Origin of the sequence: Meishania litoralis (assembly GCF_042611095.1) — a bacterium.
Classification (GTDB): Bacteria; Bacteroidota; Bacteroidia; order Flavobacteriales; family Flavobacteriaceae; genus Meishania; species Meishania litoralis.
On sequence record NZ_JBHFPV010000001.1, the window covers coordinates 1 to 57671 of the forward strand.

Genomic DNA, 57671 nt, shown 5'->3' on the forward strand with positions numbered 1-57671 from the left:
ACTTGCCAAAAACATGGGGAAAACCCCAGGACGCCCAGGAAAAGACAATCGCCATATCCCCAAAGCGGGTGCAAATATAGGACGGTTTTTTAAATTAAAAAGTTTATTCGAATGTTTTTTAAACTTTTTTTAACCCTCTTTTTTTAACCCTCTTAATACTAGCTATTTAAACAAACACCAAGTAAAAAAGGGTATTAAAAATAATGTTTTTTGTTGGATCGAACAAGTACAAGAAACACATTTGTTTCATAAATATAGCTTGCCCGATTCGCCATGAGAACAATATAGCGAATGATCGCAATAACACCCGGTTTTGGATCATAAGCCATGTTTTCCGCTCAGTTCAGCTAACTTTTCAAAAGCAGGGAGTTGCCAAAAATCATATCCTATATATATTGTAAGCGTCAAACCTACATCTTATCTTTGCCGACCTAATTGCAAGAGCAATGAGCATAATAAAAATCACATTACCCGACGGAAGCGATAAAGAGTTTCCAAAAGGAAGTAACCCGCTGGATGTCGCGAAGAGCATCAGTGAAGGTTTGGCTAGAAACGTGATATCGGCAAAATTCAACGATACCGTAATCGAAACCGTCACGCCCCTTACTGAAAATGGAACACTGGTGCTGTACACATGGAACGATAAGGAAGGTAAAAAAGCTTTTTGGCATTCGACCTCCCATATTGTTGCGCAGGCTATCGAGGAACTGTATCCCGGTGCGAAATTGACCATTGGACCCGCAATAGAAAACGGATTTTATTATGATGTAGATTTTGGCGAGCACACTATTTCCGATAAGGATTTTCCAAAAATCGAGCATCGGGCCATAGAGATTGCCCGGGGAAAGCATGATTTCAAAATGAGGCCTGTCTCGAAAAGTGAGGCACTTTCACTTTACAAAGAGCAAAGTAACGAGTATAAGGTCGAGCTTATCGAAAATTTGGAAGATGGCAGCATTACCTTTTGCGACCATGACACTTTCACCGACCTATGCCGTGGCGGGCATATACCTAATACGGGTATTGTCAAGGCCATTAAAATATTGAGCGTCGCCGGAGCTTATTGGAGGGGTGATGAGAACAAACCTCAATTGACACGGGTATATGGTATATCGTTCCCGAAACAAAAAGAGCTTACCGAATATCTTGAATTACTTGAAGAAGCTAAAAAAAGAGACCATCGAAAGCTTGGCAAAGAGCTGGAACTATTCACTTTTTCGCAAAAAGTCGGCCAGGGGCTCCCATTATGGTTGCCTAAAGGCGCCGCGCTGAGGGAAAGATTGGAGCAATTCTTGAAAAAAGCCCAGAAAAAAGCGGGTTATGAAATGGTGGTTACCCCCCATATCGGTCAAAAAGAACTGTATGTAACTTCAGGGCACTATGAAAAATATGGCGCCGATAGCTTTCAACCCATCCATACACCCAAGGAGGACGAGGAGTTTCTATTGAAACCAATGAACTGTCCGCATCACTGCGAAATTTACAAAACCAGACCTTTCAGCTATCGCGAGCTGCCCAAAAGGTATGCCGAATTCGGTACCGTTTATCGCTATGAGCAAAGTGGCGAACTGCACGGCCTTACCCGAGTTAGAGGCTTTACCCAAGATGATGCCCATATCTTTTGTACACCCGACCAGGTAGACCAAGAGTTTAAAAATGTTATTGACCTGTCCCTGTATGTATTGAAATCACTGGGCTTTGAAAATTTCACGGCACAGGTTTCGGTAAGAGACCCGCATACCCCTGAAAAATATATCGGCTCGGTCGATAATTGGGAGAAAGCGGAAAACGCGATCATCAATGCAGCCAAGGAAAAAGGCTTGGATTTTGTCATCGAAGAAGGAGAAGCGGCTTTTTATGGGCCAAAGTTGGACTTCATGGTCAAGGATGCACTTGGAAGGCCGTGGCAATTGGGCACCATACAAGTGGATTATACATTACCAGAGCGTTTCGACCTTACCTATAAAGGTAGTGACAACGAGTTGCATCGACCCATAATGATCCACCGTGCGCCTTTTGGCAGTATGGAGCGTTTTATAGCCCTATTATTAGAACATACGGGCGGCAACTTCCCATTATGGTTGATCCCTGAACAGGCAATAATATTGCCCGTCAGCGAGAAACATGAAAAATATGCTGAAAAAGTTTTAAAATCACTTGAAAATAACGAAATTCGCGCCCTCATTGATGATAGGAACGAGACTGTCGGAAAAAAAATACGTGAGGCGGAAATGAACAAAATTCCATTTATGCTGATCGTTGGGGAGAATGAAGAGGAGTCAAATACGATATCGGTACGAAAACACGGAGGTGATGATCTTGGCTCAATAATTGTTGAAGGGTTTGTCGACTTGGTGGCTAAGGAAATAAGTAGTACCTTAAAGTCGTTTAAAATTAACGTTTAACTAAAAATTATAAGTCATAGCAATTCGTAAAAGATTTAGGCCCCAACCTAGAAGGGAAAATAAAAACCCTCATAAAATCAATGAAAAAATACTGGCTCCAAAAGTTAGGCTGGTCGGTGATAATGTAGAAATTGGCATATACCCGATCCGTCAAGCACTTGACATAGCGGAGGATTTAGGCACTGATTTGGTAGAGATTTCGCCGAATGCCGATCCACCGGTTTGTAAGATAATGGATTACAAAAAGTTTCTTTACGAGCAAAAGAAGCGCGAAAAGGCCATGAAGGCCAAAGCATCAAAAGTTGTGGTCAAGGAAATTCGGTTCGGACCCAATACCGATGATCACGATTACGAGTTTAAAAAGAAACATGCCGAGAAATTTTTAAAAGATGGTGCCAAATTAAAGGCATATGTCTTTTTTAAGGGAAGGTCGATAGTCTATAAAGATCAAGGTGAGATTTTATTATTGCGTCTGGCATCAGAGTTAGAGGAGTTGGGTAAAGTTGAACAAATGCCGAAATTGGAAGGAAAGCGTATGACCATGTTCATTGCACCCAAAACAAAAAAATAGTAGAACAAACCAATAAAAGAAATTATTCCGCGCCGCCCAAATGGGTGGCGCTCCAAATAAAGAAGCGATTTTTGACCGTATATGATAGAGTCGCAAGGAGAAAGTTAAGTACAGTAGTGAGATAATCAAATAAATTTAGGAAAATGCCTAAGCAAAAAACAAAATCGAGTGCCAAGAAACGTTTCAAGTTGACCGGTACCGGTAAAATCAAAAGAAAGCACGCTTTTAAGAGCCATATTCTTACGAAAAAATCGAAGAAGCGCAAGCTTGCGTTGACACATGATACTTTGGTACACCCATCTGATGTCAACAGTATTAAAGAACAATTACGCCTAAAGTAATCGTTCTTGAGGTAAATTAATAATAACCATGGAGTTGGGCAATTACACAAAGACTTATAAGGAGTTCGAGTAAATTAAAAAGTGGCGATTATCGCCCGCCTACTACAAAAAATTAAAAAGTTATGCCAAGATCAGTAAATGCAGTCGCTTCAAGGGCCCGAAGAAAGAAGGTCATGAAGCAAGCCAAGGGCTACTTCGGAAGACGTAAAAACGTTTGGACGGTAGCAAAAAATGCGGTAGAAAAAGCAATGCTTTATGCTTATCGCGATAGAAGAAACAAAAAAAGAACATTTCGTGCGTTGTGGATAACCCGTATCAACGCAGGTGCCCGTCAACACGGAATGTCGTATTCACAATTTATGGGTAAGGTAAAGGCCAATGGTATTGAATTGAACCGCAAGGTTCTTGCCGATTTGGCCATGAATCACCCAGATGCCTTTAAGGCCATTGTGGAAAAAGTAAAATAGATTTTAAACATATCTCACTTAAAAAAAAGGCCGTTCAAATTGAACGGCCTTTTTTTTAAGTAATGGTCTATGCAGACTTTATCTTAGCAACCGCTGCCTTGAACTCATTCCAATCTATTAGCTCATCGCCCGATTTATCATAGCCCTCTATCAGCTTTGACGAAACCAATCCGCGAATGAATCCGTTTATCTCGGCTTCTTTTAACAATTTGACGATTTCACGCTTTGTCAATTTTCGGTCTCCGTCGGCATCAAAGAATTCAAATGCTTCTTGGGGCGTATCAAAGTGTTTGGTTATCAAAATCTGGATCTTGTTAAGAATTGATTCTTCAGTAGTCATTTTTTCAGGCTTGGTATTTCAAGTTAAAGTTAGGTCATTTGGTCGAATCGTGGTTTCCGAATACCGTGATCACCAAATTTCTACCTGACGCATGATCCCGATGTTCGCATAGATAGATTCCCTGCCATATACCGAGATTCAATCTACCCCTTGTAATCGGTATTTGCACAGAGGCGCCAAACAATGAGGCTTTGATATGCGCTGGCATATCATCGGGGCCTTCATAATTATGGATATAATATGGTGCGTTCTCGGGAACCATAACGTTCATATGGCTTTCAAAATCGGTTCTGACCGTTGGGTCTGCATTTTCATTGACGGTCAAACTGGCCGAAGTATGTGTTATAAAAACGTGCAACATCCCCATATCGATGACCGAAATCTTAGGAATCGTTTCGATTACTTCATCCGTAATCAAATGAAAACCTCTTTTATAGGGCCTTAAGCGAATTTCCTTTTGGTAAAAAACCATAATGCTGATCGTATTGCCCTATAAAACTAAGTCATAATCGTTCAAGAACAAATAACTTTGCGACTTTCAAAATGATTATCAATGGATCTATCTAAAATAAAATTGGTCGTTTCCGATATGGACGGCACCCTTTTAAACTCAAACCACGAGGTAAGTGATCGTTTTTTTAGTTTGTTCGAACAACTGAAAAAAAAGGGGATTCTCTTTGCAGCTGCCAGCGGAAGGCAGTACAATAGTATTGTTGACAAGCTTGCGCCTATTAAGGACGATATCATCGTAATTGCCGAAAATGGCGGATTTGCATCACATCATGGCAAAGAAATCGTATTTAACCCATTGCCCCAAAAAGCAAAAAATGTCATTTTGGACAGCTTAAAGGGAGTTAAAGGGCTACACCCCGTACTATGTGGAAAGAACAATGCATATCTTTCGACATCTTCAACAGAATTTGTCGAAAAACTCAAAGAATATTATACCGAATATACCCTAATGGAAGACCTACAAACTTTCGATGGTCAAGTGCTGAAAATAGCGATCTACCACTTTATAAGTTCTGAAAAATATATATACCCCGTGGTCAAACACTTGGAAGGCGATTTGAAAGTCAAGGTTTCAGGGGCGAATTGGGTTGATGTTTCTAACATCAATGCACACAAAGGCTTTGCCTTGCAAAAAGTTCAAGAAATGTACAACATAACTCCTTCAGAGACCCTGGTTTTCGGTGATTACAACAATGACCTCGAGATGATGGCCTTGGCAGATTATAGTTTCGCAATGGAGAACGCACACCCAAACGTAAAAAAGGCGGCTAAATATAGAACTGTAAGCAATAATGATTTTGGGGTTGAACGTGTTTTGGATATCCTATTGATGTAATGATTAATAGGACGGCGCGTAATCTGTTTTTGGATGTTGGATGTTGGATGTTGGATGTTGGATGTTGGATGTTAAAATAATCATGGCAGAGCGATCAACAAACAAACTTTTAAACCTTTTTGGACTTGGGCCTGAACTTGAATTTCTCAAGTTTTTTGCTTCTTCTTTCTTGCTGCCGGAAACAATACATTGTTCAAGATCAAACGATACCCCGGCGAGGTCGGGTGCAGTTCAAGTTCTGTTTTGGGATCCCCAACCCGATGCTGGTAATCTTCGGGGTCATGGCCGCCATAAAACGTAAAAAAACCTTTTCCTTTGATTCCGTGAATATAACGGGCCTCACCATTGATCTTATTTTCGCCCAATACCATGACGGTGGGTTTGACCTGACTTCGATCAAAAGAAGTGGTCTGGCCCATGAACCCTTTGACCAAAGCCGTATGGTTCTGGCACAACATGGTCGGAACCGGATCCCATTTAGCTGAAAAATCCATCAAGGTAAAATAATCCGTTTCGCGGGGCACACGCCGTTTCTCAGTCATGTCTATCGAAGAAAACTCGTAGCGATTGGGGTTTCTTTCCAAAATAAAATCGGTAAAGGCGAATGTCTTTCCAAAATCCAACTTGTTTTGATAGTTGGCCTCAGAAGGGTCGCCATCGAACATTGGTTCACAAATATCAACCCCATCGGCCGCCAGTGCGATATCAAAACTATCGGTCGCGGAACACATGGCGAACATAAATCCACCGCCGATGACATAATTCCTTATTTTCATGGCAACCGCTTTTTTTTCTTCCGAAACCTTGTCGAAGCCCAATTCGGTTGCCAGAGCCTCGGCCTGTTGTTTTTGTTCGATATACCACGGAAAGGCCCGATAGGTGCCATAAAATTTTCCGTATTGCCCCGTGAAATCCTCATGATGTAAATGCAGCCAATCAAAAAGCACCAATTTATCATTGAGCACCTCTTGGTCATATACCGTTTCATACGGTATTTCGGCATAGGTCAAGACCATGGTAACGGCATCGTCCCACGGTTGGTTGCCCTTTGGGGAGTACACGGCAATCTTGGGGGCCTTTTCAAGAATGACAGCTTCCTGGTTTTGTGAAGGACTGCCAATGTCATCCAAAATACTTTGCGCCTGGCCATCGGATAGAATTTCAAAGGATACGCCGCGAATCTGACACTCCTTACGGATATTTTCCCCGTCAGGGAGTAAAAAAGAGCCGCCGCGATAATTCAACAGCCACTGCACCTTTTGTTGTTTGGTCAATACCCAATACGTGATACCATATGCTTTTAGGTGATTTTTTTGACCTTCCGCATCCATTGGTATTAGCAATGAGGAAGCAAAAATCTGCATCGAAAAAAGAAAAAAGAAAAAGAAAAAGAGTCTACCTCGCATGGATCGATTACTTTACGCGCACTATCCCAAAGGTAAACGAAAAACCACGGGCAATTGTTTTGCAAGACGTTAAAGAATACTAAAAAGGAACATCATTCGCATCATCCGGATCTAAGTCATCATTCATCGAACTGCCAAAAGCCTCATTGGCATCAGGTAAGTTTTCGGTTATAAATGGATTCTCTTGATCGGCATTCATCTTGGACTGAAATTCGAAAGGAGAGTCAAAATCGTCAAGATTATCGAATTTACCAAGGTTGCCCACAAATTTCAGCCGTATGTTGTCCAAGCCCCCATTTCTGTGTTTGGCAACAATAAATTCGGCCTGACCCGTCGTCGGTGTTCGCTCCTCATCATCCCACTCTTCAATTTTATAATATTCAGGACGATAGATAAAAGAGACGATATCGGCATCTTGTTCGATTGCACCCGACTCCCTAAGATCCGAAAGAATAGGCCTTTTGCTTCCACCCCGGGTCTCAACGGCCCTGGATAACTGCGACAGCGCAATGACCGGAACGTTCAACTCTTTGGCCAATGCCTTAAGATTACGTGAAATGGTTGAAATTTCCTGTTCACGATTTCCACCTTTCTGGCTGCCGCCAGCGGTCATTAACTGCAAATAATCGATAACAATCAATTTAATGTCATGTTGAGATGACAAGCGTCTTGCCTTGGCCCGCAAATCAAAAATCGAAAGCGATGGTGTATCGTCAATGAACAACGGAGCCTTTTCCAAGGCCTTGACCTTTACGTTCAATTGCTCCCATTCATGCTTTTCAAGCCTGCCCGTTCTTAATTTCTCGGATGACAGTCCGGTTTCTGACGAAATCAAACGGGTTATCAATTGCACGGAAGACATTTCCAATGAAAAGAAGGCTACCGGAATATCGGCATTTACCGCCATATTTCGGGCCATTGACAAGGTCAAAGCGGTCTTACCCATACCGGGGCGGGCCGCGATGATCACCAAATCACTGGGTTGCCAACCCGAAGTCAGTTTATCTACTTTATCGAATCCTGAAGGAATTCCGCTAAGTCCCTCTTTATTGGCAATTTCCTCGATACGTTTTTTCGCCTGGATCACAAGATTTTGCGCCGTTTCGGCAGAGCGTTTCAGGTTTCCTTGGGTTACATCGTACAATTTGGCCTCGGCGGTATCGAGCAGGTCAAAAACATCGGTAGACTCATCGTAAGCATCTTCAATGATCTCATTCGAAATTTTTATAAGACTGCGCTGAATATATTTCTGTAGAATAATGCGGGCATGGAATTCGATATGTGCCGAAGATGCCACTTTTTGGGTCAATTTTATGAGGTAAAAATCACCGCCCACGGACTCCAAGCGACCTGCCTTCTTCAATTGGGCCGAAACCGTTAATAAATCGATAGGTTGAGATTCTTCAAACAGTACGAAAATGGCCTCATAGATATAACGATGTGCGTCTTTATAGAATACATCAGGATGTAGGATATCTATTACTTCATCGACCCCTTTTTTGTCAATCATCATCGCTCCTAACACAACTTCCTCTAAATCAACGGATTGAGGAGGTATTTTACCACGTTCGAGACTGATGATAGTTGATTTGTCGATTTTACGACCGATAACGGGGTTGGTTTTTTCCATAGCAACGAAAATATACAATTAAGCCAAAGTTGTTGTCAGAAAATCTAGTGTGATGTTCACATGTGGTCAACAAATAAGGTGTTAATAAGTTACGGATTAATGTTGATAACAAAAAAAATCCGAACGTAATCACATTCGGATTTTGACAAACTTCGTTATACCGACTATCAACCGTTAAAAACACCCATCTGGGCATATTTCTCCATACGCTGATCGACCAATTCTTTTGGTGATAACTTTTCCAATTCCTCGAAATTGGCCGCAATTTTATTCTTCACGATTTCAAAAACCTTTGTGCGATTGGCATGTGCCCCGCCAACGGGTTCACGGACAATCTCATCGATCAATTTTAACTTTTTCATGTCAGTGGCCGTAAGCTTCAAAGCCTCGGCGGCCTGCTCTTTATACTCCCAACTTCGCCAAAGTATCGATGAGCAGCTTTCGGGCGAAATAACGGAGTACCAAGTATTCTCCAGCATCAAGACCCTATCTCCTACCCCAATTCCCAAGGCCCCGCCAGAGGCACCTTCGCCTATGATGATAACGATAATGGGAACTTTTAAGCGAGTCATTTCCAAGATATTTCGGGCAATGGCCTCTCCTTGTCCCCTTTCCTCGGCCTCGATACCCGGAAAGGCCCCCGGTGTATCGATCAAAGCAACGACGGGGATATTGAACTTTTCTGCAGATTTCATGAGGCGCAACGCTTTTCGATAACCTTCTGGGTTCGCCATACCGAAATTGCGATACTGCCTTGTCTTTGTGTTATACCCTTTTTGCTGCCCTATGAACATATAGCTTTGATCGCCGATTTTGCCCAAACCTCCTATCATCGCCTTATCGTCCTTGACATTTCTATCGCCATGGAGCTCCAAAAAGGTATCGCCGCAAATAGCCCGTATGTAATCAAGTGTGTAGGGTCTACTCGGGTGTCTTGAAAGTTGCACGCGTTGCCAAGCAGTCAAGTTCTTATATATTTCCTTGCGGGTCTCCGTTAGTTTTTTTTCAATCTGTTTACATGTTTCGGTCACATCGACATCACTTTCTTCGCCTATGACCTGACATTTTTCAAGCTGCTCTTCAAGCTCTTTGATAGGCAGTTCAAAATCCAAATACTCCATTAGGTTATCGGTTTGTCTGTTCGAATTGACAAATATAGAATTTTAATAGCTATGATCAGGGCCGCCATGCTATTTAACTTTTTAGATAAACATTGAGGCGATCGGTTTCGATCTTATCTTTTAGCCTTTTGTAAAAGGTAGATCGCCAAGAGGCCAAACATGATGTTAGGTATCAATACCGCCAATAAAGGTGAGAAGCCCGATTGCTGTGCCAGGGTTCCGAAAACCCGATCAAAAAAAATGTAGACGAACGCGACCAAAATACCAAAGGCCAAATTGACGCCCATACCTCCCCTACGTTTGACCGATGATACGGCAACGGCTATTACCGTCAAGATAAATGCCGTTATTGGTAATGCCCATCTTTTGTATTTTACCAAAATATAGGTGTTGATATTTGATGCGCCCTTTCTTTTTTGGTCTTCAATAAATTGGTTCAACTCAATGAAATTCTTGGTCTCGGCTACATATGAAACCGGGGTGAGGTCGTCGATTCTAAAATTGAAAATGGTGTCTAGCCGCTGTTTGCTTTCTATTATGGACGAATCTCCGACAATCTTACGTTTTTTATAGGTTGTCAATCGATAGATGCTATCCTTCTCGATCCACCTGATATTCGAGGCAGAAATTTTAAAGTCCAAGGTATTGTCATCGTTAAAACGCTCAAAGGTAAAATTGTTACCTATCTGCCGCGCCGGATTAAAACTGCTGACATAGATAAAGTCGTGTTCGTTCAGCTGATTGAAAATATTTTCGGTCTGGCGATTTTCCCTTCCCTTCTTTAAATACTTGTATTTAAACTCATTAAAGCCTTTGCTGGCCGTAGGTACGAGAAACATACTCATCAGCAGCATTACAATCGCTACAATGGTCGCCCCCATCAGGTAGGGCCTTAAAAAACGTATATAGGATACCCCAGAGCTCAAAATTGCGATGATCTCGGTATTGGACGCCAATCGTGAGGTAAAGAAAATTATCGACAGAAAGAGAAATATAGGGAACAGTTCGTTTCCAATATAAATTGTGAAATTGCCAAAGTAGACCAAAATTTCATTCAATGGAGCCTCGTTGTCCTGCATCTTGCCAATCTGTTCGGCAAGATGTGCCAAAATACTGATCGGAATGAACAAAAGGAGCATAACGGCCAAGGTGACCAAGTATCTTTTGAGTATATATTTATCAAGTATGCTCACTTACAATCTTTTGTCCATTTGCTTTACCATGATATTTTTCCACTGGGCAAAATCACCGGCTATAATACGCCTTCGAGCTTCACGCACAAGCCAAATATAAAAACCCAGATTATGAATTGTCGCAATCTGCTTTCCCAAATACTCATTGGCGGCGAACAGATGCCTTAAATATGCCTTTGAATATTCTTTATCCACAAAGGTAATGCCCATTTCATCTATTGCCGAAAAATCATTTTCCCACTTCTTGTTCTTGATATTTATGGTACCATGCGCGGTAAACAACATGCCGTTTCGGGCATTTCTTGTCGGCATTACACAATCGAACATATCGATTCCCAGGGCAATGTTTTCAAGTAGATTTATCGGTGTGCCCACCCCCATTAAATATCTGGGTTTATCCTCGGGCAAGATTTCACAGACAACTTCGGTCATTGCATACATTTCCTCGGCCGGCTCCCCGACAGATAATCCGCCTATGGCATTTCCCTCGGCCCCTACATTTGAAATATATTCGGCCGATTGACGCCTTAGGTCTTTATAGGTAGAACCTTGAACAATAGGAAAGAAAAACTGGTCGTAATCATAGCTCAGAGGGGTTTTCTGCAAATGCAATAGACACCGATCAAGCCACCTGTGGGTCATGTGCATCGAACGTTTTGCATATTGGTAATCACACGGATAAGGCGTGCATTCATCAAAGGCCATGATGATATCGGCCCCGATATCACGCTGGATTTCCATTACATTTTCAGGTGTAAAAAAATGCAATGAGCCATCGATATGCGATTTAAATTTTACGCCTTCTTCCTTGATTTTTCGATTTGCGGAAAGTGAATATACCTGATAGCCCCCACTATCGGTCAAAATATTCCGATCCCATCCCATAAATTTATGAAGGCCGCCAGCGGCTTTTATAATCGGTGTTCTAGGCCTTAAAAAAAGATGGTAGGTATTTCCTAATATGATATCTGGGTCAATTTCTTCCCGAAGCTCTTTTTGGTGTACGCCCTTAACAGAGGCCACAGTGCCCACGGGCATAAAAATCGGGGTCTCGATGACACCATGATCGGTCGTCATTGTACCTGCCCGCGCTTTTGTTTGCGGATCCGTATGAGCTAATTTGAATGCCAAATCTTAAATTCTAACCGCAAAGATAACGATCTGTGGTGCATAAACTCCTTAACAAAAAAATAAAGTTGACCGCCCTCGTAGCACGTTGATAAAATCTAATAACTATGACTTGCTTACCCAAAAGATTGCCCCTACATTTGCGCCGCACAAATTAGCAATAGGCATGCCAAAACTAGAGGATTTACAGCAGATCGTCGTTCAGACCCGAAGGGATATTTTACGAATGGTACATAAGGTGAATTCGGGCCACCCGGGCGGATCGCTCGGCTGTACCGAATTTTTTGTCGCTCTCTACCATGAAATCATGCAACTGAAAGATGGTTTCGATATGGATGGCATCGGCGAAGATCTTTTCTTTTTGTCAAATGGGCACATATCGCCGGTTTTCTATAGTGTGCTTGCTCGTAAAGGTTACTTTCCGGTAGAAGAATTGAATACCTTTAGATTGATTGATTCTCGTTTACAGGGACACCCTACCACACATGAAGGGCTTCCAGGAGTTCGCGTAGCATCTGGGTCTTTAGGGCAAGGAATGTCGGTTGCCATTGGTGCCGCCTTGGCAAAAAAATTGAACGGGGACGATCATTTGATATTCAGCCTTCATGGTGACGGCGAACTGCAGGAAGGTCAAAACTGGGAAGCCATAATGTATGCCTCGGGCAACAAGGTCGACAATCTGATCGCCACGATCGACAGAAACGGACAGCAAATCGACGGGCCGACCGAAAAAGTTTTGCCCTTGGGCAATGTTAAGGAGAAATTCGAGGTATTCGGATGGGATGTTTTGGAAATCGCCAATGGCAACGACCTCAAAGCCGTCATTGCCGGGCTCAAGGAAGCCAAGTCGAGAACCGGAAAGGGAAAACCCGTTTGCATTGTAATGGATACCGTTATGGGCCATGGAGTCGATTTTATGATGCATACCCATGCTTGGCACGGCAAGGCCCCGAACGATGAGCAACTCGAAACCGCATTGGCCCAAAATCCGGAAACATTAGGCGATTACTAAATGTTATTTTCTCCCTTTCGGGAATTACAAAAAGGAAACAGATGACAAAATACGAGGATCAAGGAAAAAAAGATACTAGAAGCGGCTTTGGCGATGCGATGACAGCCTTGGGCAGGACCAACCCAAATGTTGTGGCCCTATGCGCCGATCTGGTAGGTTCTTTAAAGATACAGGATTTCATCGATGAAAATCCTGACCGTTTCTTTCAGGTCGGGATCGCTGAAGCCAATATGATGGGCATTGCCGCCGGCTTGACCATTGGTGGCAAAATACCTTTTACCGGAACCTTCGCAAATTTTTCGACGGGTCGCGTCTATGACCAAATTCGCCAGTCGATCGCCTATTCTGGAAAAAATGTTAAAATATGCGCCTCCCACGCCGGAATTACCCTTGGCGAAGACGGCGCCACGCATCAAATATTGGAAGATATCGGAATGATGAAAATGCTTCCGGGCATGACGGTCATTAATCCTTGTGATTACAATCAGACCAAAGCGGCTACCATGGCCATAGCCGATCATAAAGGGCCTGTCTATCTTCGGTTCGGAAGGCCCAAAGTTGCGAATTTCACCGCTGTGGATCAAAATTTTGAAATCGGTAAGGCATTGATGCTCAATGAGGGTTCTGATGTGACGATCATTGCAACGGGGCACTTGGTCTGGGAGGCATTGATCGCCGCCGAAAATTTAGAAAACCAGGGCATTTCTGCCGAAGTCATCAACATACACACCATAAAACCGCTTGACGAGGCGTCAGTGTTAAAATCAGTTAAAAAAACCGGATGTGTCGTTACTGCCGAAGAACATAATTATCTGGGCGGGTTAGGTGAAAGTATTGCCCGAACCCTTGCCAATCAGCATCCTACACCCCAAGAATTTGTCGCCACCCAAGATACCTTTGGTGAAAGTGGAACGCCGGCACAGCTAATGGAGAAGTACGGCCTGAACAATAAAGCCATCGAAAAGGCCGTTTTCAAAGTAATGAAAAGAAAGTGACAATGGTATCGTTTTTGATATTGTCACTATTAAAAACGAGAACATTATGAAACGAACACTTCTACTGGCGGTATTTGCTATGGTGAGCATGACTGCATTTGCACAAACAGGTTCTGGATTCGGTATCAAAGGCGGTTTAAATTATGGCGCCAACGGAAATTATTTTGAATCGGCAGGAGATGCCGCAAGGAATCCGGACAGAAACATCGGTTATCATTTCGGCGTATTCGGCAAATTGGGCAACCGCCTCTATTTTAGGCCCGAACTGATCTATACGAAAACGAAATCAGATTACGATGGCGAAAAGTTTGACATGAGCAAATTGGACGCTCCAATGTTGCTGGGCGCTAAAATAATCGGCCCTTTGAATTTATTCGCCGGCCCTGCGTTTCAGTATATTTTGCAATCAGAGTTTGATGGTATCAGTATCGATAAAGTTGAAAATGATTTTTCGGTCGGCATGCATATCGGAGCCGGTGTAAACTTTGGCAAATTAGGAATCGACTTGCGATACGAGCGGGGTTTCAGTAACAATGAAGCCGAGTTCATCAATTCGAACATAACTTCATTATCGACTAGCCGTGTCGATACACGGCCCGACCAATTGATCTTAAGCCTTGCCCTAAAACTATAGTTAGCGAAAAACAGTATAAAAAAAGGCCCCGATGACTTTTTTAGATCATCGGGGCCTTTTTTACTTTTCCAAATACCGATATCAACTATCGGAGTCTAAATAATCAGGGGTGCCATCACCATCGCTATCGGGAAAAGTAATTTTTCCATCGGCTTCAATAACTATTTCATCCTTCGTCAGAACGGTATCACCGTCATCATCTGGATCTAAAAAATTAGCAAATCTCTGAGACCTGTTAGTATCTTCAAAGTCTTGATCTGTATTATCGTTATATAGATATCCATCCTTATCTAAATCTTCATCTTTGGAAGGAATGCCATCACCGTCATGATCTGCCGTATTCATCGCAAAAACATCCATTTTAAAAATCAAAGGGCTGTACGCCGGGATTATGGTCTGGGAGTTATTAAAATAACCAAGCCCAGATGGAAAAATGACCAAACCGACACCATAGCCTTCTACATCAAAAGTACCGTCATCATTGATTATGGGTGTTCCGCCGGTAAAAAAGTTCGAAGCGCCCTCGGTAAAGCCCCGTGCCCCTTGCTGAGGTGCCTGTATTCTTGCCAGGTCAAACCAAACGGGTGAAAATAATGCCCCATCGAACACTTGCCCGTTCAATAGGCTACCCTCATATCTAACATAAATTGAATCGGCGACGGTAACCTGTTCTCCTATCCCTTTTCTTGCGCTAAGGTAATAATAGGTATGTTGAACATCTTCTTCGCCATCATTCAAATTGAAATGGCTCGATGACCGAGGCACTGTCTTGGTTTCGACCTGATCGATCAACGGGGTTTTATCTGAATTTTCACCGGCTATCGTATCCAATTTAATTCGGTAGTCAAAATCGGCAGTTGGGTTTTCAAACTCCTCATAATTATAAAAGTGCGTCTGTAAATATGATTTGATCTCAGCATCGTTCTCGACCGCCACTTCAGAGAGCAACCTAGGGGGCACCACCACAATATCGTTATCATCATCATTTTTACAAGACCAAATAAATCCCACCATGAGTATCAGAAGAAATATTCTCGTCATTACCATCTATTTATTTTAAAGGCGGCAAGATACAATTTTCCCCTATTTTTGTAGATGCCGTTAACAAAGATTTCTAATTGTCATGCGCATAGACAAATACCTTTGGAGCACCCGTTACTTTAAAACCAGAAATATGGCAACTATGGCATGCAAGAAAGGTCAAGTCAAGGTCAACGGAAACTTGGTCAAACCATCAAGGGAGGTTTATCAGCAAGATTTGATTATGGTACGCAAGAATCAAATCAGTTATGAGCTAAGGGTATTGGACATACCCAAAAGCAGGGTCGGCGCCAAGTTAGTCGATATTTATCGTAAGGATACCACTCCGGCCAGTGCTTTCGAGCAAATGGAGCTGCTCAAATATTCCAAGGATTATTATCGTAAAAAAGGTACGGGCCGGCCTACTAAAAAAGATCGTCGTGAAATCGATTACTATTTGAACGAGGAGGAATGAATCGTAATCAAAATAGAATTTCGTTTTCTATCTTTGGAATTATTCAGTAAGCTATGCAGAACAAGATATTGACCAACGAACAGGTTCAACATAAAATCAGGCGTATAGCCTATCAAATATACGAGGCCAATGTTGAGGAAAAAGAAATCATCATCGCCGGAATCGTTGGGGGCGGCTTGCTTTTGGCAAAAAAGATCCAAAAGGTTCTTCGGGAAATCACAAATGCAGAGGTATTACTCTGCGAAGTAAGTATGGATAAACGGAACCCGGTAAAAAGTGGGGTTAAAACCTCGATCAATGAAGAGGATTATGAAAACAAATCGATAGTACTGGTCGACGATGTTCTGAATTCTGGCACTACATTGATTTATGGTGTACACCACTTTTTAAAAGTACCTTTGAAACAGTTAAAAACTGCCGTTCTTGTCAATAGAAATCACAAAAAGTATCCTGTGAAGGCCGATTATAAGGGAATCTCGCTGTCCACCTCCCTACAAGAACATGTGCATGTCAGGTTTCATGCCAATAATGATGTGGTCTATCTAGACTAACAGCTTCTTGATTTCATTGGTGATCTTTTCAGAAGTCTTATTGTCACAATATACGTTATGGTGTGCCCTTTCGTAAAAAAGTGTCCTTTCGAACAAATGTTTTCCAATAAAATCAGGTAAATCGGTGTCCGCAATATTTTTAATAAGTGGGCGATGCTCTTTCTCTTTCAAAAGTCTTTCGGTCAATTCTTTTATCGAAACCTTCAGGTAAAAAACATTTGCGGTACCTTCTAAAATGGCGTTCATATTATCACCATAGCAAGGCGTTCCCCCTCCTGTCGAAAGAACAAAATTATCTTTGTCAGAAAGAATCATTTTTAAATATTCGCCTTCTTTTTTCCGAAAGTAAATTTCACCTTTAGAGGCAAAGATTTCTGCAACCGAAAGTCCTTCGCTGTTTTCAATATAATCGTCCAGGTCAATAAAATCAATATCGACATCCGTTGCCAAGGTCTTACCGACCGTGGTCTTACCACTACCCATATAGCCCAACAAAACAATACGCATCGACTTAACTTTTTAGCAAAAATCAGTTAATTACAAGTGAATTCAAAGAAAACCTAAAATTCTCTAGAAATTGACTTGTCAAATAAATTAATGACCTTATATTTGCAGCCGCTAAGGAAGAAACTTCCAAGGCTCTTTTTTGATTAAAAGACCTGGTAGCTCAGTTGGTAGAGCATCTCCCTTTTAAGGAGAGGGTCCTGGGTTCGAGCCCCAGCCAGGTCACTTTTAAGAGTCCACAATTATTCAAAAAGTCTGTAAATCGTTAATTTTGCAGACTTTTTTGTTTTTCCTGATTTCATTTGATATCAAATAATGCCACTTTTCGCGGTGCGCAATTCGGTGCGCACTTTTTTGAATTCGTAAAGTGCGCACCTAGAAGCTGTTATACTGCTGATTATCAAGGTTTTATAAATAAAATTTAACATTTTAAAACTTGGTCGTAATCTAGCAGCTTGCTGAATGCTTTAGTTTCTAAACTTAGATATATTGATTACAATTCTTTAAATATATTTACTCCTATCTCTTTCCCTCTTTCGGAAGACATTTCAAATTTCTCCGTTAAAATGAGCTTGTCGTCCTCGAATGAAATTTCACAAATGGAAGCTCCATGATCCATCATCCCATTAATTCTAACTTGACAATAACAAAAATGCAATCTATTATTTTTTACATTGCCCACTAAATACCCTTTTTTAATATTTCCTCCTGAATATTTTGCGAAAACTAATTCTTGCTCTTGGGAAAAATCAAAAATGGTTTCTGAATTGACAATTCCATTTGAAGCAGTTCTTATTACATTCATTCTAATATCTTGAAACATATATCAGGTTTAATTGCACATAATGACTCTCTTAAGGTAGTTCAAGGATTTTGTTGAAATATAGCAAAATCGTTAAGCAATGTTACAAGTAAGGGACAACCGATTTCCTTTGTAGCATTATTTGCTAAGTAGGCTCCACGGAGGCCATTATTTGTCGATTTGGCGGTATTAAGAACAAAAATATCGGTGCCGAATTGCCGTTTAGTGCCCCTTTATACCATGCTTCCGCTTGAGCGGCTTCGAAGCCAGAAGCTGTATGATGGTCATAGCACCATGATTTGGTTTGTCAGGTAGTTAAGGTACATTTTTTTTGGGCAAGAATGCCAACATGCTGGGACTAAAGTCAGCATAGGGAGATGTACTCCAACGGTCTCGGCTGTAATTGGTACGGAAGTTGGAAATATACATGATACCCTATCAATTATCCTCAATCTTTGAATCCAGTACCATTTGTAATAAGGTGCCTATGTCTTCAAAAGCGACATTGTTTTTTACATAGGTGTCCACCAGGTGTACAAATACCATATTCCTTTCTGGAATAACCTCCATCCACTGTCCTCCCGCTCCCCTCGCCGAATAGGTTCCAGCTGGCATGTTACAATTTGGCAAATAGGGACGGAACATTGCAAGGGACAACGGTCCACAGAGCAGATATATGAAGGGCAAGCGGCAAAGCACGGTGGAGCCCGTTTTCGGCACCCTGACCCAGTTCATGGGCCTAAGGAAGATCAATACCATTGGACTAAAACAGGCTAACAAGGTGATGCACCTCTCCGCTATTGCCTATAACCTGAAGAAGTACCTGAATTTCGAGCAGAAAAGTGCCAAGAGCGCGGGCGACCTAAAGGCCCAAAACTTTATTGAAAACATCCTTGAAAAACTGTTTTCCATTCTTTTTGACCACCTATATTTCACAATACGACAACCGGCATAAAAACTAAAAAGCCCTTAAAAGGGCTTAAAAGGGATCATTTATTGAAGTTCGTAGCGCTTGTGCAACGGTTACCATTGTTATATGCTGACTTTAGTTGTTGACCTTTTCGAATTCCCAAAAGACATTGATAATTTTCCAACTATCTTCTTGTTTTACGAGATGAATATATTCAGTCCATCTAGTTTTTGGGTATCCTGTCTTTAAACTAGCACTAGCCATATTTCCATAGACAGTAATGTTTTCTACTAGATTATTTTGATTTTTGGCTTCAAACTTTGCTTTTACAACCATGAGTTCTTTTAATTTTTCAGGCGGAAAATCTTCGCTTATCGTTACACCATCCTGATTTAGACCTCTTTTTGCCAAACGTGGATGCAAAGACTGGTTCATCTTCTCGAAATTATTTTCAAAGAAGTTCTCAATATAGTTTAAAATAGTTTTTTCAATAACTATATCTTCTGTTACTTCTTTTTGAGCATTGACTGTCAATGAAAAAAGTAAAATAATACTTGTAAAAAATAGTGTTTTCATTTTGATTGTCTTTTTATTCATCTTTTTTTAGTTTGCATATAACGGTCTCGGCTGTAATTGGTACGGAAGTTGGAAATATACAAGATACCCTATCAATTATCCTCAATCTTTGAATCCAGTACCATTTGTAACAAGGTGCCTATGTCCTCAAAAGCGACATTGTTTTTTACATAGGTGTCCACTAGGTGTACAAATACCATTTTTTTTTCAGGAATAACCTCCATCCACTGTCCTCCTGCTCCCCTCGCAGAATAAGTTCCAGCAGGCAGGTTACAGTTTGGCAAATAGGGACGGGCATTTTCATTGGTAGCCACCCACCACATATATCCGTATCCGTCCCCACCGTAAATTTCTGCATCCCTACCATACTTTGTGCTTTCCTCAACCCAACTTGCGGGAATCAACTGATTGCCTTGCCAATTGCCTTTGTCTAGCATCAATTGTCCAAATTTTGACATGTCGGTTGCAGAGATTCTAAACATATAAGCTGGATGTATGGATCTGGTTGGTGTCCAAGAGATACTGTCCGACAATTGGAAATTTGCCCCTATAGGATCCATTATATCGTTCTTCAGAGCCCCATAAAAGTTTTTCTCAGTCTCCTGCTCGAAAATGGTCTTCAACACATTAAAATCCCAGTTATTGTATATCCAGAAAGTGCCAGGAAGATTAGTGTCTTGGTCTGGTTTTAGATCATGCATGAAATCTGACTCCGCCTCTGCAGTATGATATACTCCAGAAACCGACTGTAAACAATGTCCAACCGTGGCTGTCTTCTCTTGATCGGTCAAAGCTGGAATGTCATCAATTCCCAAGTCGGCCATCGTGGCATCTATATCAATAGAACCGTCATTTACATACTTGCCATATAACGCACTCATAAAACTTTTTCTAGTCGAATGGGAAATATATTTGGTGTCCACATCGCCCCATTGATACAGTATCTGCCCATCAACCAACACTACCACCGCAGCAGTTTTGGTATTGCGGTTTGCCCATTCTTCAGCAGCTTTTAGCCTTTCAATGGAATATCCTGAAATTGTTTCGGTTTCTTCATCGGTCTTTGCATCGTTTGAACATGATAAAAAGGTAAAAGCGAGTCCAAATGTCAAAATCCAGATATTTGCTTGGAATACGCCTATTGCGTATGTTCCATTTGGTTTCATATGCTTTGATTTAGATTTGAATATTCTTTCAGGCATCCTAAACGTTCTCCATTATTTTGTTATGATTTCATCATTTATTCCAATTAATGGGTGAAGGGGATGGTCTTCTTTTTTCTTCGTTGCTATATAATCCAATAATGCCTTTCATAAAAGCAGAGGGAAATACACCCTCATGTATTTCTCCATCAAGTACTTCTAAATGAACTTTTAAATCATCAATCCTTTTCATTTTCAGCTTATTGACCAAAAGATATAGATCGGTAACCATTCCAAATCCCTCCTCTTCTGCACCTACGGCAAAGTATACCCTTGTCTTTTTCTTGAATAAATCCTTGCCAAGGGAAGAAACCTGTTTCATAAAATACCTTTCAGGTCTATCATAATTCCAGTCATCCCACCATAACGAGGGGCTTACAATAAGATAGCGATCGAACAGGTCCGATTGGGTAAGCAGCGTATGTGTCGCGGCCAAACCACTTAATGAGTTTCCTATAAGAACCCTATCTGAGTCATTCACATTGAAATGCTCTTCAACAAAAGGAATGATTTCTTCCCTGAGAGCTTTCAAAAAAGCATCTGTGCCTCCCGACCCTACATAGTCCGCAGGATTGGACGCAAGAAAATGAGTACTGTTAGGTGGGGAAAATTTGGTCGGAGTATAATCTCTTGTCCGATTTTCTGCCTTGGCAATACCGTCTGCCTCATCTTGATAACCAATACCAATATAATATGCTGGTGGTATGTAGTTAAAGTACTCATAGTTGGAGCTCATTATAGAGGAAGGAACAAACAAACTAAGAGGGTCAAGAAAATAGAATACAGAAGCTTTTTCACCATTTTCTAGTTTTCTAAGAGGTTCCCTGACATAGATCCGATAATTTATGCCATTTGATGATGTGGGCAGATCATAAACCAAGACTTTATGGGGATATTCAAACGGTTTGGGTTGAATGGCTTGAGATATCGACACAAAGGGCAGTATCAAAAGGAACAGGGTCATTGATAAATTGTTCATATTCATTGGTATTTAATACAATAGAGACTCACAAAAATTTCAAGGGTTACATTTGAGGTTTGTTTTGCATAGTAATTCCTGTTTTCATTTTTCTTTCGGCAAGAATATGTGAACATTGTTTCCAATTAATTCCAATTCTTATAAATAAAACTTGGTTCCAGACTTTTTAAATTCGGTTGGTGTTTTACCGGTTTTGGCTTTGAACAAGGTATTGAATGATGATTTTGAGTTAAAGCCCACTTCGTACATTACTTCTAAAATGGTCTCTTTATCATCTCTAGGTTTTAGTAATCGTTCCTTTGCCATGCCCAATCGATATGAATTTACGAAGTCAATAAAATTCTGATCAAGTTGTTTATTTATGATTTGTGATAACTGTTTTGGCGGAATCCTAAGTTGCTGTGCCAAATCACGAAGGGTCAGTCCTGAGTTTTGAAAGGGCCTTGCCTTTTCCATATAAGATTTTATGATTTCCACTTCTTTTTCATTGTCCTCTCCACTACTTTCATCCGATTCAATGATCATTTCATCTTGCTTCGATATCCCCTGAAAAATAATGGGCTGTTGTATACCACGGAAAAACATGCCATTGATCAAGACCAAAAGGCACAAATTCACAAGGGAAAGGCCCTTGATTATTTCTATGGCACTATAAAAATGCTGGTATATGTCGATCAAGAACGTAAGCGTGAAAACGACAAGAATCCATTGTAACCAGGATAAATTAATTCTTGATACCAGAGATTGGGTTTGTTTTACAATCCGTCTGTATCTTGCAATGGATTTAACAGCTACAACCGTGTAAAAAGCAAGACCTATATACATCAATGACCCAACTTTGCCACAGAGTCCAAACCCCGCCAAGGCAGAAAATAACATTATCCCTCCAGGAACGAGATGAAGAAATGCTTTAGGCCTTAAGATAAAATCCTTGAATATCAAACTTTGGGTATATGCATAAAGTAGAGGACCATAAAAAAAGCCAAAAACACATAGAAATGATTGAAGCCCCTCAAAACCAAACCCCATTCTATGCATCAATAAAACTGTCATTTGAAAGCTTAGTACAAGAAGAAAGCTTGCCAAAAGAATGCTCGAAAGCCTTTTGGATTTATGACTTGAAAACAAAATTATGGAGAACATCAAGCTCTGAAAAGCAATGAACAATAAAGAAAGTTGATCTACATTAAAAACCATAATCATTCAGAATTTAAGTAGTGAAAACATTGATCCAAGTATAATTCATTATTGAGGTATTCAAACTATTAAAATATTATATCACTTTATAAGAATATTTTACTTTCCAACAAACGAACAACAGTTCGATAATAACCTGTTTTATCTTTCGCTATTTCAAGTAACTTGTGGAGTTTATCTGAATTGAAATACTTATTTACGGTAATTACTCCTTCCCTATTATGAATAGCTTTGATATCTTCCAAAGGGTTCTCATTCAAAAGAACCAAATCTGCAATATAGCCTTCCGAAATTTGTCCCAGTCTTTTGTATCCCAATAATGTTGCAGCATTTGTAGTTGCCGTTTCCAATGCTTCATAGCTACTAAATCCATTTTCAACATAAGTCTCTAATTCCTGTAGCAGGGAAAGTCCATTAATGGTATAAATGGGGCCCGTATCGGTACCAGCCACAATAGTCACTTTATTGGCATGTAATCCTTTTAAGATTACCTTGTTTAATTCGTTTTCTTCTATAAATGCATTTTGCAATCCTTTAGAGGCTTGTTTTAACCGTTTCACTCGTTTGTTTACAAACATTTTCTTGATAAGTGGATTGACCAACGGGGCATGCTGTTTAATAAATTCATCTCCTTCCTCAAGTACCTGTACATTATTCTTAATTACAGTCATTGTTGGCACAACAGCAATTTTCCCTCTCAATAATCTATTGTTATATGTGGCCATATTAGAGGAATCAGGTTTGTTTCCAAAAATTACTTCTGAAATTAGTTCAACGTGTTCCACTGAAACCAGTTTTTTTCCAAAAAAAGCATCCACTGCTTCGATATCATCCGGTAAATGGCCTGCTACATCAACATCGATTTTTTCAGCCGTTGAATGTATTTCTTTAAGATGGTCCTTCTTTAATCCGCTATACACTTTGACCAAATCGTACCCTTTTTCTTTGTACGATTTTATTTTGGAGTGAATATCAATATCATCCACATTTATATGAAAAGGGCCTATGTTTTTCCCATAATTGAATGCCGGAGTACTTATTATCATTCTCGGCCCAACTATTGCACCTTTGCTGATTTTTTCCCTCCAACGCAGATGCATGGGAAAACCGGACATTACCCTCACACTGGTTACCCCATAGCTTATGGATTGTGGCAAATCTTTTACATCAAAAAAATGTGTGTGTGCATCAATCAGCCCGGGGATCAAATATTTACCTTCCCCATTTATTTCTATGTCAGCTTCTACTGGTTGTCCATAATCTGGTTCAATAGTTTTTATTACCCCGTTTGAAATGTACACCAACTGTTTTGACCGTAATTGTCCCTCACCGGCTTTCATGGAAATGACATTTACATTTCTCAGAACAAGCGAACCGTATTCATTACCGATATCTGAAGCAATTTTACCATCGTAAAGGGACAGCAAAGCACTTATTAAAATCAGAAAAGGAATTCCCAAAAGCCAGTATCTCTTCTTTATTCTATTAATTCTCAATGTTGTAATTCTAAAATTTCAACAATGATAAAGAATGGCTGTTCCAATTCATAAAAGAATACGTTCGGATAAAATCAAAAAGCGTTCGAATTAACATCTTAGGAATAAAGGGTAAGGCTACATTTTTAGGGAAGGCTACATTGCCAACTGATGAATTGGTCAAAGTTGACAAACCAGATTTCTCCATGGCCGATCTCCCTATGGCCAGTCTAGAAAAAGCAAATGAGAAATATTTTGGAAATCTAGATAAATAGATGGCTTAAATGCAAATTAACAAGAGTAAGTTTTACTCTTGCATATAAAACAAAGGTAATTTTTTAGTATTTTTACCTCTATAAAAAGTTTGAGTGTAAATTCTACCTCTTTATGTCTACTTTCAATAAAGATATACCATATAACGATTACCCTTACCCCCACCAAAGAAAGAGTTAGAGACAACTGCCGTTTTATGAAAAACAATAGCTGCTAGTAAAACATTGTCAAAGTTGAATGGGACAATAATAAACTTACCAAACCCCAAGCTTTTTTTTAGACACCATACACTTAGAAGAAGCAAAAGCTAGTTCGGAAATAGAAAACATTATTACCACAAATGATGACTTATATCAGGCATTTGTGGCTGATAAGAAATTTGACAATGCCGCAGCTAAAGAAGTAATCAGCTATAAAGAAGCCTTATGGCGTGCCCTGGCCCACTTGGAGAAAAAACCGTTTTTGACCACTAATCTCTTTATCGAGATTGTTCATCGAATTAAACAAAATGATTCTGGTATAAGAACAACTCCAGGTACTACTTTATACAATACTAAAGGGCAAGTAATTTATACGCCGCCATCAGGAGAATCCATTATAAGAGATAAGTTATCTAACTTGGAAAAATTCATCAACGAACCAAGTAAGCTAGACCCACTTATAAAAATGGCTTTAATGCATTACCAGTTTGAAGCCATTCATCCTTTTGCAGATGGTACCGGTAGAACTGGTCGTATTTTACTCCTACTTTATCTAAAATTAGAAAAACTCTTAGATGTACCTGCCATTTATCTTAGTGAGTACATTATTAACAATAAAGCTGCATATTATAATAAACTAAGACTTGTAACTGAAAATGAAGATTGGGAAGGCTGGATATTGTACATGTTGGACATGGTAGAAATAAGTGCCCAAAAGGGATTAGAACGTCTTGGTAAGATTACTTCGCTTATGGAGAAAATGTCCAACGATATTAGAACCCAGTTACCAGAAGCGTATTCTCGAGAGTTAATAGAAGTCTTATTTAGATTACCATATACTAAAAGAAAACACTTAATCGATGAAAAATTGGGAACTCCTAAGACCGTTGGTAATTATTTAAGAGATTTGGAACAAGCTGGATTTCTAAAATCTGTTAAGGTTGGAAAAGAAAAATTGTACCTCAATTTTCAATTGATGGAAATATTGGAAAAGTAGGTATGTAAAACATATATTTGCATGATCAATTTTATTTGATAGAAGATACAAAAAAATAAGTTCATATGATATATCGTTTTTGATAGGTGCGCAAATCGGTGCACATATTAAAAATTTAGATTTTAACTTATTGAAAATCAAATGATTGGTGCTTAAGTTCGAGCCCCTGTCAGGTCACATAAGAATATAGTTTGAAAAACCTTGCCAATTGCAAAAATTGGCAAGGTTTTATTTTTTTGGAACATCTACCTTCGATTGATATGACAGGATAAAAACCAACAAATTGCGGATTCAAAAACGACCTTTATTAAATGAACGTCCCAACGAACATTTCAGGGTCTGAAAGCTCAAGGGTATTCAACAAATTCTTAAGGTCGATATTTTCAAAAATGGGCATTTGCCCTGTAATTTATCATGCCTCCAGGACACGTGTTTCGGAGTTCAACTAATCGTCCGGGACAACAAACTTCATACTGATTTTCGATTAGGGCAACAACACTATATTAACCGATGTAGCCACACCCACCCGTAACAATGTTTTTAATTTTCATTTTGTACAAAGTATATTTGTTATACTATATTTATTAGAGATTGGGCAAATATGATCTTTTATCTTTTTTAAGTTTTTTCCCATGTGAACAAGGCCATTAAAACCGATAATACGGCAGCACTGATCCAAAAAATAGTAATGTAACCAAAATCATATATGGTTTCACCGTTCACCACTGTCTTATTGCTTTCTATAAGGAATCCACTTGCAATGTCCTGAAGACCCGCGGCCAGATAGCTCATGATCCCCACTACCCCCAGAGCGGCCCCAGAGGCCTTTTTGGAAGCAATATCCACAGCCATAAGTCCTCCCAAATAACATATCAAAGCACCGATGCCCAAACCGAAAATGACCATGCTTATGGCATCCAACCACCATAGATCCTTTGGTCCGAGCAGGAAGAGACATAGTGCAAAGACGTTCATGAGCCCAAAGATCAAAGCAGGCTTGTTCCTGCGTCCTTTAAAGAACTTATCGGAAACAAACCCTGAAGAGGCCGTACCCAATATGCCGCATATCGCACTGATGGCCACCAACGTATTGGACTGTGTCAAAGTATAGCCTTTCGCCGTCTCAAAATAATAGGGGGCCCAGCTATTTACCGCATATCGGGAGATGTACATGAATCCGCTTGAAAGGGCCAGTGCCCATATATATGGATTTTTGAGAACCTCTCTTTGCTCGCTCCATGTAGAGATGTTTTTAGATTTAAAGTCTTCATTCACGGGGGGGGTAAGCCTTTACTTTCCGGTGTGTCGTGAAAGAACAGGTAGATGATAACCGCACCTAGCATCCCTATTATTGCCGCTGCTTTGAAGCCCCATTCCCATCCAAAATAAGAGGCGACTACCGCTGTCAGTATATAGGTCAAGGCCTCACCGATGTTATGGCTCGTACTCCAAAAGCCATAAAAACTTCCACGCTTTTTATCCTTGTACCAACGAGACAGGGAAACGACGCTTGATGGGGCTCCCATGGACTGTACCCAACCGTTTACGCCCCAACAGATGGCAAAGAACAAAAATGTACCTGTAAAGCCCATAATCAGATTGACCAATGCTGATATTAGAAGGCCAAAAGACATAAATCTTCTGATATTGCTGTAATCGGCGAGGAAACCGTTTGTGAATTTTCCAGCGGCATAGGTGAAAAATAAGGTAGACCCTATGATCCCCAATTCTGATTCAGTAAGGATACCGCCATCCAGAATCGGTTTCTTTACAACGTTTAGGCTCAATCTGCAAACATAGTACAGACCATAGCCCAATGTTGCTGAAAAGAATACCTGCCATTTCAGTTTTTTATACCTACTTTGTTGTTCCTCAAATGTACCCAAGACCGGTTCAGGTAGGGATTTTTTAAATAATCCTTTCATTCTGACTATATAATTGTTGGCGAGAACATCACCATTATAGGATTTCTATTATCTACTTTGGTATGGGCCATATTCCTGTTTGACGTCCATTGAAGATTCATCCAGTACAAACACCTTATAAATATTCCCATTCGGCGCAACGCGTATGACAATATGCCCCTGTAGGCTTTTATAATTTTCCCTGAACCAAGGGCCATAGGTTACTAATGTTTCAGAATGCATGTTCGTTGAGAATATATCACGTTCCCCGGTTGTATTGTTTTGGTAAATCAAACGTTGGTACACCTCCTGCCCGGGATGATCCGAACACCAGCTTTGTTGTACCACTACTTTTGGATCCAATGTTTTAACAAAAAACTCATTGGTGGCATCTCGATTTCCATGATGGTTCAAGGTGGTTACTTCAACTGGTCCAACCACCTTTGCCATTGGTGTCTCAACATCGAACCATTCGGGAAGACCAAAGCCCTGCAGACCCGTGTTATCCCCGCCCGTGAAATAATCAAAATCGCCATATGATATTTTTAGCGCAAGGCTCAAAGGATTTTCGTTATAACTTCCCTTATAAAAATCAGTCATCTCCTCTGCCGTGAAATATTCAAAAGTCTCGTCCTCGGTTCCGGTCCAAATAGTAGCGTTCGATTTCACATTGCGAACCCTGAAAGTCGGATAGCGATTTTGGTCGTTCAGCAAATGTATCTGCTTGTCACTACCAACCATCAATGCCTCGGTTGGGATATCCTCTTTGGCAATAAATGACCGGTAATTTTGAAACAGTTCATCTTCTTTTAAATGGCTGGAAAGATCAAGGGGGAAATTTAGATCAGGAGAATTCCTGTCTATTATTTTCCCATAAGGTATCTCATTACCTAAGTCAATAATACTTCCGTAGTGATCTTCATGAAAATGTGAAATCAAGGCATAGTCAATCGAGTCTTTCCACTCAATGGGCATTACCTTCTCTATATAGCGGGCTATCCACTGTGCCGTCGTTTGAGAATCGTTAGGTATTGGGGTGGTTGCCTTTAAAGGAGCATATTTTTTTTCAAACTTTTCCTTGTCCAGGTTTCCGGCATCAAAAAGCATTGTTGTACCATCTGGGAATACAAAAAAAGTGGCGTCCCCACTTCCTGTATTGATATGGTGGATATCGAGATAGCCTTCTTGCCATGGTGAAATATTGGGTTCTTTTGAAATTGTATACCCAACCGAAAAGATATCTTGGTTGGTTCTTTTTTTGCATCTAGATAAGAGCAAAACAATTATCAATAACCCAATGATTTTTACGTTCGAGTTCATCCTAATTCTCATCGTTTAAGGTTATTCATGCAGGTTTTTAGATCGTAAGTACTCCAATAAAATCTTTGGATGATCAGTCTGGATCATTGCAGGTTTAAGGGAAATCACTTTATCCAGTGATCTGTAATCACCTTTTACGAAATCATCATCCTCGTCCCAGAGCGTATTCATAAAGATCAATTGACCATCTTGGTGTGCCAAGTCCATATTCTCCTTTGTAAAACTATCCTCCGTAAAGTGTTGAAGTGAAGACTTTGTTGTCATTTCATAAAAAGCAAAATCTTTTCTATCCTTTGAAAGTGGTAAAACGGCGAATAAGGAATCAATCGCTATCATTTCCATCACTTTCGCCTTTTGTCCGATAAAGGATATGACCTGATGCTCCATTTTTTATTCACACAGAAGCGCATACAACGCTTTGAAATCCAAATCTTTTATATCTAGATTTGGGATCACTTTACCCTTGGCAGTTTTAAGAGCATCACTTAATTTTGGAATCTTATAAGGTGTAACGGAATCTTCTATTTTCAAAGAAAAATTTTGTAGTTCTTTAAATGTAAAGTCATTTAGTTTTCCTTTGCCTGTTGAAACTCTACCAATAGAATCATCGTGCATCAAGACCAAAACACTGTCCTTAGTGGTTCTTACATCGAGTTCCACTAAATCTATACCCAAGATTATAGCGTTCTTTATAGATTGCAAAGAATTTTCAGGCGCATTTTTATGATAAGAGCGATGAGCGCATACGAGTATATTATTTTTTGATTTATAGTCAATGGTTTGAACGACCTTATTAACCGCTAGCTTAGGAACATTAATATTACTCTTTGGTTGTTCCTTAACAGAATGTTTACACGATAAGAACGATAAGAACAATAATACCGATAATAGAATATATTTCTTCATATTAATTTGATTTAAAAGAAAAGGCCGGCTTGTTAGCAAACCGACCTTTAACTAAACTAACAAAAAACTAACTCAAACAACTCTAATTAATACCCAGGATTTTGAACTAAAGCCGGGTTGGTATCGATCTCGTTCTGTGGAATCGGATAAAGTAATTGATTTGTAGATATACTTAATGTTAATGGAATATTACTAGTTTCTGTAACGTGACTATTTATAACCTCTAGAGCTCTGCCCGTTCTTACCAGATCTGGCCATCTGTGGTTCTCAAATGCCAATTCCCAACGTCTTTCATTCTCTATAGCCAACCTAAATTCAGCTTGATTAGTTACTGTAGCCGAAGTTAAATCTGCCAAACCTGCTCTATTTCTAATTTGGTTTACTAGATCAAAAGCCTGACCATCAGCTACGTAACCTTGTTCATTTAATGCCTCAGCATGCATTAATATTACATCAGCATATCTTAACACAATAACATTAAGGTCACTATCCAGAGGCCCTGCAGTTGGTTCCACAAATTTTTTAGGGTATAATATACCTCCAAAATCACCGATGTTAACATCGCGACGTAAATCGGCTTGATCATATGAATTCCATAGATCTTTGGTTGGTCTATTACTACCGTTGGCACTTCCGTTCACTACAAGGGAACCACCTCCAAATGGTGCAAATTGATTCGCAAAAACACTCCCTTCTCCTAGGCCACTCCCTTCTCCATTAACAACAAAAGAACTTCCTTGACCAGAAGAGTATTGAACTTCAAAAATAGATTCTGCATTATTTTCGTTTCCAGACCCAAATAAATCGGCATAGTTTGGCAGCAAACTATATCCTGATACGTTACTTAAGGCAGAAATAGCTTCAGGATAATTGCCTAATGTCAATTGAACCTTTCCTAGTAAAGCATTTGCGGCTCCTTTTGTAGCCTTTCCGACAACTGATTGGTTAGTGGGCAGGGCATTTGCAGCAGCTTCCAAATCAATGATTATTTGGTTGTAAATGGTCGCAACTGGATCTCTACCATTGCCAAAAGCCTCAAAAGGATCGGTTGTTTGTGTAATTACCAATGGCACCTCTCCAAAAATTCTAACCAAATTAAAATAAGTTAATGCTCTAAGAAATTGTGCTTCTCCTTTTCTAATAGCTTTAGTAGAGGCATCCATATTTATTTTGTCTATATTATTCAATATGGCATTGCAACGTTGAATGCCATCATAGCTATCAATCCATGTACTGCTCAATAAGGCATTGGAAGGCTGTACGGCAAAAATGTCCATATCTGTAATAGCCCCTCCTCTTTGTCCCAATGAGGACGACTCTTCAGAGTTATCCGAACGTACTTCAAATAAATAAAAGATACTCTCTCCAAATTGTCCTTGTTTCTGTAGGGCATCATAAGCGCCGTTCACAGCAGTCTCTATATCATCACTATTAGCAAAGTAACCAGCGGCACTTGGTGTCGAAATAGGAGCCAAATCCAATTCATTACTGCATGAAATGAATAAAAAAGCAACTATTACTATAATTAATATGTTTTTCATAATTCTTTTTTTTAATGATTAAAATGTCAGATTAAGTCCTATTGTAAAAGACTTTGCGGTAGGATAACCACCCCAATCTAGTCCAGGAGTTAAAGGATTTGCATTGCCTCCAACATTTGAGTTTACTTCAGGATTACTTCCAGTATAATTAGTAAATGTGAAAGGGTTTATTGATGAAAAAAATATTCTTGCTTTGTCAATACCAATCTTTTCTGAAACTTTAGAGTCTAGGGTATAACCTAAAGCAATATTCCTGAATCTTAAGAAACTTCCATCTTGTAGTATTTTGCTAGATCTATCATAAAATGCACCATTGTTGCCCGCTCTAGCCCATCCTGTACCTGGATTTGATGGCGATTGCCAACGGCCTTCAACACGCTCGGCCAAAGCATTACCAAACCCACCTTCTAATGTCGCAAAGAAATAGTTAAAGTTTACAATGTCATGTCCAACGGTGCCCTGAAGTAAAGCAGTCAGATCCCATCCTTTATATTTAAAGGTTGTTGAAAAGCCATAGGTAAAATCGGGGTTGGGGTCACCTATAACTTTACGATCATCATCATTGATTTGCCCATCTCCATTAACATCTTCAATTTGATAATCTCCCGGTGCGGTTCCACGCCCAGAAGTGACATGTGCCGACGCATCGATCTCTTCTTGGGTATTATATACACCAATAATATTCCATCCATAAAACTCGGCTAACGGCCTGCCAACTTCAGTTTTATGATGTTTAGAAATAATCTGTGTTTGGTCTGTGCCTAAAGACAGTACTTTGTTCTTATTGGTAGATATATTAAATGTAGAAGACCATTCTACACCTCCTAATTTGATATTGTTAGCTGAAATGGCGAATTCAAACCCTTTATTTTCAACTTCTCCCAAGTTTTGTAGCGAGGATGTAAAACCTGATTGCGAAGGCACGGGTACATTCAACAATAATCCATCTGTTGTCGACTTATAATAATCAGCAATAATGGAAACTTTATTATTAAATAACCCAAAATCTATACCTAAATCTATTTGCTTGGTTTCTTCCCAAGATAAGTTGGCATTTGGTGATGTTATTGCCGAAAGACCTCCAAGATTTTCATAATTGGCAGCTCCTAATAAGGCGGTGCCTCCGTAGTTTGGTATTAAATTATTTCCTGTTATTCCCCAACTTGCTCTTAGCTTTAAATCACTTATTGTCTCATTACCTTGTAAAAAGTCTTCTTCACTCATTCTCCATCCTAGTGAAATAGATGGAAAATTACCCCATTTGGAGTTGTCTCCAAATCTTGAAGACCCATCTCGCCTAAAGGAAGCACTTAATAAATATTTTCCTTTATAATCGTAATTTAATCTACTGATATATGAAATTAACGACCACTCTTCTTCAAGTGTATCTCCTCCAGTGATTGTATTTGAACCATTGAATGTTGAAAAATCATTAGCACTGGCATTGGTGCTTGTTAAAAAACTTGAAAACAGCCTTTCTTTTTGAAAAGAGTATCCAGCCAGAACATCTACATTATGGTCATTACCTAATGTTTTCTTAAAGTTAAATGTGTTCTCAGTGATGTAATTGAAAATATCGCCTTCATCCAATCTTCCTACAGCTGCGACAGAGGCTCTGTTTCTACGAGTACCTATACTTGAGGGTCTGAATATGCTAAATTCACTATCAGAATAATTTAGTCCGAAATAGGTTTTGAAATTTAGATTATCAGTTAATGTAAAATCTAGATATGTGCTTCCGATAACATTAAACCGTCTCTGAATGCGTTCAGTAAGAATGGCCATCGCAACAGTGTTTTCAAATCTAGCGCCATTATTCTGTAATCCTGTAGGTGATTGCCCGAATATGATTTGTTCGCTTATGGCAAAGGATCCATCTGGGTTATAAGGTGCGAAATTGGGATATGCGAATTGCGTGATAATTACAATGCCATCATCTCCATGGTGGTTTTCCGATACTTTATTACTTGTAGAATAGCTTGGCGCTACATTTACACCCAATTTAATGTTTTTCAGAAAGGCGTTTTCAGGGTTTTTGAAGATATTGGATTCTAAATTCGTTCTAAAACTATATCTCTTAAAATCTGTACTTATAATGATTCCGTCTTGATCGAAATACTCTCCAGATACTGAAAACTTTGTATCTTCATTACCGCCTCTAGCAGAAAATTGATAACTTCGAATAGGTGCTGTTCTATATATTTCGTCTTGCCAATCGGTATCGATAAGTCCTGGAGTACCAGCTAAATAGGGTTGGTAAAGGTCTGGAACATAGTCTGGAGCAAATACGCCTTGACTTCTAAAGTTTTCTGTTTGAAATTCGGCCCATTGATAGGCGTTTGCCAAATCATAAGTTTCAGCCACTTGCTGAAATCCAACATAAGAATTAAAACTAAACTGGGTTTTCCCTTGTTTTCCTTGTTTGGTAGACACTAAAATAACCCCATTAGAACCTCTGGATCCATAAATGGCTGCCGATGCCGCATCTTTCAATACTTGAACAGATTCGATGTCATTTGGATTGATATCGCTTAAATTAACGCTTTCTGTAGGAAACCCATCTATAACCAATAATGGTGAGGTTCCTGCGGTGATTGTGCCTACACCTCTTACCTTAATATCTGAGGAAACTCCAGGGCTTCCCGTTCCCGCTGAAACCTGAACCCCAGTTACTTGTCCCGCTAGGGCCTGGTCAAAACTGGTTACTGGAAGGTCTGCCATTTGGTCTGATTTTACAGATGCAATGGCTCCTGTAACTTTTTTTCTAGATTGGGCCCCATAACCAACAACGACCACTTCATCTAATTTAGCAGTATCTTCCTGTAAGATGGCTGAAATATTGGTTTGCCCATTTATCGGTATCTCTTGGGTTAAAAAGCCTAAATAAGAAATAATTAATGAGGCGTTCTCGTCTGTAACAGTCAAAGAGAAATTGCCATCAAAATCCGTCGTTGTCCCGTTCGCGGTACCTTTTTCAATAATACTAGCTCCAGGCAACGGTTGGCCGTTTTCATCTTTGACCTGTCCCTGTATAGATTGCTGAGTGCGTTTCTTAACTTTCTCTTCGGGCCATACATTTTTTATAAGTGATATTTGTCGGTCATCAATATGATAGGTTGTATTTGTTCCCATAAATACCCTATCCAAAATAGAATTTACTTTCTCCCTTCTCGCTTTAACGGATACAATTCTTTTTAAATCAACATCTTCAAGAAGGTATAGGAACCTGAATTCGGTTCTATTCTCAATTTCATCAATAAGCTGTTCAACGGTAATATTGTTCAAGTTAAGAGTGACCTTAGTTTGTTGAGAATAACTCTCACTGGCATGCAATGCAAAAAGACTTGTCAACAATAAAAGGACGCTAAGTTTCATCTTTAAATCAAATTTGAACAACGAAGTTTGACCCTTCTTTCGTTTCAGAAGATTTTTCATAATTTTATAGTGTATTAATGTGGTTAAACTTTGATATAATCACTTTATCTAAATCGGGAAATGTTAGCGCATTTTCCGATTTTTCTTTTGAGATATAGTGAACAATAGACCTTTCTATTTAATAAATAGTTTTATGAATTAGTTGTTTATTTCATTGGCGCTTTGGTTTAGTTTGTTTATTTAAGTATGACTTTATTGTCTTCAATGGTGTAGTTAATTCCGTAGGTACTCTTAAAATAATTCAACACCACCTCTATTGGCTCATCCCCAAAATTGGCATTGAATTTTTTTTGGGAATATTTCAAATTTTGATTTATTATGGTAACATTATAATGTCTTTCCAATTTCTTTAATATATTCTCTAAACTCACTCCCCTGAAGATAAGTTCTCCCTTCATCCATGAGGTATATACATCTGTAATTACAGGTTTTGTGGAAATATTTCTTTGCTGTCTGTCAAAACTTCCCTTAAAACCAGGTTCAAGAATTACACCTTCACTTTTCTTATCTAATTGCAGACCTACCGAACCTTCGACCAAAACAACTTCAGTAGTTACATCTTCAGGATAGTTGGAAACATTGAATCGTGTACCCAGTACTTGAATCTCCAGGTTATCTGAAGTGCTGACCGTGAAAGGACGTTTTGAATCTTTGGCCACATGTAAAAAAGCTTCTCCAACCAAGAAAACTTCTCTTTTACCTTCTTTTAAAAAACTGACAGGATATTTTAAAGACGTTCCTGCATTAAGATGAACAATAGACCCATCAGATAATTCCAGTTCAAATCTCTTCCCAAATGGAACGGTCAATTGATTATAAACCAGTTCTTCGGACTCGACAGGAGCTTTGGTGTAAGTTATTCGGTTACCTTTTTGCTTCCCTATTACCTTACCTTGAGTATTTATTATATCCGCCGTCCCTCCTTCTGATATTACTTCAAGATTACCATTTTCAAGCTCCAGGGTAATTACGTCTTCACTGGGAAAAGCAATATTTTCAGTTTTGTCCGAATAAAATCCTTGTTGAAAAAAATATGCGCTACCAAAGAGTATAGCTACGACAGCCGCATATCTTAAATATCTGGTAATCCTTAGGGTAATCAGTGAACGTTTATCTTTCTTTATTTTTTCCAATAAAGAATTCTTGGTTCTTTCCGTATTGAATTCGCCCATTATATCTTCGATTGCGTAATTGATTTTTATATACTCATTAAATAATTGCTTGTCTTCGGATTTCGCAAACCATGAATTCAGTTCATCCCACTCATTTTTTGAAATGGAATTATTTAGGTACTTAATAATGAGTTTTTCTATGTTAGTCATCTTGATAAAACTAAGCCACTATACCCATTACAAAGCCATCTAACAATACCACCAAGTTTTAAATGTTTTTTTTTGTTTTGTCAAAACTATTTTCACATTTCATTCAAATCCCTACATTTGAAAGATTGATAATGAATAAATGATTTAGTAGATGTTTGCGTGCTTACCTTTTATAATGAGTTAGTTAACCGACGAAATTAGATGTTATTATCCATTTCTAATATGAAAGAAAACTTTAATAATAACAATGATTTAATTCGCTATTTAAAAAAAGGCAATACCAATGCCTATGCGTATTTGGTAGATACTTATAACCATAAGCTTTGCTTGTACGCCAACAGTTTGATGAACGATACTCCAGCTTCTGAAGACATTGTTCAAAATGTCTTCATAAAGGTTTGGGAAAAACGTGATAATTTAAAAACCGATTTTTCCGTTAAAAGCTATCTGTACAAATCAGTTTACAATGCTTGTATAAATGAATACAAGAGGAATCAATCAGTCACTGGACTAGAAAAAAAATATATTGAAGAATTAGGGCGTATCGTTGAGGATAAAGATGAAGATGCTTTGGAAAAATTGATTGGTTTGGTCAAGGAGGCTATTCATGAATTGCCTCCAAAATGTAAAGAGGTTTTTCTTCTAAGCAAAAAAGAGGGGTTGACCAATATTGAAATCTCGGAGTATTTGAATATTTCCAAAAATACTATCGAACGGCATATCAACATCGCTTTTTCGAAAATTCGTGAAAATGTTGGAAAAAAGACCGACATGATTCTTTTTCTATTGTTCGGATTTCGAGAAAACCTTAGGGACAAATGATTTTCCTATATTCATATTTGATTTCTTGAAAATTGATTCCGCTTTCCTATATATGGAAAACGCATCTGTTTGTATACTCGACAGAGCCGTTTGTGGTTCCACGGGTGTCCTTGATACCTGAGCATCCAGAAAATTTTCTGAATCCGGATGTGGGATGCTCTTGAGCCAGCCGATCCAAAGCTTCTATAATCTTGCCGTCGTTCTTGCCCTTAGGCCTGTAATAGTACACCGAACTGCTAAGGCAAAGCAGAAAACAGGCCGCTCTAAGGCTCATACCGTGCTCCCTTGCCAAATAATCGGCCGAGGAGCGTTTATCGGCCGGCCCCTAGAGCTTTTTTTTATCAGGTCCTTAAGCGCATTGTTTTGGTGGGCAAGCTCGGTGTACATCTGCTTGTAACGGCTCAGCTCGCCTTCCATCTCTTTTAGCTTTTTGAGCTGAGAGGCGTCCATGCCCCCGTATTTGCCCTTCCAGTTATAGAAGGTGGCCGCACTGATGCCGTGTTCCTTGCAGAGTTCCTTTATTCGGAATGCCCGCTTCGTACTGTTTGAATATCTTGACTTGGGTCTCTGTAAATCGACTTCTTATCATGTCTTTGAATTTACAATTAACATTCTATTTTTGAAGTTAGCTGTTTTTAGGGACACTTATGTCTACTACAATTCTAACAGAATAAGGCACCTCTTTTTTTATAACATTCTGTTTCCTATTTATGGTAAAAATAGATTTTCATTTTTTTTTAATAAACCTATTTCCTATATTCGGTAACGTTAACGAAATTATTGTGTACGTTAACGATGTTAACTGTGGACACTTTGAAGAAAATATTTTCTAATTAGGCGACCCTAAAAGAAACAGTTGTAAAGTTCAATCAAAATGTATTTATAATCAAAATCTTGTTTAATCTATGAAACATACAAAAAACCGTTAATAACGTAACCTCGCTGACTTACTTTCAATAATCTAACTAAACAACAATATGACATGAAAAAATCATTTTTTAAAAGAAAACCGCCTAGAGCAAAGATTTTTTTTGCGCTCTTCTTATGCTGTGCAGCAGGGCTTCAGACAATTCACGGTAATACTTCTTTGTCTTTCGAATACCCCAGTGCTGATCTTGAAGAAATGCAATCTACGGTTACCGGTGTCGTAACCGATGAGAACGGGACTCCCCTACCTGGGGCCAGTGTTTTGGTAAAAGGCACCACAACTGGTACCACTACCGATTTTGATGGCAATTACACCATCAATGTTGATTCCAACGGCACCTTAGTTGTCAGTTATATCGGATATAGCAGCCAAGAAGTCGCCGTGAACGGCAGATCTTCAATCAATATTAGTATGGTCGTCGATGCAAGCCAATTGGAGGAAGTAATCGTTGTTGGATACGGTACCCAAAAGAAGGGCGAAGTCACCGGTTCGATAGAAACGGTAGATGCCGAGCAGTTGAGCATAGTACAAGTTGCAAGTACGATCGACGCCATTAAAGGCCAGATAGCGGGTGTCGATGTACAATCCACGGGTGGTAGACCAGGTCAGACCCCTACGGTAAGAATAAGGGGTAGGCGATCAATAAGCGCGTCTAACGACCCGCTTTATGTAGTTGATGGTATACCTTTAATAGATGGCCCGAACTCAATGGCAGATATTAACCCCGATGACATTGCGTCAATGCAGGTCTTGAAAGATGCCGCGGCAACAGCGGTATATGGATCTCGCGGCGCTAACGGTGTAATCTTGGTCTCGACCAATCGCGGCAGGGTCGGAAAAACAAAAATAACTTATAGCAGCCGTTACGGAGTTACTTCTGCAACACGTTTGGTCGATATGATGAACGGTGAGGAATTCGCAGCCTTGAAAAGGGAATCGAGAAGAATCGGATGGAATGGTACTATTCCCGCAGATACCGAGGTTTTTTTGGATCCCATTGAACTCGAATCGCTTTCCTTGGGAAGGTCCACAAACTGGTTGGACGAAGTACTTAGCAACGGATGGCAGACCAACCACCAAATAGGAATAAGCGGAGGATCTGAGAAGACCACTTTTAGTACTTCAATAGGCTACTTCAAAGAACAAGGTATCATTAGCAATCAAGATTTCGAACGATTTTCCGGTCGTGTGAACGTAGATCACCAAATCAACGATATATTTAAGGTTGGTGCTTCTTTCTTGGTGGCCAAGACCGAGCAAAATTGGGGTTCGAACGCCACAATGGGTGAAGCATTGGCAAATAACCCCCTGGGAGTGCCCTACGATGCAAATGGAGATTTGAAATTCTTGCCGACCAACGATGGCATACGTACCAATCCGTTAAATGAATTGGTCGAGGGTGCCTATATCGATGAACGTACCCAAACTAGGATTTTTGCTCCTATTTATTTGGATATCAATATCATGGAAGGATTGAAATGGACAACTACCTTTGGACCAGATATCCGTTTAGGAAGACGAGGAACCTTTTCGGGAAGCTTCACCAACACAAACCGTGGGGGCCCAGGCAGGGCAGGTGTTATCAATGATATCGATTTTGGCTATACGCTCGAAAATCTATTGACCTATAACAAAGCCTTGAACGATCGACATAACATAAAGGTTACTTTACTGCAAAGTATCCAAAAATCTAGATTTGAAAGATATCAAACCGATGTTACCGGTATACCCTATGAATCGCAGGCATTTTACAATCTAGGCTCCGCGACGAATGGAAGCGTTGTTCAATCTAGACTTACACAATGGGCACTGGCATCCTTTATGGGAAGAATAAATTATGATTTCGATGGCAAGTACCTATTTCAAGCTTCGTTAAGGGCAGATGGCTCCTCAAGATTGGCCCCTGGCAATCAGTGGAAATACTTCCCAGGAATTTCGGCCGGCTGGAGAATGGACCAAGAGGACTTTTTGGCCGACACCCAAGTTTCCGAGATGAAATTGCGGGCGTCTTACGGTGAGGTGGGCAACACTTCCGTACTCCCGTACCAGACGGCAGGTAGGTTAAGTAATTCTGTTTACGCTTTTGGAGAAGACTCTGCACTAGGGTTTGGGCTCAATGAAATACCAAACGAAGATTTGACCTGGGAAGTATCGAAAACCTTGGACATCGGTCTTGATTACGGTTTCTTTAACAACCGTCTCGTAGGATCTTTTGACTGGTTCCGTACCAACACGGTAGACCTATTATTGGCGAGAAGCTTGCCTGCAACATCTGGTTATCAAAACGTTTTGCAAAATGTTGGGTCTACACGCACCACAGGTTTTGAATTTTCGATCAGTGGAGGTATCATCGACAACGATACCAACGGATTCAATTGGGATGTGGACTTGAACATTTCAACTTATAACGAAGAAATCACAGAATTGGCATTGACCGATGCAGATGGAAATCCGTTAGATGACGTTGGTAATGGATGGTTCATAGGAGAGCCGATTAGAGTTTTTTACGATTACGAAAAAATCGGTATTTGGCAGGCCAATGAAGAAGCCGCGGCCTTGGCCGCGGAAAACAAGGTGCCTGGTGAAATCAAGTTGAACGATTTGAACGGCGACGGGGTAATTACACCGGACGACCGTAAGATTATCGGTAATGGTGTGCCTGATTACTATGGTGGCTTTAACAACAAGTTCTCCTATAAAGGATTCGATTTAGGAGTCTTCTTTGTATATCGCATGGGGCATACCGTACTTTCAAATTTTCACGGTGGCAATAACTCCCTTTTTGGACGATATAATAACTTAGATGTTGATTATTGGACCATCGACAACCCGACCAACGCCTACCCGAGACCAAACGAGAATCAGGAAAGTCCGAGAGATGGGTCAACACTCCGCTATTTTGACGGAAGTTTTCTAAAACTTCGTAATATATCGTTGGGCTATAACCTTCCGACATCGATTGTTGACAAATTGGGTATGGAAAAATTACGTTTATCGGTTTCAGGGCAGAATTTATGGTTCTCAAGTGATTATGAGACGTTCGATCCCGAGATTTCCGAAGATGTCACTTCACTTGGTTCTGGTGTAGTGCCGAGCACCAAGCAATGGTCGTTATCATTGAACGCAACGTTTTAAAAAAAGAATTGTTAGTTAAATAGAATAATTTAAATATTATGAACAGAAAAATATATTTAATCTTAGTCTTAGCTCTGGCTTTTAGTATTGAGTCATGTGATAAATTTATAGAAGAGGAGCTGATAACCGATGTATCGGCCGCTTCTTACTATACGACAGAAGGCGGCTTTGAAGATGCAGTAAAGGCCACCTACTCTACTTTCAAGCCTTTTTACGGTCAAGAAATGGGAGCCGCCATGACCACCTTTGGAACCGACATCTGGACCAATGGCGCCGATGGGGGCCACAAGTTTTTTAACTTTTATGACGGCCAATTGAATGGGGCATCGAGCTATGTGACCGCCACTTGGGACCTTTGGTACCAAGGTATCAACCAGGCCAATGCCGTAATCAATCGCTCTGCCGAGGTCGATATGGATGAAGCGCAAAAAAACTTACGTATCGCTGAAGTTCGTTTTCTAAGGGCCTTCTTCTATTTTAATGTGGTAACTACCTATGGTGACGCACATTTATCATTGGAAGAGACCGAAGGGGTCGAAGTCGAAGCGAATAAAACATCGCAATCTGAAATTTATGCCCAAGCCATTGTACCTGATCTTGAATTTGCCATTGCCAATCTACCTAATGAGCAAGACGAATATGGCAGGGCCACCAAACCTGCCGCCGAATTCTTGTTGGGCAAGGCACTATTGACCCGTAGTTATACTTCTTTCGGAGAAGGTTCTGATGCCTCAAGGGCGGAGACCTTGTTCGGCAATGTTATCAATAATTACGGCTTTGAACTTTTGGACAATTTTGCAGATCTCTGGGACATCAACAATCAAGAGAACAGCGAAATGGTCTTTGTAATACCCAATTCGAAAGCGCAAGTTGATAGCGATGTTGATCCTTTCGGACATCGCTGGCATCTCTATTTTCTGCACGAATATGATGTACGGCGCGGTATGACAAGGGACATTAACAATGGGCGACCTTGGAAAAGACACAGACCTACCGATTTTATGTTGACCTTGTGGGATAGGACTATCGATACGCGATATGATGCCTCGTTCAAACATGTTTGGTATGCGAACAAGGAAGAACCCGCAACCGAAGCTGTAGGTGATGAACCTGCAAGGGCGGCCATTGCCATTGGTGATACCGCGATTTATATTCCAGGCCCCGGTAAGGATATCGATTGGCCCCAATCGCGACAAGATGCCGTTCCCTATTTGGTCTATAGTAATGATGAATATAATGAAAGACTTTTTCCGTCGATGAATAAATGGATCGATGCAACTCGACCTGACAGGCAAAAGGTTAATGGTCAGCGTGATTTTATTTTAATGCGCCTCGGCGATGCCTACCTGCTAAGGGCCGAAGCAAGACTGGCACAGAACAACACAACAGGCGCCGCAGAAGACATCAATGTCATAAGAATGCGTGCAGCGGTACCAGGACAAGAAGCGGCTTCACAAATCACGGCAGCTGACGTTGACCTCGATTTTCTGCTTGATGAAAGGGCCAGAGAACTTGTCGGTGAAGGTCATCGTTGGTGGGATCTAGTACGGACAGGCACATTGGTAGAACGAGTGAGGGCCCATAACCCGCAAGGTGCGCCGAATATTCAAGATTACCATACGGTAAGACCAATACCCCAAAACCAAATTGACAGAACTTTAGGAGGCTACCCTCAAAATCCAGGATACCCACAATAATAGTAGTTTGAGTTAGTTTTTTGATCAACCTCCCATTGTATTCTTACGTGGGGGGTTTTTTATGCGCGCCTTTCAAATCATTTTGGCAAAAACTTTCGGGCCAAAGGGAATATTTTCCTTGACCATTATTTCTACAGGAATATCTAAATTTAGTTCAGACCCATCCTGCTTGGTCAAATAATTGAATAGGTTTTTTATAGCGACATAACCCTGATACCGTGGTTGTTGGTTGATAAGAAAATCGATTTTACCGTTTTCGAGATGCTTTAAGTTCTGCTTGTTCAGGTCAAAACCCACTATGAAGGTATTCTTCACTTGGTATTCTTCAAGTATTCGTGGTAACAAATGTGACTTGGAGTTAGTAACGAATATGCCTTTGCGGTCGTCGGTAGCGAACCAGGTTTCCATTTCCTTTGTAACCACGAACTCTCCACTCAAGGAATAATTGATCGTTCGAATTTGCACATCTTGACCAGAATCTTCAAAGAATTTTCTAAAACCACGCTCCCTTTGAACGTTATTGGCATGTATACCACGATCATTTAGCATATTTACGACAAAATAGCAGCCCTTATCGCCCACTAGGCCGTTAAGCAATCTTCCCGCGACTCGACCAGCCTTATAAGAGTCTTGTCGCACAAAATTGGCAGGCATTTCAAGTTCTATTTCAGTATCAATGAAAACAACAGGGATATCTTTCTTATTTGCCCGATCCAATAACTCGTTACTCTCATTTTCAAAAAAAGCGACCGTAACAATAGCATCATAATCTTTCAAAAAGATCTCATCCATAAGTCCCTTATAAGTTGAAGAATCCAAAAACTCGAAATAATCAACTTCCACGCCCAACTCCATCAATTCTTTCACCGCCCTGCCAATTCCCTTTTTAGGAAGTTTCCAATAGCTCCATTTGTTCTTGGTCTCGGGTATAAGTACGGCAAACTTTATTTTCTTGACCGAAGCCAGTTTCAATCGGCTTGCGGTAGTATTCTTGGTATACCCTATCTCTTTGATGACCTTTCGGACTTTTTTTTCGGTTTCCTTTGATACACCGGTTCTATTGTGAAGTACGCGATCTACCGTACCGATCGACACGTTTGCAAGTCTTGCTATTCTTTTGATTCCCATAAACTAGCTGAAAAATTATTCAGTCATATGAAATACTAAAGTACAACCTTTCTCATGCAAGAAAAAATGACCCCAGAATCAATCTAGTTCGGTAACGGAGATATTCCTGAATTGAATGGTCATGTCACGCCCTGGGTGAAGTTGAAGCCCGATAGGGCCCTTCAAATCAGCACCCTCAAGTACATACTCCATTACTTTTTGTCCGTTGAGCCAAACTTTATATGCGTTGCCGACGGCTTCCGCCTTTATGGTGTTCCAATCGTCCATACGCAAAAGTTCCTTTATTTGCTCTGCCTCTACCGGATATCCCATTTTGGGGATATAGGGCGATGCGGTCATATCTCTTTTTAACGACCCCGAGATTCCGATTTGGATCTGTGCGTTTTTCTCGCTCTCACCACGCATAAAAATTCCCGAATCGACCGTGCCTTTTCCAAATTTAAAATCCAATTGTACAACAAAATCGCTGTATTCCTTCTTTGTCCACAAATTCGAACCTTTTTGTTCGGGGTCGCTTTTCGCCCATAAACTCCCTTCTTCAATGGTCCACCATACATTGTCTTCGGGTATTTGCCAATGTTCTAGATCTTCTCCATTGAAGAGGACTGTCTTTTTCGCATCGCTATTCTGACCACATACTGTAAATGTCAAGGCAAAGCTGAAAATCAAGGAAAAAATATATCTCATACCGATCAATCTTATTGTATAAAAGCTACTGCACGTTAAAATCCGTGAAGTGGTGATCTAAAATGTTTTTTGAAAGTTCTGAACCGTTATGTACCAAAATACGATAGTTGAAGGTCGTTGATCCGCCTTTTTTCAGTTTGAAATCCAAGGTTTCCTTTCCTTCTGAAAACACCGCCTGACCCAAAGGATTCGCCGCAAAAAGGCCATAACCTCGGGCATGCCAATATGTTGGATATCCTACATTGTCTTTATGGTCCATTATCGTGATCGAAACCGTTTCGCCATCGATAGTACTTTCCAATTTGACCCAATTATTTCGCGTTCCCCAAACATCGTTGCCCGTCAGGCCTCCACTGCCATGGTAATTTCCATTTATACCCTCATTGTTCAGGGCCTTTACCTCTGTAATGTTTCCTTCGGCATCGGTATAGATTGCCGGCTCATCAGAGGGCAATTCCATTTCACGGGCAACGCGAATACCGATCATTCCTTCTTTATTATCCTTAAAGGAGACATCTTGCAATGCTTTCAGGGTCGTCGAACGATCGATGGTTCTCGTGTTTTCTTCTTCTGAAAATCTGAACTCGGTTATCTCCTCCAACAAATCAACATTATCCGGCGAACGCCAAATCGCACGTATTTTCAAAATACCCTTGTCTGCATCGCTTTCTAAAATCCCTTGATGGAAAATGCTTCCGTATTTATGTTTTTCCGAATCGGGAATGGCATAAGAATTGTTCCAAAAATCCAATCCATTTACATCGCCATAATTCAACCAAAGTCCGGCATGATGGGGATGATCAACTCTTTCATTTGGCCTCGGTTCGTAAGGAAATCCTCTGGTCAATGTTTTTCCACTTTTGGTCAGAATCGGATATAAAATGGGTTTTGGGGTCTGGCCATCATAAATATAATTGGTAAACAATTTACCATTGAGATATATGGCCATCCTTTGTTCATCTGCGTTTTCTACAAATTCCACTTGAGGTATAGCTGCCTCGTCAAGTGTACCGTTCTCAACTTCGGCGTCCTTTTTAATCTCCTTACATCCCAGCAGCAAAACCGCCAGTATCGTATACCGGTATATCTTATAGAAAGTCATAGATTTTAGTTCTTAGTATTGAAATACCTTGCCTCCGGCCAGTACATCTTGCGATGCTTCGTCGAAAGTGGCCTTTAGACCTGTTCTCAGTGCGGCCGTGGTCATGATATTGGCAATGGAATGGTTATAACCCGCTTCTACCGGTCCATTTGTTTTTTCCCTGCTACGAACGCACTCCATCCAATTCAACATATGCAACGAGGTCATATTGTCTGCACCCGTATCGGCTGAAGTAACCACTTTTGGCGCATTTTCAGATAGGTCAAAACCCTTTAGTTTGTTCGCTTCCATTCCCATTGCACTTGCATGACGCTCCGAAAGGCCGCCATTGTCGCTTACCTTATTCGTATCTAGGTTCAATTCACCTGCATTGGAATAATAGATTTCTTTAGTGCCTCCCGCCGAATTCGTAAACCTTGACGAATAGGTTACCTGGAAGCCCGAATCTAGGTCATCTGCCGGACCATAATCGAATACGGCCGACATGGTATCAAAGTTCTTGCGACCGTCTTTCCACAAATAGATTCCACCATTTGCAGCTACACTTCGCGGATGCGCCAAACCCGAAAACCAGTGCACCGTATCGATCTGGTGCGACATCCATTGGCCCGGAATCCCCGAAGAGTAAGGCCAGAACAATCTGTATTCCAAATATTTTCTAGGATCCCACGCCGCTGGTGGGCGGTTCATTTGATAGCGTTTCCAATCGGTATCTGACTCTTTTATTTCACTTGTCAGCTTGGGTAAACGCCACCGACCAGGTTGATTGACGTTCCAGGTCATTTCGACCATTACGATATCGCCAAACTTGCCCGACTTGATGAAATCGTTGGCGGCATGATAGTTGGCCCCGCTTCTTCTTTGCGAACCGATCTGGAATACGATACCCGATTCTTTGACGGCCTCCAATCCAACGCGGGCATCGGCCATGGTCTCGGCAAAAGGTTTCTCACAATACACATCTTTTTTTGCATTCGCGGCCTGTACGGTATGCAGGGCATGTTGAAAGTCGGCCGTTGATATTATTACGGCATCAATCTCGTTTTTATCGTACATTTCTTCATGATTGCGCCATTTGGCAATGGTTTGACCCGTCAATTCCTTAACGTAGGCCACACCTTCGTCCCTTCTTCTGTTCCAAATATCGGAGACCCCGGTGAACTCAAAGTTTTGGGCCTTGCTGTGCATATTAAAGGCAGGGATCAACGCGCCCTTTGCCCTATTTGAAAAACCTGCAATACCTACTCGGACACGATCGTTAGCGCCCAATATTTTTTTATAACTCTTGGCACTCATTGCATTGGCGCCCAAAACAACTCCGCTTGAAGCCAGGGCTGTTTTTTTGATAAAATCTCTTCTCTTATTGTCCATGTTCGATGATTTAAACTATTATTTAGAATTCGCGTACCTTGATATTTTTAAAGGAAACCTTGTCGCCATGATCCTGCAGCAGTATCAGCCCTTCTGGAATGCGTCCAAAATTCTCCCATTTCTCATACTTGCTTTTCTCTACCAAGGCCTTGAAAGCTTGGCTGAAACGGTCGTACTCGACGACCTTGACCTGATTCAGCCAATGTTCGACATGTCCTCCTTTGACCACAATTCGGGCGTTGTTCCATTGCCCGACCCCTTTAAAGTTTTTCCCTCTGGAATTATTATTGTTCTCGGCTCTAATAAGGTCATATAATGACCCAACAGTACGGTTGCCATTTTTTCCCATTTTGGCATCGGGATGTGCCTTGTCGTCCAAAACTTGGAACTCCAATCCAATTGCCGAGCCCTCTCCTTTGTTCAATTCAGAATCGACAAAATATTTTATGCCGCTATTGGCCCCTTCGGTAATCTTAAAATCGACACTAAGTTCAAAATCACTGAAGGTATCGTTGGTAACGATGTCGCCACCGTTTCGAGATTCCTCGCCACCTGAGGACAAAACACTGAGTACTCCGTCGGCAATCTCCCAACCATACTCGGGAAACTTGTCTAGTTTCGCCCCACGCCATCCATTTGTTGTTTTTCCGTCCCACAACAATCGCCAACCTTTTCTCCTCTCACTCGGGGTCAACTGGTTTGTTAAATAGCTGATTTCGGGCACATCGTTATCGAGTGGTTTTCGCGAGTTCTCTAAATTATCCGTTTTGATTTTTATATTTTTCCATTTAACGATTTTCCCTTCATGTTCTTTGTCTTGAATGGCATGTACCTGAAATGCGATAATACCTTCAGCGGTTGTATCATCGACCAAATTGGCACACTGCACATCATTGACCCAAGTACGTATATGGTTGCCAATGGCCTCGATTCGGTAATGGTTCCATTCGCCCGGCACAAAGGCATTTTGTCCCTTAGGGTTGCGCGTCAACGGATAAAGCCAACCATTTCTAGCCTCGTCGTAAACTCCGCCCGCCCACTTACGGGCACTGGTCTCAATCTCACATTGATACCCATGTACCCTTCCGTTCATGATATCGGGATCGCTAATACTACGAAACTGGACCCCGGAATTCAATCCGTTTTCAACAAAAACATCGAATTCAAGAATGAAATCACCATATTTCTTTTTGGTCGCCATAAAACTATTCGGTGTGTCCATCTTTGATACCCCGATCAACTCCTTATTCCTTACCTCGTATTTGGCGTTGCCGTTAAGCTGTTCAAAATTTTTCAGGTCATTGCCGTTGAACAACATTTCCCAATTGTCCTGGGCCTTGGTCGAGTGGCCTATAAAAATGGCAAAAAACACCAGTAGAATTACCTCTTTTGGCACTAACCTCGAAAATTTGCATATCAATGAACTTGACTTGGGGGGCAATGGTGAATTCATATATTAAAATATTTTTCCGTTAACGTTAACGAATGTAAAAAATATTTTTAACTTATGAGCCTTTAGAGCATATTTCTTAAAAAGTTTGCCCAAGTGTCAGATTCGACCCTTAATTTGATCCTTTCGGAAAAGTTGAACTTTCCAGTTCAATCAATGCCAAGGATATCAATGCATTTTTTAATTTTAACAACTAAACCAAACCAACTTGATACACTCTAATTTTTTATTAGAAAATAGATACTCGGAAGAACTCTATCACGATTTCGCGTGTAAAATGCCAATTATCGATTATCATAATCACCTTTCTCCCAAGGATTTGGCCGATAACAGAATCTTTGCGAACATCACAAAGATCTGGATCGACGGCGACCATTACAAATGGCGCGCCATGCGCACCTTAGGTATCGATGAAAATTTTATTACCGGTAATGCCTCCGATAGGGAGAAGTTCCAAAAATGGGCATATACCGTGCCCTATTCAATGAGAAATCCGCTGTATCATTGGACCCACTTGGAACTTTGCCGTTATTTTGGAATAAATGACCTTCTGACCCCATCTAACGCCGATGAGGTTTATGCGATTACCACTGAAAAACTAAGCACCGATGTTTACAGCAGTCAGAGCTTGATTTCGAAAATGAACGTCGAAGTAATGTGTACCACCGAAGACCCTACCGACTCGTTGGAGCATCACCAAAGACTTTCGAAAAGCAGTTTCAAGACCAAGGTCAGCACTGCATTTCGCCCCGATAAGGCCATTTTTATCGAAAGCGAAGCTTATAACGATTATTTGAACAAACTAGAGTCGGTGGCCAATACGACCATAACTACCTATGAAGATCTAAAAACGACACTTCGCCAAAGAATACAATTCTTTCATGAAAATGGATGTCGTTTGAGCGACCATGGACTTGAAAATCTTTGTGCCGATGACTTTACCGAAACTGAGATCGAATCCATTTTTGAACAAAGAAGAAATGGGAAAAGCGTCGCGAAAGAACAGGCATCAAAGTTTCAAAGTGCCCTACTCTTATTTCTTTCAGAAACCTATCATGAAATGGGATGGGTACAACAATTCCACTTAGGTGCGCTCAGGAACACAAACCGTAGAATGCACCGTATTTTAGGTCCCGATACCGGTTGGGATTCAATTGGCGACTATCAACAGGCACAAAGTTTGGCTAAATTTTTGGATACATTGGACACCAATGATAAATTGACCAAAACCATACTCTACAATGTCAACCCGACTTATAATGAAGTTATGGCCACTATGACCGGCAACTTCAATGACGGAAGTATCAAAGGTAAAGTACAATGGGGGTCCGGATGGTGGTTTTTGGACCAAAAAGACGGTATGACCGATCAATTGAACGTGCTCTCCAATATGGGTCTTTTGAGTTGTTTTGTAGGAATGTTGACCGATTCGAGAAGTTTCCTTTCCTTTCCTCGACACGAATATTTCCGTAGGATTCTGTGCAATCTTTTCGGTATGGAAATCGAAAAAGGAGAACTACCCAATGAAATGCAATGGATAGGAAAGCTCGTTCAAGACATTTGCTACAACAACGCCAAGGAATATTTCAATTTGTAAGTTGAAGAATTTCTTGAATGCAACCCTGCCTTGTGGCAGGCGGCTATCCTCTAGACAAACCACTAGGGGTCATTACTGGTTTTATTTTGACCTAAAGGCCATAAACCAAAATACTGTATTTTAGGCTAAAGTAGTTCCGACCTCTCCAAATGAGAGGTGGAATCGGAAACATTACCTTACCGGCAAGCACGCTCGACACGCCCCGATTGCTATCGGGGTCGAATTCTTTAGATTAAATTCAAAAAGGGTCTTATATTTGCCATCTCTTCTTAAAAAGGCGCACGTGGCGGAACTGGTAGACGCGCCAGCTTGAGGGGCTGGTGGCCATTAGGCCGTGGAAGTTCGAGTCTTCTCGTGCGCACAAAATAAGGTCGTCTGTTAAGACGACCTTTTGTATTTCCGATAAATCGAATACTATTCTTGAATCAGTCTTTCGAGCAGATCATAAACCTTCTTATTGTCCCAGTCGGAAATCGCAGTCTGGTGTACCACGATATTGCCCTGCTTATCAAGGATATAAGACCCAGGAGGTTTCAACAGTTTTATCGGGCTCGGCTCTCCCACAATTTGATAGGTAATCGGAAAGGTATATTTCTTTCTGGCAATGAATTCTTCCGGTAGCTCACGCTCTTCGTTGGTTATGACATAGAAATCAATTTGATCTTTGTAACGTACAAACAAATCTTGTATATCATCCATTTGAGCTCTCGACGGCAGGTTCCAAGATGCCCAAAAGTTGACGAAGATTACCTTGCCTTTAGATTTCTCAAAATTGAAAAAATTCCATTCAGCGTCTTTCAGTTTCCAATCATAGGTCGAAATTTTCCCTTGATTCTCTTCCGAAATTATAGTTGGAGTGGTCGCAAACCATTTGTTCAATAGTTCTTTGCTAAAGTCCCCTAAAGGGGTTACAAAAAAAGAAAGTACCAAACCGATCAACAGAACGTTTAAAATCGTCTTTCCTTTGATCTTCATAAGCGGGGTTTCTTCAAAACTAAAAAACTCCCGATCATCATCGGGAGTTTCTCAAAATTATTTTCGATCATTATCAAACAGCGTTTTCCCTTTTGATAACGTTCAAGGCCGAACCTTCCCTAAACCAACCGATCTGCGAGTCGTTATAGGTATGATTTACCTTAATGTTGTCTTTACTTCCATCTGAATGTACTACTTCAATGGTCAACGGTTTTCCAGGTGCAAAATCGGCTATATCGACAAAATTGAAGGTGTCGTCTTCTTGAATCAAGTCATAATCTTGCTCATTCACAAAAGTAAGGGCCAACATGCCCTGTTTTTTCAGATTGGTCTCGTGAATACGTGCAAAAGACTTTACCAATACAGCGGCCACACCAAGATGCCTGGGCTGCATGGCGGCATGTTCACGTGAAGAACCTTCACCGTAATTATGATCCCCTACCACAATAGACTTGATACCCGCGGCTTTATAGGCCCGTTGCGTATCAGGAACTCCCCCATATTCACCCGATAATTGATTCTTAACAAAGTTGGTCTTTTTGTTATAGGCGTTTACGGCACCAATCAAGGTGTTGTTGGCTATATTATCCAAATGTCCTCTGAAACGCAGCCACGGCCCAGCCATCGAAATATGGTCGGTCGTACATTTACCAAAAGCCTTGATCAGCAATTTCATACCTTGAAGTTGCTCGTTGGTAATCGGTAAAAAAGGTTCCAAAAGCTGTAGTCGCTCTGAATCAGGGTTCACAATGACCTCTACCCCACTTCCATCGGCCTTAGGCTCCAAATAACCCGCATCCTCGACATCGAAACCGTTGGGAGGAAGTTCGATGCCCATCGGTTCGTCCAACTTTACTTCTTGACCTTCATCGTTAATCAATGAATCGTTCATCGGGTCAAAATCCAAACGTCCGGATATTGCTATCGCTGCCACCATCTCAGGCGAACCCACAAAAGCATGGGTATTTGGGTTTCCATCTGCCCTTTTGGAAAAATTTCGATTAAAGGAGTGTACGATCGTGTTTTTTTCTTCACCTTTCAAATCGCTCCGATCCCATTGGCCGATACATGGGCCACATGCATTCGTAAAAATGGTAGCTCCCAAATCTTCAAAAATCTGAAGCAATCCATCACGCTCGGCCGTATATCTGATTTGCTCGGACCCAGGATTGATTCCAAAATCCGATTTCGGACTTATTTTTTTGGTGACCGCCTGTTTGGCAATCGAAGCGGCACGCGTCAAATCTTCATATGACGAATTGGTACACGAACCAATTAACCCCCAATCAACATTTATAGGCCAGCCATGCTCTTTCGCCTTAGGTCCCAACTCACCGACCGGCGTGGCCAAGTCCGGCGTAAACGGTCCGTTCAAATGAGGCCGCAATTCGCTCAGGTTTATTTCTATAAGTTCGTCAAAATATTTCTCAGGATTGGCGTATACCTCGTCATCTGCCGTCAAATGTTCCCGTATTTCGTTCGCCGCATCGGCAATATCACCTCTATCGGTCGCCCTTAGATAACGTTCCATAGAGTCATCATAGCCAAAAGTCGAGGTAGTAGCGCCTATCTCGGCTCCCATATTGCAGATAGTACCTTTACCGGTACATGAAAGGTTTTTGGCACCTTCCCCAAAATATTCGACAATGGCACCAGTACCTCCCTTTACGGTCAAGATACCAGCGACTTTTAGAATGACATCTTTGGCAGAAGTCCATCCAGAAATCTTCCCGGTCAATTTAACCCCTATCAATTTCGGGAATTTAAGTTCCCAGGCCATACCCGCCATTACATCGACCGCATCGGCACCACCGACACCAATGGCCACCATTCCCAGGCCTCCTGCATTAACCGTATGTGAATCGGTGCCTATCATCATTCCCCCCGGAAAGGCATAGTTTTCCAAAACAACTTGGTGTATGATGCCGGCCCCAGGTTTCCAAAAACCGATACCGTATTTATTGGAAACGGATTCCAGAAAATTGAACACTTCGGCACTCGTACTATTGGCACTTTTCAAATCAGCGGCCGCACCACTTTTGGCCTGTATCAGGTGATCGCAATGTACCGTTGTGGGAACGGCCACTTTTTTCTTTCCGGCCTGCATAAACTGTAATAACGCCATTTGTGCCGTCGCATCTTGACAAGCAATACGATCCGGTGCGAAATCGACATAATCCTTACCCCTAACAAATGCCTTGGTAGGCGAACCGTCCCATAAATGGGAATACAATATTTTCTCAGCCAACGTAAGGGGCTTGCCCACAATTTCACGGGCTTTGTCCACCCTTTCTCCCATTGTGGCATAAACACCTTTAATCATGTCAATATCAAATGCCATATATTCTAAATTTTTAGGTTTTGAGTTACAAACCCAAAGATGGGTTCAATTCAACGAAATTAAGAAAATACTGGGGGCAAATAAAATTTTCGTCAAATGATTGGTCACGATTTGACAAATTGACAAATGTGTAGCCATTTTTGACCGATTAATGTTTAATTCGGCAAAAAAATGTACTAAGTTCAATTAAGTCAAAGGAGTTTGCCAATGATATCCTCTTCGGAAATACCTTCGGCTTCGGCCTTGTAGTTCTTGATGATGCGATGCCTTAGGATTCCCATGGCCACGGCTTGCACATCTTCGATATCAGGTGAGAATTTTCCATTTATGGCGGCATGGGCCTTTGCACCCAATATTAGGTTTTGGGAAGCCCTTGGACCTGCCCCCCACTCAATGTACTGCCTTACAAAATCATTGGCCGTTTCAAGCAAAGGTCTGGTTCTATTGACCAATTTCACAGCATATTCGACAACATTTTCAGGAACGGGAATCCGCCTGATCAAATGTTGGACTTCAAGTATCTCTTCTGCACTAAAAAGTGCATTTACGGTCACTTTTTCATCTGAAGTGGTCGACTTTACCACTTGTATCTCTTCTGCAATGGAAGGATATTTCAGCTCGATGGCGAACATAAATCGATCTAACTGCGCTTCAGGAAGTGGATAGGTACCCTCTTGTTCGATGGGGTTCTGTGTGGCAAGTACAAAATAAGGAAGATCAAGCTTATATTGATGGCCGGCAATGGTCACAGCTCTTTCCTGCATGGCCTCCAAAAGTGCGGCCTGCGTCTTCGGAGGCGTTCTATTGATCTCATCCGCCAATATAATGTTCGCAAAAACAGGGCCCTTTATAAACTTGAAGTTGCGGTTTTGATCCAATACCTCACTGCCCAAAATATCACTCGGCATAAGATCAGGGGTGAACTGAATCCGTTTGAAATCAAGGCCCAAGGTCTGTGCAATGGTATTCACCATCAATGTCTTGGCAAGCCCCGGAACCCCTATCAACAAAGAATGCCCCCCAGTATAAATCGAGAGTAATATTTGGTCTATGACAACCTCTTGACCAACAATCACCTTTGCGATCTCAGACTTCAGGCCTGCATGCTTTTTAACCAGGCTATTTATGGCTGCTACGTCAGACATTCAATTATTCCTTAACCCAGTTATTGGCGAAATCACAGTCTTTGTTACCGTCACTAACGCTCACATAAGTATCCCTAATATGTTCTTCCATCCACTTTCTAATGGCTTTGTACTGCTTTTCGGTCTTTGCCAGTTGTTGGATCTTGATATAATCTTGGGCAAAATCGGCCTTATGCTCTTCATACCGATTGGTAATCTTCAATATCTTGTAGGATACACCTCCTCCCCGAGGGTCTTGTTCCATAATGGGATAAGAGATTTCGTTGTCCTTTAGGTTACGTACCTGATTGTAAAGCGTCGGGTCCATTTTGGTCAATTCGAACCGCGAATCAAAATTTGTAGGATTTCTCAAGAGACCGCCATCAAATTTCGTTTCTTTTTCATCTGAAAAATTTAGCGCGGCCTCGGCAAAAGTGAACTTACCGTCAAGAACGGCCTGACGGATACTATCGAGTTCTTTTTTCGCCTCGTCAAGGGCTTCTTGCGAAACTTCGGGTTGTAAAATAATATGCCTGACATCCCGCTCTTGACCTCTTATCTTTTCCACATATAGAATGTGAAAACCGAACATGGTCTCAAAAGGTTCAGAAACGGCACCTTCAGGCGTACTGAAAACCACATCTTTAAAGGTTTTATCAAAGCCGGAATCTTTGGTAATGCTGCCCAAAAGTCCGCCTTGCGATTTACTCGGTCCTTGTGAATACAATATGGCCTTGACGCTAAAACTGGCATCATTATCCTCGATATCCTGCTTGATGGCGTTCAGTTTATCGATTACCTTTTGTTTTTCCTCCGCGGTAGCCACAGGTTGCTTCACGATTTGCGAGATTTCCATCTCGGCACCAAAGATCGGCCGCTCATCCTCGGGTATCTTATTGAAGAATTGACGGACTTCCTCTGGGGTAATCTCAATATCCTCGACGATACTCTGTTGCATCTTTTCGGATAGCATACGAAGCTTGATAATTTTGTTGATGTCCTCCCTCAAACTGGCCTCGTCTTCCTTTTTATAGAACTTCAGCAGTTTCTCCATGGATCCCAATTGCTGGAGAAAACCTTGAATCTGCCGATCTGTGGTCGCCGCAACCTCATCGTCGGAAACCAAAAGACTGTCTTGAACCGCCTGATGCGCATACAACCGATCTTCCATCAGCTTGCCCAACATGCTACAGCGGTTGACACCTTCCATGGATGCCCCTTGGCTTTTTAGGTCGATAATCGTTTTTTCAATATCCGAATCCAAGATTACATGGTCACCCACAACGGCAGCAATACCATCAAGTTTTATTTTTTTGAAATTTCCAGCGGTGTCTTTCTGGACGCCTGCGTCAGCTATCAACTCAGGTTCCTGAGGTTCGATCTGGGTATCGGGAACCTCTTCAACTTCTTGGGCATAAAATGAGCCCGACACGATAAAAACCGCTAAAACATAAAATATTCTATTCATCATCAAAAACTTCAAATTCTTTATTTTTAATTGCCTCATCAATGATCTCGGTTTCAAGTTTTCGAATAAAGTCTAGTTTTCTTCGGCTGATCAAAACCTGTTTTATCGTAGGCTCTATGAAAGACAAGGGAGCGATATCGTTAGTTTGCAGTACATCGGTTATCTTGGCCAAATATACCCCTAATGCATCCTCCAATTCAAAAAATTGTGATTTTTTTAGGTACTTATCCTGATTTTCTAAAGTCAACGGCGGAATCTCATCGATTACCCTCGAGGCCCTGATCCAAATAGAATCGTTGAAGTTCAACTTTTTAAACTGTACCCCTATCGAGTCAAGATAGGCGACATCGGCCTCATCAAAATTCTTCAGTTTCTCAATGACCGTTTCTTTGTTCAAAAACTGCTTGGGAAGTTCAATGAACCTTATTTGCACCAACTTCTCCTTTAACTTGAAGTTCTCTTTTTCTTTTTCGTAAAAACTTTCCAATTGGGCTTTGGTAATCGCCGTATCGCTGCCCTGCGCCACCAATGCTTCCTTATACGCGCTTGTGTAAAGATCGGCCCTATAATTTTCTACCAATGCGTCAAATTCCGCCAACTTTTCTTCAGGCAAATTAATCCTGGACTTATTCAACAGCAATCTTTTCGATGCCCAATTGTTTATATAATTGGTTACGAATGAAGCACTATCTTCTTTCGACAATCCTCCATTCAATACGTGGGCCAAGTCTTCTTCGTACAAATAGTTCTCGCCGACCCTTGCTATGGCGGTACGCCCCTTTTCTTCCTCCCTTAGATAACTGCAGGAAGTGAACAAGGTCAAGCCAATGACAATGGCCATCACCAGGAAAGATTTGAGATACATCTGATACATCTCGCAAAAATAGTAATTCGGGCTGCTTGCACAAGCAATAAATACCATGATTAACACAATTTTAGCCACTGATTATCGCTAATCTTATAATCCTTATTATTTTTAAAAAACTTATAATCAATAAATTATATTTCATATTTCAAAATCAGGCAACCTCTTGGATTCCAACCAGGTGATATTTCAACAAAGCGATTGGCAAAAGCCCATCGAACTTCTGTCGACACAAAAAGTTTAAATGAGTTCTATTCACTAATTTAGTGGGACGATAATACAATGTAGCATCATGAGATATACTACAGAAATCGAGATCGACATACCGCGAAATGAATTTGTCAAAATTCTTGACATCCCAGAAAACATGAAGCACTGGCAGCGAGGTTTGACAGGTTACACAATACTTTCAGGAACCGCAGGACATGAAGGTTCTAAAATGGAACTGCGCTATAAATTCGGCAAACGTGATATGGTGTTGATAGAAACCATTTTAAAGCGAAATATGCCCTACGAGTTTCATGTGACCTATGATACCAAGGGGGTGCACAATATTCAAAAGAACTATTTTAAGGATATCGATGGTAGGTCCACAATATGGATTTCGGAATCTGAATTTAGATTTTCAAGTTTTTTTATGAAGGCAATAGGTTTTTTAATGCCCGGATCCTTCAAAAACCAATCGAGGATATATGCCCAGGATTTTAAGGCCTATGCCGAAAAGGGGACCTCGGTAACGAACCAATAAATTAATCATTAGCATTGCAAGAAGAAAAAATCAAACTGATATGGGACTTTAGG

General features: G+C 40.7%; 55 protein-coding genes, 2 tRNA genes and 2 pseudogenes (1 of these 59 running past the window's edge). 23 read left to right on the forward strand and 36 right to left on the reverse strand.

What is annotated here, in order from left to right:
- Window positions 1-452: 452 nt before the first annotated feature.
- The 4 genes from thrS to rplT all read left to right on the forward strand — a co-directional run bounded on the left by thrS (window position 453) and on the right by rplT (window position 3784).
- Window positions 453-2405, forward strand: coding sequence for a threonine--tRNA ligase (gene thrS / locus ACEZ3G_RS00005; protein ID WP_432425120.1), 1953 nt, complete (start codon window positions 453-455; stop codon window positions 2403-2405).
- 16 nt (window positions 2406-2421) lie between these two features.
- On the forward strand, window positions 2422-2976 hold the full coding sequence (infC, locus tag ACEZ3G_RS00010; RefSeq protein WP_432425121.1) for a translation initiation factor IF-3: 555 nt from the start codon (window positions 2422-2424) through the stop codon (window positions 2974-2976).
- A 143-nt stretch (window positions 2977-3119) separates the two neighbouring features.
- A complete protein-coding gene (gene rpmI, locus ACEZ3G_RS00015; protein ID WP_413980659.1) occupies window positions 3120-3317 on the forward strand; it encodes a 50S ribosomal protein L35 in 198 nt (65 codons plus the stop codon).
- A 122-nt stretch (window positions 3318-3439) separates the two neighbouring features.
- On the forward strand, window positions 3440-3784 hold the full coding sequence (gene rplT, locus ACEZ3G_RS00020; RefSeq protein ID WP_432423431.1) for a 50S ribosomal protein L20: 345 nt from the start codon (window positions 3440-3442) through the stop codon (window positions 3782-3784).
- Window positions 3785-3851: 67 nt separating this feature from the next.
- On the opposite strand, the gene ACEZ3G_RS00025 is transcribed toward rplT, so the two are convergent.
- Both ACEZ3G_RS00025 and ACEZ3G_RS00030 read right to left on the reverse strand, forming a co-directional pair.
- Complete coding sequence (locus tag ACEZ3G_RS00025) at window positions 3852-4124, reverse strand: EF-hand domain-containing protein (protein ID WP_432423432.1); 273 nt, start codon at window positions 4122-4124, stop codon at window positions 3852-3854.
- A gap of 34 nt (window positions 4125-4158) precedes the next feature.
- Window positions 4159-4596: a secondary thiamine-phosphate synthase enzyme YjbQ gene (locus ACEZ3G_RS00030; RefSeq protein ID WP_432423433.1), complete on the reverse strand. Its 438-nt coding sequence runs from the start codon at window positions 4594-4596 to the stop codon at window positions 4159-4161.
- A gap of 81 nt (window positions 4597-4677) precedes the next feature.
- On the opposite strand from ACEZ3G_RS00030, the gene ACEZ3G_RS00035 reads away from it, so the two are divergent.
- Window positions 4678-5472, forward strand: a complete 795-nt coding sequence (locus ACEZ3G_RS00035; protein WP_432423434.1) for an HAD family hydrolase — start codon at window positions 4678-4680, stop codon at window positions 5470-5472.
- A gap of 146 nt (window positions 5473-5618) precedes the next feature.
- Here ACEZ3G_RS00035 and ACEZ3G_RS00040 read toward each other — a convergent pair whose 3' ends face one another.
- The 5 genes from ACEZ3G_RS00040 to tgt all read right to left on the reverse strand — a co-directional run bounded on the left by ACEZ3G_RS00040 (window position 5619) and on the right by tgt (window position 11953).
- Entirely contained in the window at window positions 5619-6878 is a 1260-nt protein-coding gene (locus ACEZ3G_RS00040) for an asparagine synthetase B (RefSeq protein WP_432423435.1), read from the reverse strand.
- Window positions 6879-6957: 79 nt separating this feature from the next.
- A complete protein-coding gene (gene dnaB / locus ACEZ3G_RS00045) occupies window positions 6958-8508 on the reverse strand; it encodes a replicative DNA helicase (RefSeq protein ID WP_432423436.1) in 1551 nt (516 codons plus the stop codon).
- 167 nt (window positions 8509-8675) lie between these two features.
- On the reverse strand, window positions 8676-9629 hold the full coding sequence (locus ACEZ3G_RS00050; RefSeq protein ID WP_432423437.1) for an acetyl-CoA carboxylase carboxyltransferase subunit alpha: 954 nt from the start codon (window positions 9627-9629) through the stop codon (window positions 8676-8678).
- A gap of 113 nt (window positions 9630-9742) precedes the next feature.
- Window positions 9743-10822 (reverse strand): LptF/LptG family permease, encoded by a 1080-nt coding sequence (locus tag ACEZ3G_RS00055; RefSeq protein WP_432423438.1) that lies wholly within the window; start codon window positions 10820-10822, stop codon window positions 9743-9745.
- Window positions 10823-11953 (reverse strand): tRNA guanosine(34) transglycosylase Tgt, encoded by a 1131-nt coding sequence (gene tgt / locus ACEZ3G_RS00060; RefSeq protein WP_432423439.1) that lies wholly within the window; start codon window positions 11951-11953, stop codon window positions 10823-10825.
- 163 nt (window positions 11954-12116) lie between these two features.
- Here tgt and ACEZ3G_RS00065 point away from each other — a divergent pair, with 163 nt between their 5' ends.
- From ACEZ3G_RS00065 to ACEZ3G_RS00075, 3 genes are read left to right on the forward strand one after another with little or no spacing between them, the layout of a single operon-like run.
- Entirely contained in the window at window positions 12117-12962 is an 846-nt protein-coding gene (locus tag ACEZ3G_RS00065; RefSeq protein WP_432423440.1) for a transketolase, read from the forward strand.
- Window positions 12963-13003: 41 nt separating this feature from the next.
- Window positions 13004-13957, forward strand: coding sequence for a transketolase family protein (locus ACEZ3G_RS00070; protein ID WP_432423441.1), 954 nt, complete (start codon window positions 13004-13006; stop codon window positions 13955-13957).
- 46 nt (window positions 13958-14003) lie between these two features.
- Window positions 14004-14591 (forward strand): porin family protein, encoded by a 588-nt coding sequence (locus ACEZ3G_RS00075; protein WP_432423442.1) that lies wholly within the window; start codon window positions 14004-14006, stop codon window positions 14589-14591.
- Window positions 14592-14672: 81 nt separating this feature from the next.
- On the opposite strand, the gene ACEZ3G_RS00080 is transcribed toward ACEZ3G_RS00075, so the two are convergent.
- Window positions 14673-15632, reverse strand: a complete 960-nt coding sequence (locus ACEZ3G_RS00080; RefSeq protein ID WP_432423443.1) for an FKBP-type peptidyl-prolyl cis-trans isomerase — start codon at window positions 15630-15632, stop codon at window positions 14673-14675.
- Window positions 15633-15714: 82 nt separating this feature from the next.
- Here ACEZ3G_RS00080 and ACEZ3G_RS00085 point away from each other — a divergent pair, with 82 nt between their 5' ends.
- The gene (locus ACEZ3G_RS00085) at window positions 15715-16086 is read left to right on the forward strand and encodes an RNA-binding S4 domain-containing protein (protein WP_432423444.1); all 372 of its coding nucleotides are present in this window, start codon (window positions 15715-15717) and stop codon (window positions 16084-16086) included.
- A 53-nt stretch (window positions 16087-16139) separates the two neighbouring features.
- Window positions 16140-16637 carry a phosphoribosyltransferase family protein gene (locus ACEZ3G_RS00090; protein ID WP_432423445.1) on the forward strand — a complete coding sequence of 166 codons (498 nt, stop codon included), beginning with the start codon at window positions 16140-16142 and terminating at the stop codon, window positions 16635-16637.
- On the opposite strand, the gene ACEZ3G_RS00095 is transcribed toward ACEZ3G_RS00090, so the two are convergent.
- A complete protein-coding gene (locus ACEZ3G_RS00095; RefSeq protein ID WP_432423446.1) occupies window positions 16629-17144 on the reverse strand; it encodes a shikimate kinase in 516 nt (171 codons plus the stop codon). The two genes, ACEZ3G_RS00090 and ACEZ3G_RS00095, sit on opposite strands and share 9 nt — an antisense overlap.
- 149 nt (window positions 17145-17293) lie before the next feature.
- Between ACEZ3G_RS00095 and ACEZ3G_RS00100 the strand changes: the two genes are divergently transcribed.
- Window positions 17294-17366 (forward strand) — tRNA-Lys (locus ACEZ3G_RS00100).
- Between the two features lie 268 nt (window positions 17367-17634).
- Here the strand turns inward: ACEZ3G_RS00100 and ACEZ3G_RS00105 are convergent.
- Together ACEZ3G_RS00105 and ACEZ3G_RS00110 are read right to left on the reverse strand one after the other, a co-directional pair.
- A complete protein-coding gene (locus ACEZ3G_RS00105) occupies window positions 17635-17964 on the reverse strand; it encodes a hypothetical protein (RefSeq protein WP_432423447.1) in 330 nt (109 codons plus the stop codon).
- Between the two features lie 417 nt (window positions 17965-18381).
- Window positions 18382-18558: a hypothetical protein gene (locus ACEZ3G_RS00110; RefSeq protein WP_432423448.1), complete on the reverse strand. Its 177-nt coding sequence runs from the start codon at window positions 18556-18558 to the stop codon at window positions 18382-18384.
- Window positions 18559-18580: 22 nt separating this feature from the next.
- Here ACEZ3G_RS00110 and ACEZ3G_RS17065 point away from each other — a divergent pair.
- Window positions 18581-18800, forward strand: a pseudogene (locus ACEZ3G_RS17065) (transposase); the annotation flags it as partial.
- Between the two features lie 188 nt (window positions 18801-18988).
- Here the strand turns inward: ACEZ3G_RS17065 and ACEZ3G_RS00120 are convergent.
- The 4 genes from ACEZ3G_RS00120 to ACEZ3G_RS00135 all read right to left on the reverse strand — a co-directional run bounded on the left by ACEZ3G_RS00120 (window position 18989) and on the right by ACEZ3G_RS00135 (window position 22135).
- A complete protein-coding gene (locus ACEZ3G_RS00120; protein ID WP_432423450.1) occupies window positions 18989-19450 on the reverse strand; it encodes a nuclear transport factor 2 family protein in 462 nt (153 codons plus the stop codon).
- 71 nt (window positions 19451-19521) lie between these two features.
- Window positions 19522-20541, reverse strand: a complete 1020-nt coding sequence (locus ACEZ3G_RS00125; protein WP_432423451.1) for a serine hydrolase domain-containing protein — start codon at window positions 20539-20541, stop codon at window positions 19522-19524.
- A gap of 124 nt (window positions 20542-20665) precedes the next feature.
- Entirely contained in the window at window positions 20666-21610 is a 945-nt protein-coding gene (locus ACEZ3G_RS00130) for an alpha/beta hydrolase (protein WP_432423452.1), read from the reverse strand.
- A gap of 138 nt (window positions 21611-21748) precedes the next feature.
- Complete coding sequence (locus ACEZ3G_RS00135; RefSeq protein ID WP_432423453.1) at window positions 21749-22135, reverse strand: helix-turn-helix domain-containing protein; 387 nt, start codon at window positions 22133-22135, stop codon at window positions 21749-21751.
- Between the two features lie 39 nt (window positions 22136-22174).
- On the opposite strand from ACEZ3G_RS00135, the gene ACEZ3G_RS00140 reads away from it, so the two are divergent.
- Window positions 22175-22324 carry a hypothetical protein gene (locus ACEZ3G_RS00140; RefSeq protein WP_432423454.1) on the forward strand — a complete coding sequence of 50 codons (150 nt, stop codon included), beginning with the start codon at window positions 22175-22177 and terminating at the stop codon, window positions 22322-22324.
- Window positions 22325-22563: 239 nt separating this feature from the next.
- Window positions 22564-22773 carry a hypothetical protein gene (locus ACEZ3G_RS00145; RefSeq protein ID WP_432423455.1) on the forward strand — a complete coding sequence of 70 codons (210 nt, stop codon included), beginning with the start codon at window positions 22564-22566 and terminating at the stop codon, window positions 22771-22773.
- A gap of 120 nt (window positions 22774-22893) precedes the next feature.
- Here ACEZ3G_RS00145 and ACEZ3G_RS00150 read toward each other — a convergent pair whose 3' ends face one another.
- Window positions 22894-24303: an amidohydrolase family protein gene (locus tag ACEZ3G_RS00150; protein ID WP_432423456.1), complete on the reverse strand. Its 1410-nt coding sequence runs from the start codon at window positions 24301-24303 to the stop codon at window positions 22894-22896.
- A gap of 522 nt (window positions 24304-24825) precedes the next feature.
- Between ACEZ3G_RS00150 and ACEZ3G_RS17070 the strand changes: the two are divergent.
- Window positions 24826-24981: pseudogene (locus ACEZ3G_RS17070) on the forward strand (Fic/DOC family N-terminal domain-containing protein); the annotation flags it as partial.
- Window positions 24961-25752, forward strand: a complete 792-nt coding sequence (locus tag ACEZ3G_RS00155; protein WP_449288535.1) for a Fic family protein — start codon at window positions 24961-24963, stop codon at window positions 25750-25752. The pseudogene ACEZ3G_RS17070 and the gene ACEZ3G_RS00155, both read left to right, overlap by 21 nt.
- 618 nt (window positions 25753-26370) lie before the next feature.
- Here the strand turns inward: ACEZ3G_RS00155 and ACEZ3G_RS00160 are convergent.
- From ACEZ3G_RS00160 to ACEZ3G_RS00195, 8 genes are all read right to left on the reverse strand, one after another.
- On the reverse strand, window positions 26371-27027 hold the full coding sequence (locus tag ACEZ3G_RS00160) for an MFS transporter (RefSeq protein ID WP_432423457.1): 657 nt from the start codon (window positions 27025-27027) through the stop codon (window positions 26371-26373).
- On the reverse strand, window positions 27024-27677 hold the full coding sequence (locus tag ACEZ3G_RS00165) for an MFS transporter (protein ID WP_432423458.1): 654 nt from the start codon (window positions 27675-27677) through the stop codon (window positions 27024-27026). Before ACEZ3G_RS00165 ends, ACEZ3G_RS00160 begins: the two co-directional genes overlap by 4 nt.
- 48 nt (window positions 27678-27725) lie before the next feature.
- Entirely contained in the window at window positions 27726-28988 is a 1263-nt protein-coding gene (locus tag ACEZ3G_RS00170) for a ComEC/Rec2 family competence protein (protein ID WP_432423459.1), read from the reverse strand.
- A gap of 9 nt (window positions 28989-28997) precedes the next feature.
- The gene (locus ACEZ3G_RS00175; RefSeq protein WP_432423460.1) at window positions 28998-29363 is read right to left on the reverse strand and encodes a hypothetical protein; all 366 of its coding nucleotides are present in this window, start codon (window positions 29361-29363) and stop codon (window positions 28998-29000) included.
- 3 nt (window positions 29364-29366) lie between these two features.
- Window positions 29367-29882 (reverse strand): glycerophosphodiester phosphodiesterase family protein, encoded by a 516-nt coding sequence (locus ACEZ3G_RS00180; RefSeq protein ID WP_432423461.1) that lies wholly within the window; start codon window positions 29880-29882, stop codon window positions 29367-29369.
- Window positions 29883-29968: 86 nt separating this feature from the next.
- The gene (locus tag ACEZ3G_RS00185) at window positions 29969-31423 is read right to left on the reverse strand and encodes a RagB/SusD family nutrient uptake outer membrane protein (protein WP_432423462.1); all 1455 of its coding nucleotides are present in this window, start codon (window positions 31421-31423) and stop codon (window positions 29969-29971) included.
- A gap of 18 nt (window positions 31424-31441) precedes the next feature.
- Window positions 31442-34858 (reverse strand): TonB-dependent receptor, encoded by a 3417-nt coding sequence (locus ACEZ3G_RS00190; protein WP_432423463.1) that lies wholly within the window; start codon window positions 34856-34858, stop codon window positions 31442-31444.
- Between the two features lie 176 nt (window positions 34859-35034).
- On the reverse strand, window positions 35035-36180 hold the full coding sequence (locus ACEZ3G_RS00195) for a FecR family protein (RefSeq protein ID WP_432423464.1): 1146 nt from the start codon (window positions 36178-36180) through the stop codon (window positions 35035-35037).
- A 222-nt stretch (window positions 36181-36402) separates the two neighbouring features.
- Here ACEZ3G_RS00195 and ACEZ3G_RS00200 point away from each other — a divergent pair, with 222 nt between their 5' ends.
- A complete protein-coding gene (locus ACEZ3G_RS00200) occupies window positions 36403-37002 on the forward strand; it encodes an RNA polymerase sigma factor (RefSeq protein ID WP_432423465.1) in 600 nt (199 codons plus the stop codon).
- Between the two features lie 46 nt (window positions 37003-37048).
- On the opposite strand, the gene ACEZ3G_RS00205 is transcribed toward ACEZ3G_RS00200, so the two are convergent.
- Together ACEZ3G_RS00205 and ACEZ3G_RS00210 are read right to left on the reverse strand one after the other, a co-directional pair.
- Complete coding sequence (locus ACEZ3G_RS00205) at window positions 37049-37276, reverse strand: hypothetical protein (RefSeq protein ID WP_432423466.1); 228 nt, start codon at window positions 37274-37276, stop codon at window positions 37049-37051.
- Window positions 37273-37524, reverse strand: a complete 252-nt coding sequence (locus ACEZ3G_RS00210; RefSeq protein WP_432425123.1) for a transposase — start codon at window positions 37522-37524, stop codon at window positions 37273-37275. Before ACEZ3G_RS00210 ends, ACEZ3G_RS00205 begins: the two co-directional genes overlap by 4 nt.
- 460 nt (window positions 37525-37984) lie before the next feature.
- Here ACEZ3G_RS00210 and ACEZ3G_RS00215 point away from each other — a divergent pair, with 460 nt between their 5' ends.
- Window positions 37985-41065 (forward strand): SusC/RagA family TonB-linked outer membrane protein, encoded by a 3081-nt coding sequence (locus ACEZ3G_RS00215; protein ID WP_432423467.1) that lies wholly within the window; start codon window positions 37985-37987, stop codon window positions 41063-41065.
- Between the two features lie 38 nt (window positions 41066-41103).
- Window positions 41104-42762: a RagB/SusD family nutrient uptake outer membrane protein gene (locus tag ACEZ3G_RS00220; RefSeq protein WP_432423468.1), complete on the forward strand. Its 1659-nt coding sequence runs from the start codon at window positions 41104-41106 to the stop codon at window positions 42760-42762.
- 72 nt (window positions 42763-42834) lie between these two features.
- On the opposite strand, the gene ACEZ3G_RS00225 is transcribed toward ACEZ3G_RS00220, so the two are convergent.
- From ACEZ3G_RS00225 to ACEZ3G_RS00245, 5 genes are all read right to left on the reverse strand, one after another.
- On the reverse strand, window positions 42835-43890 hold the full coding sequence (locus ACEZ3G_RS00225; protein WP_432423469.1) for a substrate-binding domain-containing protein: 1056 nt from the start codon (window positions 43888-43890) through the stop codon (window positions 42835-42837).
- Between the two features lie 78 nt (window positions 43891-43968).
- Window positions 43969-44577, reverse strand: a complete 609-nt coding sequence (locus ACEZ3G_RS00230) for a 3-keto-disaccharide hydrolase (RefSeq protein WP_432423470.1) — start codon at window positions 44575-44577, stop codon at window positions 43969-43971.
- A gap of 25 nt (window positions 44578-44602) precedes the next feature.
- Entirely contained in the window at window positions 44603-45679 is a 1077-nt protein-coding gene (locus ACEZ3G_RS00235; protein WP_432423471.1) for a DUF6807 domain-containing protein, read from the reverse strand.
- Window positions 45680-45691: 12 nt separating this feature from the next.
- The gene (locus ACEZ3G_RS00240) at window positions 45692-47050 is read right to left on the reverse strand and encodes a Gfo/Idh/MocA family protein (RefSeq protein ID WP_432423472.1); all 1359 of its coding nucleotides are present in this window, start codon (window positions 47048-47050) and stop codon (window positions 45692-45694) included.
- A 22-nt stretch (window positions 47051-47072) separates the two neighbouring features.
- Window positions 47073-48446, reverse strand: a complete 1374-nt coding sequence (locus tag ACEZ3G_RS00245; protein WP_432423473.1) for a 3-keto-disaccharide hydrolase — start codon at window positions 48444-48446, stop codon at window positions 47073-47075.
- Between the two features lie 262 nt (window positions 48447-48708).
- On the opposite strand from ACEZ3G_RS00245, the gene uxaC reads away from it, so the two are divergent.
- Entirely contained in the window at window positions 48709-50097 is a 1389-nt protein-coding gene (gene uxaC, locus ACEZ3G_RS00250) for a glucuronate isomerase (protein ID WP_432423474.1), read from the forward strand.
- A 277-nt stretch (window positions 50098-50374) separates the two neighbouring features.
- A tRNA-Leu gene (locus ACEZ3G_RS00255) sits at window positions 50375-50458 on the forward strand.
- 53 nt (window positions 50459-50511) lie between these two features.
- Here the strand turns inward: ACEZ3G_RS00255 and ACEZ3G_RS00260 are convergent.
- The 5 genes from ACEZ3G_RS00260 to ACEZ3G_RS00280 form a co-directional block, all read right to left on the reverse strand.
- Window positions 50512-51072: a TlpA family protein disulfide reductase gene (locus tag ACEZ3G_RS00260; RefSeq protein WP_432423475.1), complete on the reverse strand. Its 561-nt coding sequence runs from the start codon at window positions 51070-51072 to the stop codon at window positions 50512-50514.
- 73 nt (window positions 51073-51145) lie between these two features.
- A complete protein-coding gene (locus ACEZ3G_RS00265; RefSeq protein ID WP_432423476.1) occupies window positions 51146-53413 on the reverse strand; it encodes an aconitate hydratase in 2268 nt (755 codons plus the stop codon).
- Between the two features lie 191 nt (window positions 53414-53604).
- Window positions 53605-54558, reverse strand: a complete 954-nt coding sequence (locus ACEZ3G_RS00270; protein ID WP_432423477.1) for an AAA family ATPase — start codon at window positions 54556-54558, stop codon at window positions 53605-53607.
- A 4-nt stretch (window positions 54559-54562) separates the two neighbouring features.
- Window positions 54563-56005 (reverse strand): peptidylprolyl isomerase, encoded by a 1443-nt coding sequence (locus ACEZ3G_RS00275; RefSeq protein WP_432425124.1) that lies wholly within the window; start codon window positions 56003-56005, stop codon window positions 54563-54565.
- Window positions 55998-56870 (reverse strand): peptidyl-prolyl cis-trans isomerase, encoded by an 873-nt coding sequence (locus ACEZ3G_RS00280; RefSeq protein WP_432423478.1) that lies wholly within the window; start codon window positions 56868-56870, stop codon window positions 55998-56000. Before ACEZ3G_RS00280 ends, ACEZ3G_RS00275 begins: the two co-directional genes overlap by 8 nt.
- 292 nt (window positions 56871-57162) lie before the next feature.
- Here ACEZ3G_RS00280 and ACEZ3G_RS00285 point away from each other — a divergent pair, with 292 nt between their 5' ends.
- Together ACEZ3G_RS00285 and ACEZ3G_RS00290 are read left to right on the forward strand one after the other, a co-directional pair.
- The gene (locus ACEZ3G_RS00285) at window positions 57163-57618 is read left to right on the forward strand and encodes an SRPBCC family protein (protein ID WP_432423479.1); all 456 of its coding nucleotides are present in this window, start codon (window positions 57163-57165) and stop codon (window positions 57616-57618) included.
- A 14-nt stretch (window positions 57619-57632) separates the two neighbouring features.
- Window positions 57633-57671 carry the start of a hypothetical protein gene (locus ACEZ3G_RS00290; RefSeq protein WP_432423480.1) on the forward strand. It continues 204 nt past the right edge of the window, so the window shows 39 of its 243 coding nt (coding positions 1-39); its start codon is at window positions 57633-57635; its stop codon lies off the right edge, out of view.

What these genes read in the sequence shown, in the direction of transcription:
- rpmI (WP_413980659.1), top strand. Translation starts at nt 3,120, where the DNA reads ATGCCTAAGCAAAAAACAAAATCGAGTGCCAAGAAACGTTTCAAGTTG.
- rplT (WP_432423431.1), top strand. Translation starts at nt 3,440, where the DNA reads ATGCCAAGATCAGTAAATGCAGTCGCTTCAAGGGCCCGAAGAAAGAAG.
- ACEZ3G_RS00025 (WP_432423432.1), bottom strand. Translation starts at nt 4,124, where the DNA reads ATGACTACTGAAGAATCAATTCTTAACAAGATCCAGATTTTGATAACC.
- ACEZ3G_RS00030 (WP_432423433.1), bottom strand. Translation starts at nt 4,596, where the DNA reads ATGGTTTTTTACCAAAAGGAAATTCGCTTAAGGCCCTATAAAAGAGGT.
- ACEZ3G_RS00035 (WP_432423434.1), top strand. Translation starts at nt 4,678, where the DNA reads ATGGATCTATCTAAAATAAAATTGGTCGTTTCCGATATGGACGGCACC.
- ACEZ3G_RS00040 (WP_432423435.1), bottom strand. Translation starts at nt 6,878, where the DNA reads ATGCGAGGTAGACTCTTTTTCTTTTTCTTTTTTCTTTTTTCGATGCAG.
- dnaB (WP_432423436.1), bottom strand. Translation starts at nt 8,508, where the DNA reads ATGGAAAAAACCAACCCCGTTATCGGTCGTAAAATCGACAAATCAACT.
- ACEZ3G_RS00050 (WP_432423437.1), bottom strand. Translation starts at nt 9,629, where the DNA reads ATGGAGTATTTGGATTTTGAACTGCCTATCAAAGAGCTTGAAGAGCAG.
- ACEZ3G_RS00065 (WP_432423440.1), top strand. Translation starts at nt 12,117, where the DNA reads ATGCCAAAACTAGAGGATTTACAGCAGATCGTCGTTCAGACCCGAAGG.
- ACEZ3G_RS00070 (WP_432423441.1), top strand. Translation starts at nt 13,004, where the DNA reads ATGACAAAATACGAGGATCAAGGAAAAAAAGATACTAGAAGCGGCTTT.
- ACEZ3G_RS00075 (WP_432423442.1), top strand. Translation starts at nt 14,004, where the DNA reads ATGAAACGAACACTTCTACTGGCGGTATTTGCTATGGTGAGCATGACT.
- ACEZ3G_RS00080 (WP_432423443.1), bottom strand. Translation starts at nt 15,632, where the DNA reads ATGACGAGAATATTTCTTCTGATACTCATGGTGGGATTTATTTGGTCT.
- ACEZ3G_RS00085 (WP_432423444.1), top strand. Translation starts at nt 15,715, where the DNA reads ATGCGCATAGACAAATACCTTTGGAGCACCCGTTACTTTAAAACCAGA.
- ACEZ3G_RS00090 (WP_432423445.1), top strand. Translation starts at nt 16,140, where the DNA reads ATGCAGAACAAGATATTGACCAACGAACAGGTTCAACATAAAATCAGG.
- ACEZ3G_RS00095 (WP_432423446.1), bottom strand. Translation starts at nt 17,144, where the DNA reads ATGCGTATTGTTTTGTTGGGCTATATGGGTAGTGGTAAGACCACGGTC.
- ACEZ3G_RS00105 (WP_432423447.1), bottom strand. Translation starts at nt 17,964, where the DNA reads ATGTTTCAAGATATTAGAATGAATGTAATAAGAACTGCTTCAAATGGA.
- ACEZ3G_RS00110 (WP_432423448.1), bottom strand. Translation starts at nt 18,558, where the DNA reads ATGCCAGCTGGAACCTATTCGGCGAGGGGAGCGGGAGGACAGTGGATG.
- ACEZ3G_RS00120 (WP_432423450.1), bottom strand. Translation starts at nt 19,450, where the DNA reads ATGAATAAAAAGACAATCAAAATGAAAACACTATTTTTTACAAGTATT.
- ACEZ3G_RS00130 (WP_432423452.1), bottom strand. Translation starts at nt 21,610, where the DNA reads ATGAACAATTTATCAATGACCCTGTTCCTTTTGATACTGCCCTTTGTG.
- ACEZ3G_RS00135 (WP_432423453.1), bottom strand. Translation starts at nt 22,135, where the DNA reads ATGATCATTGAATCGGATGAAAGTAGTGGAGAGGACAATGAAAAAGAA.
- ACEZ3G_RS00145 (WP_432423455.1), top strand. Translation starts at nt 22,564, where the DNA reads ATGCATAAAGTAGAGGACCATAAAAAAAGCCAAAAACACATAGAAATG.
- ACEZ3G_RS00165 (WP_432423458.1), bottom strand. Translation starts at nt 27,677, where the DNA reads ATGAAAGGATTATTTAAAAAATCCCTACCTGAACCGGTCTTGGGTACA.
- ACEZ3G_RS00170 (WP_432423459.1), bottom strand. Translation starts at nt 28,988, where the DNA reads ATGAGAATTAGGATGAACTCGAACGTAAAAATCATTGGGTTATTGATA.
- ACEZ3G_RS00175 (WP_432423460.1), bottom strand. Translation starts at nt 29,363, where the DNA reads ATGGAGCATCAGGTCATATCCTTTATCGGACAAAAGGCGAAAGTGATG.
- ACEZ3G_RS00180 (WP_432423461.1), bottom strand. Translation starts at nt 29,882, where the DNA reads ATGAAGAAATATATTCTATTATCGGTATTATTGTTCTTATCGTTCTTA.
- ACEZ3G_RS00185 (WP_432423462.1), bottom strand. Translation starts at nt 31,423, where the DNA reads ATGAAAAACATATTAATTATAGTAATAGTTGCTTTTTTATTCATTTCA.
- ACEZ3G_RS00190 (WP_432423463.1), bottom strand. Translation starts at nt 34,858, where the DNA reads ATGAAAAATCTTCTGAAACGAAAGAAGGGTCAAACTTCGTTGTTCAAA.
- ACEZ3G_RS00195 (WP_432423464.1), bottom strand. Translation starts at nt 36,180, where the DNA reads ATGACTAACATAGAAAAACTCATTATTAAGTACCTAAATAATTCCATT.
- ACEZ3G_RS00200 (WP_432423465.1), top strand. Translation starts at nt 36,403, where the DNA reads ATGAAAGAAAACTTTAATAATAACAATGATTTAATTCGCTATTTAAAA.
- ACEZ3G_RS00205 (WP_432423466.1), bottom strand. Translation starts at nt 37,276, where the DNA reads ATGAGCCTTAGAGCGGCCTGTTTTCTGCTTTGCCTTAGCAGTTCGGTG.
- ACEZ3G_RS00215 (WP_432423467.1), top strand. Translation starts at nt 37,985, where the DNA reads ATGAAAAAATCATTTTTTAAAAGAAAACCGCCTAGAGCAAAGATTTTT.
- ACEZ3G_RS00220 (WP_432423468.1), top strand. Translation starts at nt 41,104, where the DNA reads ATGAACAGAAAAATATATTTAATCTTAGTCTTAGCTCTGGCTTTTAGT.
- ACEZ3G_RS00225 (WP_432423469.1), bottom strand. Translation starts at nt 43,890, where the DNA reads ATGGGAATCAAAAGAATAGCAAGACTTGCAAACGTGTCGATCGGTACG.
- ACEZ3G_RS00230 (WP_432423470.1), bottom strand. Translation starts at nt 44,577, where the DNA reads ATGAGATATATTTTTTCCTTGATTTTCAGCTTTGCCTTGACATTTACA.
- ACEZ3G_RS00235 (WP_432423471.1), bottom strand. Translation starts at nt 45,679, where the DNA reads ATGACTTTCTATAAGATATACCGGTATACGATACTGGCGGTTTTGCTG.
- ACEZ3G_RS00240 (WP_432423472.1), bottom strand. Translation starts at nt 47,050, where the DNA reads ATGGACAATAAGAGAAGAGATTTTATCAAAAAAACAGCCCTGGCTTCA.
- ACEZ3G_RS00260 (WP_432423475.1), bottom strand. Translation starts at nt 51,072, where the DNA reads ATGAAGATCAAAGGAAAGACGATTTTAAACGTTCTGTTGATCGGTTTG.
- ACEZ3G_RS00265 (WP_432423476.1), bottom strand. Translation starts at nt 53,413, where the DNA reads ATGGCATTTGATATTGACATGATTAAAGGTGTTTATGCCACAATGGGA.
- ACEZ3G_RS00270 (WP_432423477.1), bottom strand. Translation starts at nt 54,558, where the DNA reads ATGTCTGACGTAGCAGCCATAAATAGCCTGGTTAAAAAGCATGCAGGC.
- ACEZ3G_RS00275 (WP_432425124.1), bottom strand. Translation starts at nt 56,005, where the DNA reads ATGAATAGAATATTTTATGTTTTAGCGGTTTTTATCGTGTCGGGCTCA.
- ACEZ3G_RS00280 (WP_432423478.1), bottom strand. Translation starts at nt 56,870, where the DNA reads ATGTATCTCAAATCTTTCCTGGTGATGGCCATTGTCATTGGCTTGACC.
- ACEZ3G_RS00285 (WP_432423479.1), top strand. Translation starts at nt 57,163, where the DNA reads ATGAGATATACTACAGAAATCGAGATCGACATACCGCGAAATGAATTT.